This is a genomic window from Mucilaginibacter sp., assembly GCF_039921305.1.
Classification (GTDB): domain Bacteria; phylum Bacteroidota; class Bacteroidia; order Sphingobacteriales; family Sphingobacteriaceae; genus Mucilaginibacter.
This window is the reverse complement of the sequence record NZ_JBDSCA010000076.1, coordinates 1-57,353: the sequence shown is the minus strand read 5'-3', so window position 1 is coordinate 57,353 and position 57,353 is coordinate 1. Positions and strand designations below refer to the sequence as shown.

The 57,353-nt window shown below is 42.4% G+C and carries 60 protein-coding genes, 1 tRNA gene and 1 riboswitch (1 of these 62 running past the window's edge); of the genes, 27 read left to right on the top strand and 34 right to left on the bottom strand.

Annotated features, from left to right (window positions below):
• The 3 genes from ABIN91_RS21750 to ABIN91_RS21740 form a co-directional block, all read right to left on the bottom strand.
• Positions 1-703, bottom strand: the beginning of a protein-coding gene (locus ABIN91_RS21750; RefSeq protein ID WP_348053725.1) for a copper-translocating P-type ATPase. The gene continues 1,298 nt to the left of window position 1, outside the view; only the first 703 of its 2,001 coding nucleotides appear in the window; it begins with the start codon at positions 701-703; its stop codon lies beyond the left edge, outside the window.
• 479 nt (positions 704-1,182) lie between these two features.
• Positions 1,183-4,446 carry a CheR family methyltransferase gene (locus ABIN91_RS21745; RefSeq protein WP_348053724.1) on the bottom strand — a complete coding sequence of 1,088 codons (3,264 nt, stop codon included), beginning with the start codon at positions 4,444-4,446 and terminating at the stop codon, positions 1,183-1,185.
• Positions 4,447-4,521: 75 nt separating this feature from the next.
• Positions 4,522-6,336, bottom strand: a complete 1,815-nt coding sequence (locus ABIN91_RS21740; protein WP_348053723.1) for an ATP-binding protein — start codon at positions 6,334-6,336, stop codon at positions 4,522-4,524.
• A 118-nt stretch (positions 6,337-6,454) separates the two neighbouring features.
• Here ABIN91_RS21740 and ABIN91_RS21735 point away from each other — a divergent pair, with 118 nt between their 5' ends.
• The gene (locus ABIN91_RS21735; RefSeq protein ID WP_348053722.1) at positions 6,455-6,754 is read left to right on the top strand and encodes a hypothetical protein; all 300 of its coding nucleotides are present in this window, start codon (positions 6,455-6,457) and stop codon (positions 6,752-6,754) included.
• Positions 6,755-6,765: 11 nt separating this feature from the next.
• On the opposite strand, the gene ABIN91_RS21730 is transcribed toward ABIN91_RS21735, so the two are convergent.
• From ABIN91_RS21730 to ABIN91_RS21720, 3 genes are read right to left on the bottom strand one after another with little or no spacing between them, the layout of a single operon-like run.
• On the bottom strand, positions 6,766-8,406 hold the full coding sequence (locus tag ABIN91_RS21730) for a SulP family inorganic anion transporter (protein ID WP_348053721.1): 1,641 nt from the start codon (positions 8,404-8,406) through the stop codon (positions 6,766-6,768).
• Between the two features lie 57 nt (positions 8,407-8,463).
• A complete protein-coding gene (locus ABIN91_RS21725) occupies positions 8,464-9,123 on the bottom strand; it encodes a methyltransferase domain-containing protein (RefSeq protein WP_348053720.1) in 660 nt (219 codons plus the stop codon).
• A gap of 4 nt (positions 9,124-9,127) precedes the next feature.
• Complete coding sequence (locus tag ABIN91_RS21720) at positions 9,128-9,778, bottom strand: class I SAM-dependent methyltransferase (RefSeq protein WP_348053719.1); 651 nt, start codon at positions 9,776-9,778, stop codon at positions 9,128-9,130.
• Between the two features lie 97 nt (positions 9,779-9,875).
• On the opposite strand from ABIN91_RS21720, the gene ABIN91_RS21715 reads away from it, so the two are divergent.
• The 4 genes from ABIN91_RS21715 (at position 9,876) to ABIN91_RS21700 (ending at position 14,656) form a co-directional block, all read left to right on the top strand.
• A complete protein-coding gene (locus tag ABIN91_RS21715; protein ID WP_348053718.1) occupies positions 9,876-10,583 on the top strand; it encodes a Crp/Fnr family transcriptional regulator in 708 nt (235 codons plus the stop codon).
• Between the two features lie 169 nt (positions 10,584-10,752).
• The gene (locus ABIN91_RS21710; protein ID WP_348053769.1) at positions 10,753-11,931 is read left to right on the top strand and encodes an acetyl-CoA C-acyltransferase; all 1,179 of its coding nucleotides are present in this window, start codon (positions 10,753-10,755) and stop codon (positions 11,929-11,931) included.
• A gap of 169 nt (positions 11,932-12,100) precedes the next feature.
• Positions 12,101-12,979, top strand: a complete 879-nt coding sequence (locus ABIN91_RS21705; RefSeq protein WP_348053717.1) for a hypothetical protein — start codon at positions 12,101-12,103, stop codon at positions 12,977-12,979.
• Between the two features lie 132 nt (positions 12,980-13,111).
• Positions 13,112-14,656 carry an MFS transporter gene (locus tag ABIN91_RS21700; protein ID WP_348053716.1) on the top strand — a complete coding sequence of 515 codons (1,545 nt, stop codon included), beginning with the start codon at positions 13,112-13,114 and terminating at the stop codon, positions 14,654-14,656.
• Positions 14,657-14,726: 70 nt separating this feature from the next.
• On the opposite strand, the gene ABIN91_RS21695 is transcribed toward ABIN91_RS21700, so the two are convergent.
• The 3 genes from ABIN91_RS21695 to glmM all read right to left on the bottom strand — a co-directional run bounded on the left by ABIN91_RS21695 (position 14,727) and on the right by glmM (position 17,758).
• Positions 14,727-15,863, bottom strand: a complete 1,137-nt coding sequence (locus ABIN91_RS21695) for a cysteine desulfurase family protein (RefSeq protein WP_348053715.1) — start codon at positions 15,861-15,863, stop codon at positions 14,727-14,729.
• 51 nt (positions 15,864-15,914) lie between these two features.
• The gene (locus tag ABIN91_RS21690) at positions 15,915-16,301 is read right to left on the bottom strand and encodes a four helix bundle protein (RefSeq protein WP_348053714.1); all 387 of its coding nucleotides are present in this window, start codon (positions 16,299-16,301) and stop codon (positions 15,915-15,917) included.
• Between the two features lie 68 nt (positions 16,302-16,369).
• A complete protein-coding gene (gene glmM, locus ABIN91_RS21685; protein WP_348053713.1) occupies positions 16,370-17,758 on the bottom strand; it encodes a phosphoglucosamine mutase in 1,389 nt (462 codons plus the stop codon).
• A gap of 112 nt (positions 17,759-17,870) precedes the next feature.
• Here glmM and ABIN91_RS21680 point away from each other — a divergent pair, with 112 nt between their 5' ends.
• From ABIN91_RS21680 to ABIN91_RS21670, 3 genes are read left to right on the top strand one after another with little or no spacing between them, the layout of a single operon-like run.
• Positions 17,871-18,602 (top strand): class I SAM-dependent methyltransferase, encoded by a 732-nt coding sequence (locus ABIN91_RS21680; RefSeq protein ID WP_348053712.1) that lies wholly within the window; start codon positions 17,871-17,873, stop codon positions 18,600-18,602.
• The gene (locus tag ABIN91_RS21675) at positions 18,603-19,166 is read left to right on the top strand and encodes a phosphatase PAP2 family protein (RefSeq protein WP_348053711.1); all 564 of its coding nucleotides are present in this window, start codon (positions 18,603-18,605) and stop codon (positions 19,164-19,166) included.
• 1 nt (position 19,167) lies between these two features.
• On the top strand, positions 19,168-19,887 hold the full coding sequence (locus tag ABIN91_RS21670) for a ZIP family metal transporter (RefSeq protein ID WP_348053710.1): 720 nt from the start codon (positions 19,168-19,170) through the stop codon (positions 19,885-19,887).
• Here the strand turns inward: ABIN91_RS21670 and ABIN91_RS21665 are convergent.
• The 10 genes from ABIN91_RS21665 to ABIN91_RS21620 form a co-directional block, all read right to left on the bottom strand.
• On the bottom strand, positions 19,873-20,754 hold the full coding sequence (locus ABIN91_RS21665) for a hypothetical protein (protein WP_348053709.1): 882 nt from the start codon (positions 20,752-20,754) through the stop codon (positions 19,873-19,875). The two genes, ABIN91_RS21670 and ABIN91_RS21665, sit on opposite strands and share 15 nt — an antisense overlap.
• Before the next feature lie 107 nt (positions 20,755-20,861).
• Positions 20,862-21,332, bottom strand: coding sequence for a MarR family transcriptional regulator (locus tag ABIN91_RS21660; protein ID WP_348053708.1), 471 nt, complete (start codon positions 21,330-21,332; stop codon positions 20,862-20,864).
• Between the two features lie 61 nt (positions 21,333-21,393).
• A complete protein-coding gene (locus ABIN91_RS21655; RefSeq protein WP_348053707.1) occupies positions 21,394-21,576 on the bottom strand; it encodes a DUF5522 domain-containing protein in 183 nt (60 codons plus the stop codon).
• Positions 21,573-22,511 (bottom strand): exonuclease, encoded by a 939-nt coding sequence (locus tag ABIN91_RS21650; protein WP_348053706.1) that lies wholly within the window; start codon positions 22,509-22,511, stop codon positions 21,573-21,575. The genes ABIN91_RS21655 and ABIN91_RS21650 overlap by 4 nt, the downstream gene beginning before the upstream one ends.
• Positions 22,508-23,107 carry a dephospho-CoA kinase gene (coaE, locus tag ABIN91_RS21645; RefSeq protein ID WP_348053705.1) on the bottom strand — a complete coding sequence of 200 codons (600 nt, stop codon included), beginning with the start codon at positions 23,105-23,107 and terminating at the stop codon, positions 22,508-22,510. Before coaE ends, ABIN91_RS21650 begins: the two co-directional genes overlap by 4 nt.
• Position 23,108: 1 nt before the next feature.
• Complete coding sequence (locus ABIN91_RS21640; protein ID WP_348053704.1) at positions 23,109-24,056, bottom strand: YbbR-like domain-containing protein; 948 nt, start codon at positions 24,054-24,056, stop codon at positions 23,109-23,111.
• A gap of 291 nt (positions 24,057-24,347) precedes the next feature.
• On the bottom strand, positions 24,348-24,668 hold the full coding sequence (yajC, locus tag ABIN91_RS21635; RefSeq protein ID WP_348053703.1) for a preprotein translocase subunit YajC: 321 nt from the start codon (positions 24,666-24,668) through the stop codon (positions 24,348-24,350).
• Between the two features lie 21 nt (positions 24,669-24,689).
• On the bottom strand, positions 24,690-25,190 hold the full coding sequence (locus ABIN91_RS21630; protein ID WP_348053702.1) for a DUF1573 domain-containing protein: 501 nt from the start codon (positions 25,188-25,190) through the stop codon (positions 24,690-24,692).
• A gap of 14 nt (positions 25,191-25,204) precedes the next feature.
• Positions 25,205-26,152, bottom strand: a complete 948-nt coding sequence (nusB, locus tag ABIN91_RS21625) for a transcription antitermination factor NusB (protein WP_348053701.1) — start codon at positions 26,150-26,152, stop codon at positions 25,205-25,207.
• A gap of 59 nt (positions 26,153-26,211) precedes the next feature.
• A complete protein-coding gene (locus ABIN91_RS21620; RefSeq protein WP_348053700.1) occupies positions 26,212-27,303 on the bottom strand; it encodes a Glu/Leu/Phe/Val dehydrogenase dimerization domain-containing protein in 1,092 nt (363 codons plus the stop codon).
• Positions 27,304-27,421: 118 nt separating this feature from the next.
• Here ABIN91_RS21620 and ABIN91_RS21615 point away from each other — a divergent pair, with 118 nt between their 5' ends.
• The 4 genes from ABIN91_RS21615 (at position 27,422) to ABIN91_RS21600 (ending at position 31,968) form a co-directional block, all read left to right on the top strand.
• Positions 27,422-27,862: a DUF4348 domain-containing protein gene (locus ABIN91_RS21615; protein ID WP_348053699.1), complete on the top strand. Its 441-nt coding sequence runs from the start codon at positions 27,422-27,424 to the stop codon at positions 27,860-27,862.
• A gap of 676 nt (positions 27,863-28,538) precedes the next feature.
• The gene (locus ABIN91_RS21610) at positions 28,539-29,351 is read left to right on the top strand and encodes a terminase small subunit (RefSeq protein ID WP_348053698.1); all 813 of its coding nucleotides are present in this window, start codon (positions 28,539-28,541) and stop codon (positions 29,349-29,351) included.
• 253 nt (positions 29,352-29,604) lie between these two features.
• Positions 29,605-31,401 (top strand): ABC transporter ATP-binding protein, encoded by a 1,797-nt coding sequence (locus ABIN91_RS21605; protein WP_348053697.1) that lies wholly within the window; start codon positions 29,605-29,607, stop codon positions 31,399-31,401.
• Positions 31,402-31,641: 240 nt separating this feature from the next.
• Positions 31,642-31,968, top strand: coding sequence for a DUF3276 family protein (locus ABIN91_RS21600; RefSeq protein ID WP_348053696.1), 327 nt, complete (start codon positions 31,642-31,644; stop codon positions 31,966-31,968).
• A gap of 79 nt (positions 31,969-32,047) precedes the next feature.
• On the opposite strand, the gene ABIN91_RS21595 is transcribed toward ABIN91_RS21600, so the two are convergent.
• Complete coding sequence (locus tag ABIN91_RS21595) at positions 32,048-32,482, bottom strand: hypothetical protein (RefSeq protein WP_348053695.1); 435 nt, start codon at positions 32,480-32,482, stop codon at positions 32,048-32,050.
• Between the two features lie 10 nt (positions 32,483-32,492).
• Entirely contained in the window at positions 32,493-33,863 is a 1,371-nt protein-coding gene (gene mgtE, locus ABIN91_RS21590; RefSeq protein ID WP_348053694.1) for a magnesium transporter, read from the bottom strand.
• Positions 33,864-34,136: 273 nt separating this feature from the next.
• Between mgtE and ychF the strand changes: the two genes are divergently transcribed.
• Complete coding sequence (gene ychF, locus ABIN91_RS21585; protein ID WP_348053693.1) at positions 34,137-35,234, top strand: redox-regulated ATPase YchF; 1,098 nt, start codon at positions 34,137-34,139, stop codon at positions 35,232-35,234.
• 107 nt (positions 35,235-35,341) lie between these two features.
• Positions 35,342-35,413: transfer RNA gene (locus tag ABIN91_RS21580), tRNA-Arg, on the top strand.
• Positions 35,414-35,457: 44 nt separating this feature from the next.
• On the opposite strand, the gene ABIN91_RS21575 is transcribed toward ABIN91_RS21580, so the two are convergent.
• Positions 35,458-35,655, bottom strand: a complete 198-nt coding sequence (locus tag ABIN91_RS21575) for a hypothetical protein (RefSeq protein ID WP_348053692.1) — start codon at positions 35,653-35,655, stop codon at positions 35,458-35,460.
• A 101-nt stretch (positions 35,656-35,756) separates the two neighbouring features.
• Positions 35,757-36,134, bottom strand: coding sequence for a hypothetical protein (locus tag ABIN91_RS21570; RefSeq protein ID WP_348053691.1), 378 nt, complete (start codon positions 36,132-36,134; stop codon positions 35,757-35,759).
• A gap of 319 nt (positions 36,135-36,453) precedes the next feature.
• Between ABIN91_RS21570 and ABIN91_RS21565 the strand changes: the two genes are divergently transcribed.
• Entirely contained in the window at positions 36,454-37,224 is a 771-nt protein-coding gene (locus ABIN91_RS21565) for a hypothetical protein (protein ID WP_348053690.1), read from the top strand.
• A gap of 52 nt (positions 37,225-37,276) precedes the next feature.
• Here the strand turns inward: ABIN91_RS21565 and ABIN91_RS21560 are convergent, their stop codons facing one another.
• Complete coding sequence (locus ABIN91_RS21560; RefSeq protein ID WP_348053689.1) at positions 37,277-38,032, bottom strand: SDR family oxidoreductase; 756 nt, start codon at positions 38,030-38,032, stop codon at positions 37,277-37,279.
• A 166-nt stretch (positions 38,033-38,198) separates the two neighbouring features.
• Between ABIN91_RS21560 and ABIN91_RS21555 the strand changes: the two genes are divergently transcribed.
• Both ABIN91_RS21555 and ABIN91_RS21550 read left to right on the top strand, forming a co-directional pair.
• Entirely contained in the window at positions 38,199-38,543 is a 345-nt protein-coding gene (locus ABIN91_RS21555; protein ID WP_348053688.1) for a helix-turn-helix domain-containing protein, read from the top strand.
• 268 nt (positions 38,544-38,811) lie between these two features.
• Positions 38,812-39,042, top strand: coding sequence for a hypothetical protein (locus tag ABIN91_RS21550; RefSeq protein WP_348053687.1), 231 nt, complete (start codon positions 38,812-38,814; stop codon positions 39,040-39,042).
• 46 nt (positions 39,043-39,088) lie between these two features.
• Here the strand turns inward: ABIN91_RS21550 and ABIN91_RS21545 are convergent, their stop codons facing one another.
• Positions 39,089-39,424 carry a nuclear transport factor 2 family protein gene (locus ABIN91_RS21545; RefSeq protein ID WP_348053686.1) on the bottom strand — a complete coding sequence of 112 codons (336 nt, stop codon included), beginning with the start codon at positions 39,422-39,424 and terminating at the stop codon, positions 39,089-39,091.
• A 119-nt stretch (positions 39,425-39,543) separates the two neighbouring features.
• On the opposite strand from ABIN91_RS21545, the gene ABIN91_RS21540 reads away from it, so the two are divergent.
• A complete protein-coding gene (locus tag ABIN91_RS21540; RefSeq protein WP_348053685.1) occupies positions 39,544-40,071 on the top strand; it encodes a hypothetical protein in 528 nt (175 codons plus the stop codon).
• 124 nt (positions 40,072-40,195) lie between these two features.
• The gene (locus tag ABIN91_RS21535; protein WP_348053684.1) at positions 40,196-40,498 is read left to right on the top strand and encodes a hypothetical protein; all 303 of its coding nucleotides are present in this window, start codon (positions 40,196-40,198) and stop codon (positions 40,496-40,498) included.
• A 142-nt stretch (positions 40,499-40,640) separates the two neighbouring features.
• Here ABIN91_RS21535 and ABIN91_RS21530 read toward each other — a convergent pair whose 3' ends face one another.
• Positions 40,641-40,934: a YciI family protein gene (locus ABIN91_RS21530; protein ID WP_348053683.1), complete on the bottom strand. Its 294-nt coding sequence runs from the start codon at positions 40,932-40,934 to the stop codon at positions 40,641-40,643.
• Positions 40,935-41,099: 165 nt separating this feature from the next.
• Here ABIN91_RS21530 and ABIN91_RS21525 point away from each other — a divergent pair, with 165 nt between their 5' ends.
• From ABIN91_RS21525 to ABIN91_RS21515, 3 genes are read left to right on the top strand one after another with little or no spacing between them, the layout of a single operon-like run.
• Positions 41,100-42,266: a galactokinase gene (locus ABIN91_RS21525; RefSeq protein WP_348053682.1), complete on the top strand. Its 1,167-nt coding sequence runs from the start codon at positions 41,100-41,102 to the stop codon at positions 42,264-42,266.
• A gap of 3 nt (positions 42,267-42,269) precedes the next feature.
• Entirely contained in the window at positions 42,270-42,803 is a 534-nt protein-coding gene (locus tag ABIN91_RS21520; protein ID WP_348053681.1) for an RNA methyltransferase, read from the top strand.
• A 13-nt stretch (positions 42,804-42,816) separates the two neighbouring features.
• Positions 42,817-43,479, top strand: coding sequence for a YdeI/OmpD-associated family protein (locus tag ABIN91_RS21515; protein ID WP_348053680.1), 663 nt, complete (start codon positions 42,817-42,819; stop codon positions 43,477-43,479).
• 5 nt (positions 43,480-43,484) lie between these two features.
• Here the strand turns inward: ABIN91_RS21515 and ABIN91_RS21510 are convergent, their stop codons facing one another.
• From ABIN91_RS21510 to ABIN91_RS21490, 5 genes are all read right to left on the bottom strand, one after another.
• A complete protein-coding gene (locus ABIN91_RS21510) occupies positions 43,485-44,009 on the bottom strand; it encodes an O-acetyl-ADP-ribose deacetylase (protein ID WP_348053679.1) in 525 nt (174 codons plus the stop codon).
• Positions 44,010-44,052: 43 nt separating this feature from the next.
• Complete coding sequence (locus ABIN91_RS21505; RefSeq protein WP_348053678.1) at positions 44,053-44,781, bottom strand: NAD-dependent deacylase; 729 nt, start codon at positions 44,779-44,781, stop codon at positions 44,053-44,055.
• Positions 44,782-44,867: 86 nt separating this feature from the next.
• Positions 44,868-45,458: a DUF6580 family putative transport protein gene (locus ABIN91_RS21500; protein WP_348053677.1), complete on the bottom strand. Its 591-nt coding sequence runs from the start codon at positions 45,456-45,458 to the stop codon at positions 44,868-44,870.
• Positions 45,459-45,505: 47 nt separating this feature from the next.
• A complete protein-coding gene (locus ABIN91_RS21495) occupies positions 45,506-46,606 on the bottom strand; it encodes a DUF5074 domain-containing protein (protein WP_348053676.1) in 1,101 nt (366 codons plus the stop codon).
• A gap of 18 nt (positions 46,607-46,624) precedes the next feature.
• A complete protein-coding gene (locus ABIN91_RS21490) occupies positions 46,625-48,658 on the bottom strand; it encodes a TonB-dependent receptor plug domain-containing protein (RefSeq protein ID WP_348053675.1) in 2,034 nt (677 codons plus the stop codon).
• A 96-nt stretch (positions 48,659-48,754) separates the two neighbouring features.
• Positions 48,755-48,974, bottom strand: a riboswitch (cobalamin riboswitch).
• Positions 48,975-49,020: 46 nt separating this feature from the next.
• On the opposite strand from ABIN91_RS21490, the gene ABIN91_RS21485 reads away from it, so the two are divergent.
• Positions 49,021-50,268 carry a serine hydrolase gene (locus ABIN91_RS21485; protein WP_348053674.1) on the top strand — a complete coding sequence of 416 codons (1,248 nt, stop codon included), beginning with the start codon at positions 49,021-49,023 and terminating at the stop codon, positions 50,266-50,268.
• Between the two features lie 76 nt (positions 50,269-50,344).
• On the top strand, positions 50,345-51,109 hold the full coding sequence (locus ABIN91_RS21480) for an SRPBCC family protein (RefSeq protein WP_348053673.1): 765 nt from the start codon (positions 50,345-50,347) through the stop codon (positions 51,107-51,109).
• Positions 51,110-51,178: 69 nt separating this feature from the next.
• On the opposite strand, the gene ABIN91_RS21475 is transcribed toward ABIN91_RS21480, so the two are convergent.
• Positions 51,179-51,691: a DinB family protein gene (locus ABIN91_RS21475; RefSeq protein WP_348053672.1), complete on the bottom strand. Its 513-nt coding sequence runs from the start codon at positions 51,689-51,691 to the stop codon at positions 51,179-51,181.
• A gap of 78 nt (positions 51,692-51,769) precedes the next feature.
• Here ABIN91_RS21475 and ABIN91_RS21470 point away from each other — a divergent pair, with 78 nt between their 5' ends.
• Positions 51,770-52,084 carry a hypothetical protein gene (locus ABIN91_RS21470; RefSeq protein WP_348053671.1) on the top strand — a complete coding sequence of 105 codons (315 nt, stop codon included), beginning with the start codon at positions 51,770-51,772 and terminating at the stop codon, positions 52,082-52,084.
• A 69-nt stretch (positions 52,085-52,153) separates the two neighbouring features.
• On the top strand, positions 52,154-52,732 hold the full coding sequence (locus ABIN91_RS21465; RefSeq protein ID WP_348053670.1) for a DUF4202 domain-containing protein: 579 nt from the start codon (positions 52,154-52,156) through the stop codon (positions 52,730-52,732).
• A gap of 8 nt (positions 52,733-52,740) precedes the next feature.
• Here ABIN91_RS21465 and ABIN91_RS21460 read toward each other — a convergent pair whose 3' ends face one another.
• Positions 52,741-52,989 carry a DUF1456 family protein gene (locus ABIN91_RS21460; protein ID WP_348053669.1) on the bottom strand — a complete coding sequence of 83 codons (249 nt, stop codon included), beginning with the start codon at positions 52,987-52,989 and terminating at the stop codon, positions 52,741-52,743.
• A gap of 93 nt (positions 52,990-53,082) precedes the next feature.
• Between ABIN91_RS21460 and ABIN91_RS21455 the strand changes: the two genes are divergently transcribed.
• On the top strand, positions 53,083-54,537 hold the full coding sequence (locus ABIN91_RS21455; protein ID WP_348053668.1) for a sialate O-acetylesterase: 1,455 nt from the start codon (positions 53,083-53,085) through the stop codon (positions 54,535-54,537).
• 198 nt (positions 54,538-54,735) lie between these two features.
• Here ABIN91_RS21455 and ABIN91_RS21450 read toward each other — a convergent pair.
• Positions 54,736-57,353, bottom strand: a 2,618-nt coding sequence (locus ABIN91_RS21450; protein ID WP_348053667.1) for an FtsX-like permease family protein, incomplete at its 5' end; no start/stop codon positions are given.

The following is a 57,353-nucleotide window of genomic DNA, read 5'->3' as shown; positions in this document are numbered from 1 at the left end:
TGCCATTGATAGCGCCGGCAATAACTTTATCGCCTTTCACTTTGAGTACAGGCTTTGATTCCCCCGTCAGCATCGATTCGTTCAAATAACTTTCGCCCTCTAATATGATACCGTCCGCCGCAACTTTCTCACCTGGCTTAATTAGGATAATATCATTTTCTTTTAGGGTATCGGTTTTTACATCATGCACCATGTCTGGCATTACCATATGTGCATCTGATGGCATGAGTTGTACCAGTAATTCCAGTTCATTTGAGGCCCCCATCACCGAACGCATTTCTATCCAGTGCCCTAACAGCATGATCAGGATCAAGGTAGCCAGTTCCCAGAAGAAGTCCATTCCCTTTAAACCGAATACAACAGCAACGCTATAGCTATAAGCAACCGTTATGGCAAAGCCGATAAGAAACATCATACCGGGATTTTTTGACTTTACCTCATCAACGAGTCCTGTTAAAAATGGCCAGCCGCCATAAACAAACACAACTGAAGATAGAGCAAACAAAATGTAGGAAGACCCTGTGAACTGCCAGTTAACACTCATAAAATGTTGCATCATGGTTGATAACAACATAATAGGAATGGTCAATAACAATACTACGTAGAAACGCTTTTTAAAATCAGTGATCATCATAGCATGATGGTCGTGCTCCGACATGCCCATGTGCGGATCATGACCTTTGTGCATTTTACTATGATCCATTACTTGCATTTAATTAACTAAATCTAAATTACGGTTTCTTCACCGCTTTTTCTTTTGCCTTCATTACCCAGTAACAATGCGCGGCGCAAGCGTGAAGTTTACTACTACAAAAATCTGCTATAAAAAATTAATTCACGTTAACTATCAACACGTTAATAAGTGATCGTTATCATCTTTTACAAAACAATCGCTATTGTATCAATAAGTTATTGGCATTGGCCAAGTATTGCCTGGTCACTGAAGTAAAAAAACACCTGCCCTTATCGGCTCAGCCAATACTTGATTATCTTGACATTAAAAATGGGTACCACTGTATATGGTGGAAATGACCAGAAAAAACGGCTCGTCTTTTAAGAGACTGTATTTATACAACTTATTTATAAACAACAAGTTATCACAAAAGAAGTATTCAACTCAGTACAGCGGTCAGTCTGGATTTATTTATTGAATAGCATACTAAATATAAGGCCAGTCTGCTGTTATATTTTAAAAAATATTTTAAAAGTGCATCCTTTTTCCGTTGCACATTCCACTTCGATCTTGCCGCCTGAAGCGTTGACGATCTTCCGGATGAGGTACAGTCCGATGCCGGTACCTTCTGTACCCGAGCTAACCCGCTTGTATTTTTTAAAGATATGATCGACCTCGTCTTTGCTAATGCCGATGCCATTATCAGTGATCGTTAATAGGATAAACTGGTCCTTTTTTTCGGTTTTAATACTGATCTCCGGCAAACGATCCGGGGAAGTGAACTTCAACGCATTTGTGATGAGGTTCAGCATCACGCTTCTCAAATTCTTTTTGGCAAACCGTACCTCTTTTTTCCGGAAATCGGTGTGGAAAACGGCTTTCGAAACCTTGATCTTTTCCGACAGGGTTTCTTTGATCTCTTCAAAAAGCGCCGGGAAACTTTCCCGTTTATCATCGGTATCCTCCGATTCAATATAACCGATCCTGGCCAGGTCGCTGATGATCGCTTTAAAATTGGTAACAGCTTTATTCATCATACCGGATAATTCCATAACCTCCGGGTCGTGGATGTCCAGCTTATCATTCAATATATCCAGCAGCATTTCAATATTAACGATGGGTGCATTAAGGTCGTGTGAAGCGCCAAAAACAAAGTTATTCAGGTCAGCGTTAATTCTCAGCAAGCTTTTGTTGCTATGATCCAGGCTTCGGTTACTGATGTCCAGGCTTTTATTGCTGATGTCCAGTTCCTGTAATAGCTTTTTCAGTTCGGTAATATCATAAAAACTGATAATGGCTCCATCGGCCTTTTTGCTGTTTTTCTTCAGGTAAGGCATGGTCATCACATGGTAGACCTTTCCGTCGGCCGCTACAGCTTCCCGGGTAATGGGTTCCTCGTTATGAATGACTTTTTTTACATCAGCAATCAATGTTTCAAATTTGATATTGGTCGTTATGTTACTAAGTGGCCGGCCAATATCACTCTCGCGGATATTAATATGCTTCACTGCACCGGGCGAATATCTTTTCAGCAGCAGCTCCCTATCCACAAACAATTGGCCGTTGATATTGCTGCGGAAGTAATTATTCAGGTCGTCATTCAGGTCTGTTAACTCGTCAATGGTTAGCTGGTGGTCCTTATTAACGGTTTGGAGTTCTTCGTTTACTGATTGCAGCTCTTCGTTCGTGCTTTGCATTTCTTCGTTGGCGGACTGCATTTCCTCGTTGGCGGATTGCAGCTCTTCGTTAAAAGACTGCATGTTTTCATTGGAAGAAGCTATACGCTCATGCGCTATATCCACGGTGTGTTTTAATTGCGCTACCTCCTGCTCCAGGCTGATCACATGCTCGCGGGTTACTTCGCTGATATCTTCCACCTGGATAACATTTTTTTCGGTGATGGCAGTCTCGCTTTCTGTAAACAAAACCAGTAGTAGCCTTTGTTCCGAGGCGGCGATAGCAAAGGGGCTGAGAACGATATTGATCAGTCTGTTTTTTGCCTTGCCGGAGCCCTCCAGGTTGAGCCCGTCAAGCACTACCCTTTCGTTCAGCTTCAGCGCCTTGTAGGCAGCGGCTTTAAAAGCGATGCAAATGTGCGCAGGCAGCAGATCATTCAGATTATGATTAAAGTTGATATTTTTTAAATAGGCTTTAGTGTTGCCAAATGACCGAACGACGGATAGGTTTTCGTCGGTACAAACGCCATTGAACTCGGATTCTTTTAACAAAGCGGAATTGATCTGATCGGTGAGTTCGGTTTTCGATACCGGCACAATGTGCTTTTTGCTTACTTCTATCGCCGTCGTCTTGAATTCCTCGATCCGGTGCGATGAAAAGCCATCAAAACGGATCACACGGCCTGTCTTATTACTTTTCAGGATATTCCATTTGCCGCTGATCTCGTTAAAGCCATCTTTAATGACAGAGGCGCTCTCGCTGGGGCCCAAAAAAAGATACCCCCCTTGTTTCAATCCGAAATGCAACAAAGAAAATACCTTTTGCTGTAATGCCACATTGAGGTAAATGAGCAGGTTACGGCAGCTGATCAGGTCGATATTACAATAGGGTGGGTTCTTGGTCAGATCATGCTGGGCAAAGATCAGCATCTTCCGGATATCATGTTTGACTTTATAGCCTGTACCTTCCCTGGTAAAAAATTGCTGCAGCCTTTCTTTGGATACCATTTTAATAATGCTTTCGGGGTAAATGCCCTTAGCTGCGGTATCCAGCGCGGCCTTACTGATATCCGAAGCAAATATTTTGACCTCGATATTTTTAGGATGCTTGTTTAAATATTCTTTGATCAGTATAGCCATGGAATAGGCTTCTTCGCCGGTAGCGCACCCGGCTACCCATATTTTTAACACTTCTGTGTTGTTCTTTTTGACAATAACCGGAATAACGGTTTCTTCGATGATCTTAAAGGCTTCCGGGTCTCTGAAAAACGAGGTTACACTGATCAGGAAATCATTGGCCAGCAAGGCTATTTCTACAGCATTATCCGTTAAATAATCCTTATAGGTACTCACCTTGTTGAAATTATGCGCAACCATGCGCCGTTTAATCCGCCGGATGATCGTCGGACGCTTATAATCGCTGAAATCAAGTGGCAGGCTGCTTTTGATCAAACTGAATATCTCTCCAAGCTCTCCTTCGCTGATCTGGCCTACCGGCTGGTCAGTTAGCAATTCCAGTATGCCGTCTTTGACATAGTCTTCAATAACTTGCGGCATCGCCTGGGGTGAGAGGATCATATCCGCGCAACCCGTCGCTATCGCCGATAACGGCATGCCGTTAAAACTGGCTGTGCCCGGATCTTGTACCAGTACAATACCGCCTGCTTGTTTGATCGCTTCGATACCTTTGGATCCATCATTGCCTGTGCCGGAAAGAATTAGGCCGATGGCTTTATTACCACGTTCTTTGGCCAGCGACGAAAAAAAGTAATCGATGGTCATATGCGGGCGTGGTTGATCTTTTTTATCAGAAAGGATCAGCCGGCCTTTTTTTACGGCCATAAACTTAGTGCTGGGGATGAGGTAAACAGTGTTTGCTTTAATATCTACATTCTCAATGGCCTCCACCACCTTCAGTTTACTGTGCTGGGCGAGGATCTGCACCATCTCGCTTTTAAAATCAGCCGAAAGATGCTGTATCAGGATATAGGATACGGAGTCCAGCGGGGTATAATCAAAAAAGGCGGATACCGCTTCCAGGCCGCCGGCCGATGCACCAATGGCTATGATATACTGTTGATCGACAATTTTAGCCATGAGTTAATGAAGATTAAAAAAGAAAGTCTATGAAGGTAAAGGTAAAACTAATAACAGGTATTAATTTATTTATTTTCAGGCGTTTAAATACCCGGTTGGTTTAACCGGAAGCGTGATCGTAAATGTAGTGCCTTCATTAACCAGGCTTTTACACCGGACTTTTCCGTTCATTAACGCCGTATAACGCATCACGATATTTAGGCCCAGGCCGGTTCCCGGGATATTCCCGATATTATGCGCCCGGAAAAAAGCTTCAAAGAGATGCTTTTGGTCCTCTTTGGGTATGCCGATGCCGTTATCGCGGATAATGATGGTTAAATGGCTGCTGGTGATTTTGGTACAAAACCCAATTAAGGAATTAGCGCCCGAATATTTGATAGCATTGCTGATCAGGTTGATGATACAGTTTTTAAGCAGTGACGGATTAAGGGTAACTAAATGGCCCTTGCCGAAATGGCGGTACCTGATTTGCTGCTCTCCTTTGGTTAAAGACTGCATATCTTCGGCAATATCGGCTGCAAATTTGACCACATCAAACTCGCTGAGTATCGGGTTAATCCTGCCGGTTTCCAGCAACTCCAGTGATAAAAAATCATTTAAGATGTTAGTCAGGTTTTTTGCTGCATTTTTGATCATCTCGGTGTACTTTTTAACAACCGGGTGATCCAGCTCCAGCGCGATCTTTCCGATCAGTTCCGCAGAAAGCTGTATGGCGGTCAGCGGGGTTTTGAATTCATGAGAAGCCATAGATACAAAACGGCTTTTCATTACGTTCAATTGTTTTTCCTTTTCCAGGGATTGGCTCACCAGCTCCCTGTTCAATTCGAGCGCGGCGACGGAATCGGTCAGGCTTTGATTACTGATATCCAGTGCGGCCAACAGTTTTTTGAGTTCGGTAATGTCGTAAAAGCTGATAATAGCGCCATCGGTATTACCTGTATTTTGCCGGATATAGGGCATGGTCATCACCTGGTATACTTTTCCCTCGGAAGATTCCGCTTCCCGGGTAATGGTGTGGCCGTTCTGCATGACCTGCCTGATATCGGCAACCAGCGTTTCAAACTTGATGTTTGTCGTAATATCCGCCAATGGCCTCCCAATATCGCTCTCCCGGAGATTGATGTGTTTGACCGCACCCGGCGAATACTTTTTGAGCAATAAATCATGATCAACGAATAACTGTCCGTTGGTGTTGCTCCGAAAATAATTATTCAGGTCATCGTTAGATTCTGTAAGTTCATCATTGGTTTGCTGCTGTTGCCGGTTAACGGTCTGTAACTCTTCATTAACAGACTGAAGTTCTTCATTTGCGCTATGCATTTCTTCATTCGCTGACTGGAGTTCCTCGTGAAAGGATTGAATGTTTTCATCGGAAGAGTTGATCAATCCATACGCTGTTTCCAGGTTGCTTTTTGTCTCGGCAAGTTCCAGTTCCAAACTGGCCACGTGCTGCTGGATAAATTGCTTTGTATCCCCGGGCATAATCAGGGATTTGTCTTTCGCTTTTCTTTTATTGGTGGTAAACAGAACGAGTAATTGCCAATCTGCTGGTTCACCGGTCAAAAAGGGGCTGATGACGATGTTTACGGAATGTCCGCTTCCGCCAAAATTTAATTCGCTTAACGTAACCCGCTGATGTAATTGCAGCGCCTGGCGCGCCGCCGCTTTAACCACCACAGACACATCATCCGGTAATAGTTCGCTGAGATCAAAAATAAAATTTTCATCTTTCAGATAGCGCGTCGTATTGCCAAAGGCTTTCAGCACGTTCAGGTGCTGGTCCGTGCAAACGCCATCGAGCCCTGCCGCTTCGAGGACGGCAGTTTGTCCGTCATCTGCCGCCAAAACCCTGGGTACCGCTATTGCTGATCTTTTATGTTTTTGCACCATTGTTGTGTTTTAACAGCAATCATCGCTGGGTTAAGGTAGTTTAAATTAGGAAAAATGGTATACCAAATATAATAAACAAATTTCATCATTACCGGATAGTCCGGTAATGATTATAAACATGTTGAATAATGTGCTTGGTCACTATTTGACAGGCACGATGCTGGTTACCTCCGTTATGTTTTTGATGTTCAATGGCTTTGATATAGTTCAGCCGCTCTGTGATATCAGTAGCGACGTCGATGCTGGTTCTAACCCCTTTGAACCGGAACGGAGCGAGTTGAATATCCATGCTGATCAGTTCTCCGTTCTTTTTCCGGTGGACCATCTGCCGGTGCGAAATGGCGGAGGTTTCATTTTTCCCTTATGCCAGGCCGCGTTCCATATTGGCCAGTTCGCTGGCTGGCCGGATATCCTTTAACGTGAAGTTTTTTATCCATTAGCCCTGCTTAAAATATCGTTTGCCCGCATTAAAGCGTTTTGAAAAGTATCTTTGATGTTCCCCTTGCCGATCTGAAATAACAAACGCGCCTTTTTTAATTCATCCGCCACCTGTACACTATTCACTTCGGTAAGGATCAGTTTTGTTCCCTGTTTCTTTGTTGCGGTATAAACCTCGCGCAATACCCGGATACCCGTGGCATCAATAACCGGCACGTTCCGCATTCTAATAATTAATACCTTAGCCGGGTTTTCGATAACTTTCATCGCATCTTTGAATTTATAGGCAGCGCCAAAAAATAAAGGGCCGTTAATCTCAAAAACATCAACTCCTGTAGGTATATCGTCCAGGTTGATGAGCTCATCTACCGGAACAATAGCCTGATGTACCGAACTCGCCTGCATCATTTTTCGCATAAACAGGAAGGCAGCCAGAATCATTCCGATCTCGATAGCCACAGTAAGATCCACCAGTACAGTTAGCCCGAAAGTGGTTACTAAAACGGCAGCATCGCTTTTAGAGCCTTTCAACACCGCCCGGAAATTCTCCAATTCGCTCATATTCCAGGCAACTACGATCAATATCCCGGCAAGGGTTGCCATAGGGATTAGCGCCGCCCATTTGCCTACAAACAGCATAATGGCCAATAAGGTAAGCGCATGGATAATTCCCGCAACGGGCGTTCTGCCTCCATTTTTGATATTGGTAGCTGTTCTGGCAATAGCGCCGGTTGCTGGAATCCCTCCGAAGATAGATGAACAGATATTGGCAACTCCCTGGGCAATTAGTTCGGTATTGGAGCGGTGATTGCCACCGATCATCCCATCCGCGACTACAGCGGATAATAAAGACTCAATACTCCCCAATAGCGCAATGGTAATGGCCGGCCGGATTAATTGCTGAATAATGGCAAAGCTTACGCCCGGAATAACCGGTGTGGGTAATGATGATGGAATCGGCCCAAAACGACTGCCAATGGTTTCAATTGGCAAATGGAAAAAGCTAACAGCAAAAGTGGTGACAATAATGGCTATTAAGGACCCCGGAACTTTATGGGTGATTTTTGGCCATAGCAAAACGATTAGTAAGGTAAAGGCCCCTATAGCTGCCGCGTAAAGATTGACTGAAGATAAATGCTGGCCGTAAGCCAACCATTTGCTGATAAAATCAGCCGGTACACCGCCCATCTTCAAACCCAGAAAATCTTTTACTTCAGAAGAAAAAATGATAACGGCAATACCGGTAGTAAAGCCAATGATTAAGGGATAGGGAATGTATTTTATGACGTTGCCCAGTTTAGTTAACCCCATAATGATCAGCAGTATCCCGGCGATAAAAGTTGCAACGATCAGTCCGTTAATGCCAAATTGTTGTACAACACCATAAACCACTACGATAAAAGCACCGGTAGGGCCGCCGATCTGTACCCGGCTGCCGCCTAAAGCGGATATAACAAGCCCCGCAATAATCGCCGTAAAAATTCCTTTTTCAGGGGAAACCCCGGAGGCTATCGCAAAGGCTATCGCTAAGGGAAGGGCGACTATCCCCACAATGACCCCGGCAATCAGATCTTTATAAAATTGCTCCCTTTTATAGTTTTTTAAGGTGTGTATGAGCTTTGGTTTAAACATGGTATCGGTTTTAATGTCTTTTATTATAATTTCTATAACAGGGCCAGAAATCACCCACTATTCCTTTATCCACATTTTCAATACCTTGCTATAGGAATTATCCACCAATCGATAGCCTAGCGGAATTTGCGTGCCTTCGGCATGAAAGGTTACCAGCCTTGTTTCCGGAGGCTTCTTTTCCAACATTTGGTAAACAAACCGGCTATACCGGTCATATAGCTCAAAAGAAGTTCTTACACTATAGTCTATCCGGCTATCCGGCTCAATATTTTCATAGAAGGCGTTATAGAAATAAAAATGGTCAAAACTACTGAAATCCAATTCCGTCAGGTTTCCATGGATAAAATGAACATTAGGGAGATCAATCTCCTGCTTTGCTATTTCAGCAAAAGTGTATAATTCCTCTCTCTGCTCTATTCCGTAAAACACGGTTTCCGGGTGAAAAAATCCGGCTGTTAAACAAAATTTCCCTACCCCGCTACCGATATCCAGCACCTGGGTATTTGGAATGGACAGAAAATCTCCTGCTTTTTTAGCAATGTCCACCGGCGTCCAGTGCATAGCTGACAACTCCTGGATATGCTCGGGGTACAGGTGGTCAAAAGCGGTGTCATACCGGAACAACGAGGGGTTTAATAGTTCATCAACCAGTCTTTTTTCCTTTTTTTCGGTTTGAAAACTTCTAATTCGTGAATGTAAAAATTGTAAGGTCTCCATACAATCAGGCTTTGATCCACATTTTCATTAACCCATCACATGCCACATCGGCCAGTTTAAAACCCGGCGGTATTTCTTGCTCGAAACTATGAAAAGTAACCAGCCTGGTTCCTGAAGACTTTTTATTCAGCGCAGCACAGAGATATTTGTTATAGTAGGTGTAAAGACTTGCCGATAGTTCTATGGTATCATCGATTTGATTTTCGAGGTCAATATTCTCATAAAAAGAATTATAAAAATAGAAATGATCAAACTCCTTAAAATTGACTTGGGTAATGTTGGCATAGATAAAATTAACATTGGGCAATTGGGTATAACCTTTTGCGTCCTCCGCCTGACAAATGAGTTTATGCCGCTGCTCCACCCCATGCCAATAAGTTTCAGGAAAATGATAGGCGGCGGCCATGCAAAACTTACCGACCCCGCTACCGATATCTAATACCCTGGCACCCGGTTCAGCTAAAAATTCGGCGGCTTTTCGGGCAATGGCCAATGGCGTCCAGTGTTTCAATGACAGCAGCTGAAAATGTTGTGGGTACATCCAGTCAAAAGCGGCATCATTGCTGAACAAAGAAGCGGTTAAATGTACCTTTTTTAGATTTGCGGCCAATTCATCAGGGAAAGGCGGGAAATTGGAGAATGGGTAAGCTTTCATCAACTCCAAATTTATCCACAGTAAATAATCAATTTACAGAAACAGATCAAGACAAAAGCTGATCTTTATCAGTTTTTTAAATGTGTATCTTTACGGTATGAGTTTATCCGGAATTTTCCCTATTGACAGATGGAACTTTACCACGCAATCGATGCTTAATGTCCTTTCCGAAGAACATTATGCGGAACTAGTTTCGCACCAGAGTGAGCAGAAATTCCGCAAAGGGGATGTAATTTTCAGAGAAGGCTCTGTGCCTTCTGGCATTTTTCTTATCCGGAGCGGAAAGGTCAAAAAATACAAAGTAGACAATCTTTTCAAAGAGCAGATTATTTACGTTGCCGGCCCTAACGAGCTAATAGGGTATCACGCTGTTTTATCTGAAGAAAGGTATCCGGATTCCGCAGCTGCCATTGAGGATAGTTTAATCAGCTTTATACCCCAGGATGATTTCATTAGCGTTTTGCACCGCTCACCTGCATTTAACAGACGGTTGCTGAAAGCGCTCAGTCATGAGTTTACGGTTCTGGCAAACAGCATTTCCGTGATCGCTCAACGGACAGCATCAGAACGGTTGGCTATCGCATTGATTGTGCTTCGCGAAAAATACAAAGAGGCAGGATCAGAAGAAAATGAGGTCATTTTAAATATCTCCCGGATGGATCTGGCCAATATGGCAGGCATCGCTCAGGAAAACGTAATCCGCTTACTAAAGGAATTTAAAGCGGAGGGTATAGTGGAAACAGATGGCCGAAAAATATCGATCATGGACATTCAGCGGCTTGTCAAAAAATCAAATTACCATTAAGCCAGGATGGTTGACTGTCAGCCATCTCTAAAATAACTTGATAAATCTCTCAAAGAGACAAATATTTATAATCCGTGACCGCCAGCGCGGAGGTTTCGAGCTTTCGGCTTCCCGGACTTACGACTATTTTACTAAATTTGCACAACCAATTATTTAAGTTTTAACAATGATGAACGAAGTATATATAGTAGCTGCTACGCGCACGCCTATAGGCAGTTTTGGCGGCAGTTTGGCATCGTTTCCGGCAACGCAATTAGGCGCTGTGGCTATTAAGGCTGCGGTTGAGCAAGCGGGCTTAAAGCCAGAGCAGGTGCAGGAAGTTTATATGGGCAATGTGATGTCGGCCAATTTGGGGCAGTCCCCTGCTACGCAGGCAGCTAAGTTTGCAGGCTTGCCAGATGTACCTGCCACTACTATTAACAAAGTTTGCGCGAGCGGTACCAAAGCTATTATGCTGGCTGCGCAAAGCATCGCTCTAGGGCAAAATGATATTGTGGTTGCTGGTGGTATGGAGAGCATGAGCAATGTGCCTTATTACTTGGATAAAGCCCGTAACGGCTACCGCTTAGGCCACGGCCAAATTACAGATGGCTTAGTTAAGGATGGCCTTTGGGATGTTTATAATGATTACCATATGGGTTCGGCAGCGGAGCTTTGCGCGGCTGATTGTAATATAAGCCGTGAACAGCAGGATGCCTTCGCTATTGAATCATATCATCGCGCGCAAGCGGCACAAAAGGCCGGGAAATTCGCTAACGAGATAACCCCGGTTGAGATCAAGGATAAAAAAGGCAATGTTACCTTATTTGATGCTGATGAAGAACCCAACGCCGTTAATTTTGATAAGATACCGGGACTAAAACCTGTATTTAAAAAGGATGGAACGGTTACGGCAGCCAATGCCTCAACCTTAAACGATGGCGCGGCCGCATTGGTTTTAATGAGTAAACAAAAGGCCGATGAATTAGGTATTAAACCATTGGCCAGAATTATAGCTTACGCGGATGCACAGCAAGCGCCGGAGTGGTTCACTACTGCCCCATCTAAGGCTATACCATTAGCTTTACAGCGTGCGGGCTTAACGGTTGCAGATATTGACCGTTTTGAGATCAACGAAGCTTTTTCGGTAGTATCATTAGCCAATAACCAGATATTGAAACTGGATGCTGATAAAGTGAATGTGAATGGCGGCGCCGTTGCTATGGGGCACCCGCTGGGTGCTTCGGGCGCGCGTATTGTGGTTACTTTGTTAAACGTGTTGCAGCAAAGCGGTGGTAAGCTTGGTGTTGCCGGCATTTGTAATGGCGGCGGCGGGGCCAGTGCAATTGTGATTGAGAATTTGCGTTAAGAAGATTAGAATCAAGAGGTAAGAATCAGGAATCAAGACTTTAAACATGTTATTTCGAACGAGGTACGAGGAGAAATCTTTTGAGTGCGATAGGTCTGTTTTAGACTTTTCACGCTTACTTATCGCTTGCAGAAGATTTCTCACTATCGTTCGAAATGACATCATTTTTTTGAGATCCGCTCTTATTATTTTCTTTTTCTTTGCTATTAGCTTCGCATCTGCACAACATTTTGATGCGAGAGATATAAAGCAGTTAAGGATTTACGAGGATAGTTTAAAAGTGCTGGGAAAGCAGTTTGCCGGTATCGAGAACGAACTGGAGCGTAAAAACGCGAATTATGCTTTTATCAAAACATTGGTGATGGCGCTTAAAACTCCAAACTCATACTTTTATCCTTTTGATTCGCTTAAAAACATCAGTATTGTGGGTGCGCCTGATAGTCATTTCAGGTTATTGACATGGCATATTACCAATAACGACGGCAGTTACCGTTTTTATGGCGCGGTGCAAATTAATACCGAAAAATTACAATTACACCCGCTAGAAGATTACTCGGATTATATGACCAACCCCGAAGATACCATAACCGATAACCGCAAATGGCTGGGGGCACAGTATTATAAGATCATTCAGCCAGATGCAGCCTTGCCTTACTATACTTTATTGGGATGGAAAGGTAGCAGTAACCTATCAACTAAAAAGGTGATAGATATGTTGAGTTTTAAAGATGGCAAACCTGTGCTGGGGATGGCAGTTTTTGATGGCAATGGCAAAACCCGCAAGCGGGTAGTTTTTGAATATTCCAGACAGGCATCGATGCTGTTGAAATACATCCCGGAAAGGAAAATAATCGTATTTGACCACCTATCGCCATCGGAACCAAAGAATGTTGGTAAACATGAAACTTACGGACCGGATATGAGCTACTCGGGCTATCGGTATAACCAAGGGCGCTGGACGTTTGCAGATAACCTGGATATGCGCAACATGCCGGATAGTAAGGATGAGCAACTGCTGAGCGATCCTAAAAAGGCAAAGAGTGAGTAATGACTATTCGCAATTAGATTTGCAATTAGATTAAAAAGCCAGTTATAATTCTGATTTTTATGGTTATTTTACAGCATTAAATTTTGATTTAGCAGAATAATCTTATTTTAGACGAAAATTTATAAACACACTATGCAAGATACTACCCTCCCGGTAACTGAACAGAAGCCACGTTTCCCCCGAAGCATACCTTATATTATTGGTAACGAAGCTGCTGAACGCTTTAGCTTTTATGGAATGCGGTCTATTTTGGTGACATTTTTGGCCGCCGAATTTTACAGCAAAACCATGAGTGCTTCTGATGCTGCCGCAAAAGCTAACGCAAGCACACACTTTTTTGTAGCATTGGCTTATACTATGCCTTTTATTGGCGGCTTAGTTGCCGATTGGTTTACAGGAAAATACAAAATCATTCTGTATATATCAATGGTATATTGTGTAGGCCATTTATGTTTAGCTGTTTTTGATACCAATTTATCGGGCTTTACTACTGGTTTGGTTATTATAGCAATTGGCGCAGGTGGTATTAAATCGTGCGTTTCGGCTAATGTGGGCGATCAGTTTGATGCCAGCAACTCTTCACTGCTATCTAAAGTGTACGGTTGGTTTTATTTCAGTATCAATGCTGGTTCAATGGTATCTACGATGCTAATACCTTGGGTTTACAAATATCATGGTGCTAAATGGGCATTTGGGATTCCGGGCATTTTAATGGCAATAGCCACCGTTATCTTCTTTTCGGGTCGCAAAAAATATGTACGCGTACCCCCATCGGGTGTTAATAAAAACAATTTTGTATTTATATCAATATATGCTCTTTTTAATATAGGAAAGAAAGAAAAAGGTCAATCACTTTTGGATGTAGCTAAGGGCAAATTTGATCCTGAAAAAGTAGAAGGCATTAAAGCTGTTTGGCGTGTATTAGCAGTATTTGCTTTTATACCAATTTTTTGGGCCATGTGGGATCAATCAGAGAGTGAATGGGTTCAACAAGCAGAAAGTTGTTATCGTACAATGCATATACCTGGATGGTTATACCATTTCCTACACGATGGATTTTTGAATCGTATATTCAATTTAAAATCCGACATGGTAACTATTTTACCAGGCCAGATTCAGACGGTAAATCCCGTTTTCTTATTGATATTCATACCAGTTTTCACGGTTTTTATTTACCCGTTTTTTGATAAGATAGGAATTAAAACCACTCCGTTGCGCAGAATAGGTGCAGGTTTATTTACAACGGGGGCATCATTTGTTATTATTGCATTTATACAACAAAGTATTGATGCTGGCGGTCATCCAAGTTTTTGGTGGCAAGTTTTAGCTTTTATTATCCTATCGGCAGGCGAGGTAATGGTATCTATCACCGGGCTTGAATATGCTTACACCCAAGCACCAATATCAATGAAAGGTACCATGAGCGCTATTTGGTTGCTAACTGTTGCCGCGGGTAACTTATTTGTAGGCTTTGTGAATGATAGTAAAGCCCATCATGGTATTTTTAAAGATCTTATTGGCGCAAGCTATTTTTGGTTCTTTATTGAACTGATAGCGGGTTTTTTGATTGTTTATATGTTTGTATCGCCACGATTGAAAGAGCGTAATTATATTACAGACCCAGATATTATTTTAGCAACAGATATAGAAGCAGCTGGGGCAACTCCTGAAAAATAAGTAATTGTGTATCAATAAAAAAGCCGTCGTTTAATATAAACGACGGCTTTTTTATTTAAGTTATTTTGATTTACGCGTTTACCAAACAAATTTCTTTCAATTTAGCCACGGTATAATCTATCTCCTCTTTAGTATTGTATTTAGAGAACGAGAAACGCACCGCAGGCCTGTTAGGGCTTGCGCCGATGGCGGTTAATACGTGGGATCCAATATCGGTACCGGAGCTGCATGCGCTGCCACCTGATGCTGAGATGCCGGCGATATCTAAGCTAAATAACAGCATATCGGCCATATCCATTTCGGGGAAGGATACGTTGAGTACGGTGTATAAGCTTTTATCGGGAGATATTTCGCCGCTAAACTCAACGCCGGGTATATTGGCCTGGAGTTGGGCTATCATATAGCTTTTTAAATTTTGGATGTATTGATGGTGTTGGGGCATTTCGCTGTAGGCTATTTCGAGCGCTTTGGCGAGGCCAACTATTCCGTATACATTCTCGGTACCGCCGCGCATGTTACGCTCTTGCGAGCCGCCGTATATCATCGGTTTTATTTTGATGCGATGGTTGATATGTAAAAACCCTACACCTTTCGGGCCATGAAATTTGTGAGCCGCGCCTACGATGAACTGAGCTTTTAACTTGCTTAGATCATGAGGATAGTGCCCCATGGTTTGTACGGTATCCGAATGGTAAATAGCGTTGTATTTTTCGCACAGATCACCTATCAGGTCCATATCGCTTAGGGTTCCAATTTCGTTATTGGCATGCATGAGGGATACCAGGCTACGGTTTGGATTTTGCAATAGTGTTTCTAAATGGGCTATATTGATATTGCCTTTTTCGTCGGTATCAACAAAACTTAGCTCAATGGTTCCGGCTTTATGCAGTGCTTCGAGCGTGTGTAATACCGCATGGTGCTCCAGTTTGGTGGTAATGGCATGTTTAATGCCGTAATCGGCAATGCTGCAACGGATGGCAGTGTTATCGGCTTCGGTGCCACCTGATGTGAAGAAGATCTCGGCAGGTGATGTGTGCAGCAACGAAGCTATGGTTTTGCGTGATTTTTCGATCAGGGTACGCATCTCACGACCATGCGAATGGATTGATGATGGATTACCATAGTGGTTTTCCATTACGTTGTACATCACTTTCAGCACTTCGGGATCAACGGGAGTGGTAGCAGCATTGTCTAAATAAACACGCATCTTATTAATGATTGAAGGATTGAATGACTGAAGGATTGAATATTTAATACCTTAAGTACTTTTGTATTTGTTAATTGTTGATGTTTTACGAGCTGTTGAAACTACTTTTAGTATTTCATTGGCTTCTTTCATCAATATATTTATTTCGTCTTGCTTCACTATTCCTGATTCGACCAGTATTTCCATCCAAAAAACACTTTCATCAGCTTCTTCTACAACAATTGATAGTTTAGAATGAAACTCCGCTTGTGATCTGGCTCTGCAAGCTGCTCTATAATTTGCTCCAACCGAAGATGAAGACCTTAACAATTGCCTACCTACAATACGTGCTTCATCTGTATGTGGCAAGCTTTTAAATAGTTTTATATTATCAACAACAAAACGTTTTGTCCGTTTTTGAAATTGCTCAACAAAACTAACTTTTTCTGAGTTCTCCATACTTAAGATCTTAATAACTGACAATTAAATTATTTTATATTCAATCCTTCAGTCATTTAATCCTTCAATCATTGCATTTGAAGAATATCTTTTATATCAGCTATAATCTTGTTAGCCAAATTGGCGGCAACCGTTTCTGAGTCACCTTCCGAATAAATGCGGATGATGGGTTCTGTATTTGATTTGCGCAGGTGTACCCATTGCTTATCAAATTCAATTTTCAGGCCATCAATTGTGCTGTGCGGTTGCTTTTTGTATTTCTCTTTTACTTTAACCAGCAAGCCATCTATATCCATTTCGGGCGTTAAGGTGATCTTGTTTTTTGAGATAAAGTATGCCGGGTAACTGTGCCTTAACAACGAAATGCTTTTGCCAAATTTGGCCAGATGGGTTAAGAACAGCGCTATCCCAACTAAAGCATCACGGCCGTAATGTAACTCGGGGTAAATTACTCCGCCATTGCCTTCGCCTCCTATTACGGCTTTAACTTCTTTCATTTTGTTTACTACGTTCACCTCTCCTACTGCTGCGGCGTGGTATTCACCACCGGCGGCTTCGGTAACATCGCGCAAAGCACGGGTTGACGACAGGTTTGATACCGTGTTACCTTTGGTGTTTTTTAACACATAATCTGCAACAGCTACCAATGTATATTCTTCGCCAAACATGTTTCCATCTTCATTTACGAAGCACAAACGATCCACATCCGGATCAACGGCGATACCTAAATCTGCTTTTTTTGCAAGTACTTCCTTGGCCAGTTCGGTCAGGTTTTCGGGCAGTGGTTCCGGGTTGTGTGGGAACTTGCCATCAGGCTCGCAGAATAGTTTGTGTACGGTTTTTACACCTAATGCTTTTAATAATTCGGGTACAAATATGCCGCCTGTTGAGTTAACACAGTCGATAGCTATTTTAAAGTTTGCTTTCGCGATAGCATCCACATCAACCAACGGTAGTTTCAGTATCACGTCGATATGCTTTTGCATGTAGCTATCGTCTACGGTAACGGTACCTAAGTCGTTTACTTCGGCATATTTAAAGTCGCTTTTTTCGGCTATTTCTAAAACCAATTGTCCGTCGGCATCATTAATAAATTCGCCATCGGCGTTAAGCAATTTAAGGGCGTTCCATTGTTTTGGATTGTGACTGGCGGTTAGGATGATACCACCCGCGGCTTTTTCCATAGGCACGGCAATCTCGACAGTTGGGGTGGTTGATAAACCTACATCTATCACATCAATACCCATACCTTGCAGGGTGCCGATAACCAAATTATTGACCATTTGACCCGAAATACGGGCATCGCGACCAACAACAATTTTTTTGATGCCCGATTTACTAACGGCCCAGGCAGCGTAGGCCGAAGTGTATTTAACAATATCCAATGGCGTTAATGCATCGCCCGGCGCGCCGCCAATAGTACCTCTAATTCCTGAAATTGATTTTATTAAAGTCAATGTTATAATAATTAGTCGGCAAAAATAAGAATATTTGGGCGATAGCCAATGTTAAATGATACGTTTGCGCAATGTAAATTGGCTATATTTGCGGCCTTAATATTGACAACAAATGCCCAAAAAGTGGTTTCAAAACTGGTTTAACTCACCTTACTACCACATATTATATCAACAACGTGACCACGCCGAGGCCGAATTTTTTATTGATAACCTTTGCGCTTACCTAAAACCTGCACCCGACGCACGCCTGCTTGATATTGCCTGCGGACGCGGACGCCACTCGGTTTATTTTAACAAAAAAGGATTTGACGTTACCGGGATTGACCTGAGCATTGCCAGCATACAATACGCCAAAGCTTTTGAAAACAACCATCTGCACTTTTACGTGCATGATATGCGGGCCTTGTTTTATACCAATTACTTTGATATCGCCCTGAACCTGTTTACCAGTTTTGGTTATTTTGAAACTGACCAGGAGCATATTAAAGCCCTCAAAAACTTTAACAAAGCTTTGAAACCGGGAGGCTTACTGGTGCTTGATTTTTTTAACAGCGCCAAGGTGATTGATACCCTTTGCCCGGAAATGACCAAGAGTGTGGATGGCATTTTATTCAACATCCACAAAAAAATACAGAATTGTAAGATAGTTAAGCGCATTGACTTTACAGACCATGAAAAACCTTACCATTACCAGGAAGAGGTGATGGCCTATGTTATGAACGACTTTAAACTGTTTTTTGAACAAAGCGGTTTTGAAATTGTACATTGCTTTGGCAATTATAACCTGGAAGAGTTTGACCGGGATAAGAGCGACCGATTGATATTCATCTGCAAAAAAGCATAAATGACGGACCAGCTTTTACAATTAGACAGGCGTTTGTTTCATTTCATCAATCATGATCTGAGCAATGCTTTTTTTGATTGGTTGTGCCCTATTGCGCGTAACCCTGTAGTTTGGGCACCGCTGTATATTTTCATTTTAGTGTTCTGCATCTATCGTTATAAAAAGACCGGGGTTTACATTATCCTGCTATTATTATTAAGCTTTGGCCTTGCCGACCGTGGCAGCGCGGGCTTAATTAAACCTATGGCACAGCGGTTGAGGCCATGCCACGAGCCAACCATTGCCAATAGTATTATTGTTAGAGTACCTTGTGGATCGGGTTATAGTTTCCCTTCGGCGCATGCCAGCAACCATTTTGCCATCGCTTGTTTTTTGAGTTTGGTGTTTTATAGCCGCTGGAAAAATATTTGGTGGGCGGCTATTCCCTGGGCGTTTGTGATCAGCTTTTCGCAGGTGTATGTTGGTGTCCATTATCCGTTTGATGTCACTTTTGGGGCATTATATGGTATGCTGGTAGGTTACATAGTATATTTGTTGTTCAAAAAACTTCAACCACAGTTTTAATATGCAGGTTTGGCAGCTTCTATTTCTATTCTTTTGCGCTTTTATTGGCGGGATAAGTATCTTTTTGTTCCGCAATGGCGATCATGGTAAACATTTAAAACTTATCCTTTCGTTTAGTGGCGCCTACCTTTTTGCTATCACGGTATTACATTTAATACCCGATGCTTACCATGGCGGCGATAATATGGTTGGCATATTTATATTAGGCGGCTTTTTGTTCCAGATCATTTTAGAACAATTTTCGGATGGGATAGAACACGGGCATATCCATAAACCCCATGGCGATCATTTCCATTTTCCGTTCGCTATACTCATTAGCCTTTGCTTGCATGCTTTTTTGGAAGGAATGCCCCTTGCGCAGGGTTACCAAAATCAGTTAGTGTTTGGGATTGGATTGCACCATATACCGGCCGCTTTTGCTTTGGCGAGTGTGATGCTGGCTAACAAGGTATCTAAAAACAGCATGGTGTTCTTTTTATTCCTTTTCGCGATAATGGCACCTGCGGGGTACTTTTTTAGCGATGCTTTGAGCCACGGTGTTGTGGGTAATTTACAAATGTATTTTAACCGGATTATGGGTATTGTGATAGGTATATTTTTACATATTTCTACTACGATATTGTTTGAATCTACCGAGGATCATAAGTTTAATTTGAAGAAGTTGCTGGTGGTTTTGGCGGGGATCAGTATTCCGTTAGGGTTATTTTTAATAGAACTTTAAGTTATTTGCATCGTTCATCATTACGATATTAAACTTTTCTGCCGAAGGCAACAGCTTTATTTTGCCGGATAAGGTTTGTAAAAAAGCATTTAAAGGTTGTACAACAAAAGGCATCCAACCGGCAGTAATGTATTTTACTTTATTGTTGTAATACAGTTCGATGATATGATCGGTAACATCTATGTTCCGGTCACCCTTTTCAGGAAGTTTATCAAATTCAGATATCTTTAAAATATCCATTAACTGTTTCATCAAGGTTTTAGATACAGTTGCCGTAAAGTATTCGTCATTTGATTCCGGCAGCGATGCGGTATTCATACCCAAAGCGCCCCGGTATTGCCTCTTTTCTTTAAACATCCTCAACTTCCCGTCCATACCCAATTCATAAATTGTTGTCCGTACCGCAGGATAGCCTCCTTTTATCTTGTAGATTATCTTCTCGGCTTTAATGGTATCTGTTGCTACTTCATGGATTTCTTTAAATACGTATTTCTCTTGTTTTAAACTTGTTACCGATTCCATAAAACTAACAGCCATCGTATTTGCGGGCATTAGTATAAGTTTATCTTTTGACGAAGTGTCTATTAAAAAAACAGTTCCTGATGGCGAAAAGTACTGCCCACTCAAATACAGTTTATTACCTGTTAACTGATAATATCCTGACTGGGTACTGTAAATTGCCTTAATTTTTCCGTGGGTCTTTGTGTCTAAAACATGTTCAACAAGACTTTGGAAAAAAATAACATTCCCGGTATCGCCTTTAAGATAGAGCTTATTATCACCTACCCATAACTTCTGCAAGGCGGGTGTTTGGGCTTTGGCAGCGATAATAAAAAAGAAGAGTAAAAAACTAAATAAGGTTTTCATGGCTATAGCTATTTGAACCACATGATGCAGGTAAATATACTATTCCATAAAATTATTTGATTACGATTGTCAGCCAAAAACTTTATCCCTGAAGCTTTCATCTCAAGTCATCCTCTCATCTTATCCAACAGCGCGCTTAACTGGCCTGCTTCTTCGTCGGTGAGGTTGTCTTTGAGGTAATCTTTGGCTTTGTATTCGTGATCCATTTTGGCGAGGATCTCGAGGCCCTGATCGCTGATGCGGATATCTACGGCACGGCGGTCTTTGTTGTTGGTACAGCGGCTTACCAGGCCTTTTTGAACCAAACGATCTACAATGCGGGATGCATCCGACATTTTATCTATCATGCGTTCTTTCAACAAATTTACAGTTGCCGGTTTTGGGTATTGGCCACGTAAAATGCGGAGTACGTTAAATTGCTGATTGGTGATGTTATACTTTTCAAACTGCCCGCGCACACGGTTGCCTAACCACCCGTGGGTAAAAAACAGGTTAACGGTTACACGGTGGTAATTATCGTCAAACTTGTCGCTTTGTATTTCTTTATCGATCTGCATAGGCTGTTCAAATATCTGCAAAAAAAATTAAATGCCCTAACCCTTAACCCCTTAAAGGGGGAACAAGAGTTATTTATGCCCTTTACCGGGTCTCATCTTTATTAGTTTCCCCTTCAGGGGATGGAAGGGGCTCTCCCCTATAACCCCATGGACAATGCAGGCACTGGTTTTTACAACAATAACCACGTTTTAGATGATAAGTTTCGGTGAAAACGAAATTACCATCATCGTTAATGTAATAATCTATGCCTTTAACCAAACTCATTTTAATAGTTTCACTTCTATTTTATCTGCAAAGTAACGTTTTAAATGGGCACCGTCGCCGTGCAGGGTCCAGATCTGGGTGGGTTGGGTGTGCTCAATGCATTGGAGGATATCGTTCCAGTCCACATGATCGGATATGAATAAGGTATCCTGCTCATTTACCTGGAGGTTTTTCCAGCCGGAAGCGAAGATGCGCTTCACTCCTTTCGCGTGGAAATAGCTATCGAAGGTAAACGGTGGTACAATGTAGATAAACTCGTTTTGCACTTTCATCAGTTTACGGCCATACATTTGGTATTTGCCTAAGTGGTAGCCAAATTTTTCGTATATGGCGTTAAGTGGCATTATTTTGTGGTGAATGAGGATCGTTTTCTGCGGGCAATGATCGCTGATCAATTTGATCAATCGCTGGCTTTTACCCAGGGCATATGCGCCTAACAGGATATTGCTTTTAATATTGTTGAGCTTTTTGATCTCTTCTACCACATCGGGGTGCTGGGTATCGGGATGGGCGAAGGTGCTTTCGGTGATCAATACATCGGCTTTAGCCCACTGGATGGGTTCGCAGGTGGCATCGGGTTGCACCTTATAATCGCCGGTGTAAAGGTATTTTACGCCTTGGTACTCCATTAATATTTGTGCCGAGCCTAAGATATGGCCAGCTGATATAAAGGTAACACATACCTTCCCTATAGTAAATGGCTGGTTGAACGCGGTGTAATGGAATGTTTTAGCGGCCCCTTTGCCAATACGCAATTGCATAAAAGCGGCTGTAGCTTCGGTACAATAAACGTTAGCGCTGCCACCTATGGCATGATCGCCGTGCGCGTGGGATATGACGGATTGGGTTACCGGGAGCTTGGGATCGAGGTAGAAATCGCCGTAAGGGCAGTATAATCCATTCTCGTTAAAGACAATAAAATCGGCCAGTATCATATCGTTTGCGAAAGCTTGAGGAACTCACGGTGCAAATCTAAAACCTGCGGAAGTACCAGTTGGGTATCGTCGTTTTTGATCACATAATCGGCCATATCGAGTTTCTTTTTATCGGGATATTGTTTTGAGTTGCGGGCTTCGAATTCGGCTTTGGTGATGTTATCCCGTTTTAGAACGCGATCCATTCTTATTTCTAAAGGGGCATAAACCATGATGCTTTTGTTACAGAGTTTGTAGGAATTGCTCTCGAACAATAAAGCGGCTTCTTTTAGAATATAGGGCACATCGCCGATTTTTTTGAGCCAATTATCAAACGCGCGGAAAGTTGCCGGGTGGGCTATGGCGTTCAGTTTAGCTAATTCCCGTTCGTCATTAAACACTATTTTGGCGATGTATTTGCGGTTAAGGGAACCATTTTCCAGATAGGAATCTTTACCGAAGGTTGATTTGATAGCTTCGATGAGTATAGGGTCGTCGGTCATGACACGCTTGGCATGGTCGTCCGCGTAAAATACGGGGATGCCCAATACCTCAAATACTTTGCTGATGGTGCTTTTGCCGCTACCTATACCGCCTGTGATACCTATTTTTAACATGTTATTCTTTCACTATAAAATCCAGGTTTTGAGGTTCTGTTTTCACCAGTTTGCAATAAGGCGGGAAAACGGTAACCTTTACCGGGAGTTGGTTTAAGCCTCCATCCTGCCAAAGGCTCAAATCGGCAACGGCCTCAAAAGCATGCTCGTCTGTAACCGAGTATTTGCTTAATGCTACGGTAAAGGTAATTTTAACCTTTTGCGGAAACATTTTTACGCTATAATAGCTTTTGTTGTTAATGAGCTTTACGGGTACTTCCACCGTTTTTTCGGTAAACTCGCTTATGGGTACATGCACTCTTACGGCTTTAGGGAAAATACTCATGTTTGATTCGGGAACTGCCTGCAGGCGCACTGTTTGGTCTATAGGGTTTTCCACATCATGGGCCGTGAGCGAGTCGGTTTTCCAGAACTTAATTTTATCAATGGTTTCGGCAGGACCGCTTATGGTAACGTAGTTGGGGTTGAGCGTAATATCATCCGATAAAATAAACTGCCGTTTGTAATCAAACTTATATTGCAATTGTACGGGCACCCGTTTTACAGCCCGCGACGAGAAATCAAAATACAAGGTATCGGGATTGAAGGATACGATTTGCTGGTTGGCGGCGCGTTTCTCGTTAAAGGCCTTGAGCTGCAAACTCAATACTACATAATTGCGGTTATCCAATGTTTTGAGGTTAACGGAGATACGGTGATCATCCATATTCATTTTGGAGAACAGCATATTCCAGCCGTTACCCTGCACTTTGGCTTCAACGGTATCTGATTGTAAGGATTTGAACGAGCGCCTTAAAGGCGGGTTGGTAAAGCTTACAATGGTTTTAACAGTATAGGTGTACTGGTTAGACAATATGGTTAAAACCCAGGCACCAAAAGCCAACAAAAGGCACGTAAAAAATACGGATAAGCGCCTTTGTTCGTTTTTAGATAGTTTGATTATTGCCATATTGCCTGTAGCCAAATTTAGGAAGAAGATGTGAGTATTGAGAACTTTTGTGAGTGGTGAGTAGTGAATTGTGAGTGGTGAGTAGTGAATAATGAGATAAAAGCATACCGCCATTAGAACGTTCTGCTCCGTATGCATGGGTTGCTTTTCTACGTGCGGTTGCCACGCTATCGCTCGCAATGACACAGTTATATATTAAATGACACGGTTATATTAAAAGCACAGTTATATAATAGAAGCAGAAAAGCCCCTTGACGGGGCTTTTGATTGTTTATATCCTTTAAACAGATATTAAGCTTTTGTTGCCGCGTTTAGGGCTTTTGAGGCTTCTAATGAGATGGCGGCTTTATCGAATTTGATATTTACGCCTTTATCTACATCAATAACAACGAATGCATCGCTGATATCGACAATTTTGCCGTGGATACCGGCAGTGGTTACTACCTTATCTCCTTTTTTTAGTTCTTCAACGTATTTTTTCTGATCCTTTTGTTTTTTGATCTGCGGGCGGATCATGAAAAAGTAGAATACCAGGAATATCAAGCCGAACATGATATACTGTGTATATTGTTGGCTCAGGCCTCCTATTTGTAATAAAGTGTTAATTGTCATTTGTTTATTTAAAAATGTGTGTTACTTTTTTGCTGCATCTGTTGCAGGTACTACAACCTCGCCAATAAGGTGAGCTAATGTTGATGATGGTATGGTGTTGCTGGTTACGGTTATCAATTTATCCTGCAAGCCTGATTTGCCTGTGCTGTTAAAGGTTACTTTAATTACGCCGCTATCACCCGGTTTAACGGGCTCTTTTGGCCACTCGGGCGTGGTGCAACCGCATGATGCTACCGCGTTGCTAATGATTAAAGGCGTTTTACCTGTGTTGGTGAACTTAAAATCGTACGATACCTTATCGCCTTGTTTTATTTTGCCAAAGTTGTAGCTATCCTTATCAAACTTCAGTATTGGCGCCGCGGCTATTTCTGCCGCGCTTGGTGCAGTTGCGGTAATAGGCGTTGCACCCGGAGCGGTTGTTGTTGTAGCCGCTGTTGACTGTGTGGTTTCTGATTTCTTAGCTGTTTGGTTACAGGCTGCCAGCATACCTAATGCTACTATGCCTAAAAATACTCTTTTCATGGTTGTAATTGTGATTATTCCATTAATCCCCTGCCGGTTTTTTTGATCTTCCCTTCGGATTTTAACTCGGCTAAAATTTTGTCTAATATACCGTTTATAAACGAATTACTCTTTGGTGTGCTAAATTCCTTCGAAATTTCGAGGTACTCATTAATGGTTACCTTAACGGGGATGGAATGGAAGTACATAAACTCGCAAATAGCCATTTTCATCAACAGCGTATCCATCATGGCTATACGCTCGGGCTCCCAATTTTGGGTTTTGGCGGTTATCATTTCCTGGAAAGCCGCATCGTGGCGGATAGTTAGCTGGAACAGGCTCACAATGTATTCGCGGTCTTCTTCCCAGTTCACTACGGTTTCGGCAAGCTTGTTTTTCTCGGGCTCCTCGTAAGCGAAGTTTTTAAATGTCTTCGCGATAAGCGCCTGTAAAACATCCCTGTCAACCGGCCAGTAGATGAACTTATCTTCGAAAACCTGCTCGGCTAATGACGATTTGAGGATCACCTTTTTGAAGATGAATTTGATGATATCCTTATCAGAATGAACGGTATCGTCGGTTTTTTCTAAGTAAGCCGCGTACTCGGTTGAGTTTTTAAGCGTGGCGAATAGTGATTTGGTTAGTTCAGGATCAAACGTCCACTCCACTTTGTATTTTTTAGCCGAAACCAAAAAATCCTTATTGTTATCAAGCGATTTGATGAAAGTGTTGGACAATATCTTGAGGTTGGCGTTTAGATCGGCCTCGGTTGGGCGGTGTTTGGCGGCGCGGCCAATAGCGTCGGTATCTGCGTATTGAACTACTTCGTTAATGAGTGAAAGCATCCAAATGTACATCTCGTGTACACTATCTACACTTTGAATCATAGACTTCTCGTATAAGCGGAGATCCTTTTTATCAGATTGATAATAAGCATACAATGACTGTAATACTTTTACGCGCAGGTGCCTTCTGTTTAGCATGTGATAAGAACGTTTTGTTGACAAACAAGTTTGCCAACGGGGTTAAAATTTATAAATTATTAGTATGATGTTTTAATCTTTTTAATATCGGCAATCCGTTTTTCGGCAATTTTGTTGGCTGCTTCTACGGTTGGTATGTTTTCGGCTTTTGATAGTTTGAGCACGTTGCGTATAGCATCGTAAATATTCTCGGTTAGCTGCATGGTGCGTTTTTTGTTGAACCCTGCAATCTCCGAATACAGGTTGATCAGCCCCCCCGCGTTAATTACATAATCCGGAGCATACAGTATACCTTTATCCAGCAACATTTTACCGTGTAGTTGGTCGTCCTCTAACTGGCTATTTGCAGAGCCGGCCACTATAGCGCATTTTAACTGACCAATTGTTTTGGTATTTAGCGTTGCACCTAAAGCGCAGGGCGCGTAAATATCAACGTCCAAATCAAATATATTGTTGTGGGCTATGGGTTCGGCACCGTATTTTTTGGCTACCTGGCGCAATCTGTCTTCGTCAATATCACTTACATAAACCTTGGCATTCTCTTCGCGCAGCAGTTTCACCAGGTTTTCGCCAACATGGCCCGTGCCTTGTACCACTACCGATTTTCCCGCAAGGTTATCGTTACCATAAAGCTCTTTTAAGCAACCTTTAATGCCCATGTAAACGCCGCGAGCGGCTACAGGTGTAGGGTCGCCGCTGCCGCCTATGCTTTCCGGCACACCGGTAACATGTTGGGTTTCCATCCGGATGTATTCCATATCGCGGGTATTGGTGCCCACATCTTCGGCGGTAATGTATTCGCCGTTAAGGTTTTTGATGAATTTGCCATACATCCGCAACAGCGCCTCGTTTTTATCCTTGTGCGAATCGCCGATGATAACGGTTGAGCCGCCACCTAAGTTTAAGCCCGAAATAGCCGCCTTATAGGTCATGCTTCGCGATAAGCGCAAAACATCGCGCAAAGCATCCCCTTCTGACCGGTAGGGCCACATACGTGTACCACCCAGGGCAGGGCCCAATGTAGTATCGTGAATGGCTATGATGGCTTTTAGTCCGGTGGCTTCGTCGTTGCAGTACACTACCTTTTGATGACCAAACACACTAAGCTGGTCAAATACAGATGTTGTATTATTGGGAGTTTGCGCTGACATGTTTGACAAGTAGGTACAGTGATAAGCTGCAAAAGTAGCTATTGTTTTTTAATTAAGCAGGATTAATGTTAAATATTGAGATTGCTAACATCAGGAAGAAAAATTGTAGATTTATAACATGAAGCACATCGCCCGTTATGGTTTATTACTGATTGGGATATTATTTACCCTTGTGAGTTGTACAAACAACAAAAAAGTAAATGCCGTACAAACCGAAACCGTTAAACCCGACACTGCAGATAAAAACTTCGATACATTCTTTACCCGGTTTGAAACCGATTCAGTATTCCAGCTTTCGCGAATTTCGTTTCCTATAAAAAAGACGATTTTAGAGGATGATACCACCAAAACCGTGAATGAGATAAAGCGCAATGACTGGAAATATCATAACATTCTTACCGATAAATCTGAAAAGTACATCATTGATAAAATTAAAGTGAACCAATCCGAATATAAAACCGCTATTTCCATCGAAGATACCGGCGTACATATTGAATATAACTTTGTAAACAAGGATGGAAAGTGGTGGCTGGTTGATATTGTGGATAACGGCGATTAATACAGGAAAATTGCTTGATTTGTTTCGATAAAGCAAATTGAGATCATCGGCGAAGCAGCAAACTATCTTAACGGGCTGGGGTGGTGAAATTGAAATGGGAATATACCTACCAATCTAAACTCAAATCTCTCCATCCGAATTCTCCAAGTTGATCAAATTAATTTTAGCTTGCCGCGAACCCGCCTTAAGTTGCTTTTCGCGCTCTATTGCATGCTGTATCCACTGGTGTTTTTCAAAATAAATCAGTTTATTACAGGCATATTTTTTAGTGAAGCCCGGGTGGATACCCTCTTTATGTTCCCAAACACGTTTTTGAATATCGCTAGTGACACTAATATAAATAACCGAATTGTTTTATATTGGTCAGCATATAAACAAAGTATTGGTGCTGGTTAATCATGATGCAAAATAATAAAAAAGAAAGATTTGTCATTGCGAGGTACGAAGCAATCGCACGGAGGCAGAGCGGACATGTGTATTCGCCCTGTATATCAGTGGCAAGACTATACTATGATATATAATTGTTTTGGTTTATCAGGTTATTTTGGTTATTAACTAATTGATTATTAATAATTTATATTGATTTTAATTTAAAAATTGATTCGAATTTTGTACCTTTGTATTTCTTGATGCTACGCCTGTAGCATCTATTTGGTCCCACCTAAAAAATAAGATTATGAGCCTACAAATGGACATTTTAGAGAACAACTTAACTGACCAGCAAAAGCGCTTTTGCGATGAGTACCTGGTAAGTTTTAACGCTTACCGCTCGGCTGTTTGTGCCGGTTATAGTATGAACACGGCCCGCAAGGCTGAACTTTTGCACCTGCCTAAAATACAAGCCTACCTTAAAGCTGGTATGGCTAAAAATGCAGAACGGCTACAAGTTAGCCATGATATGATTTTACGTGAACTGGCTAAAATCGCTTTTAGCAATATGGGCAATTATTATGATGATACTGCTACTTTAAAACCCATGAGTTTACTAACGAGCGATGAAAAAGCGGCTATCAGCCATTACCAGATCATGGATTCGACTGACGAGTATGGTAACCGGGTTGGTGAGTTGAGCCGGATAAAACTGCATAATAAGATGAGCGCTTTGGATAAGATAGCCAGGCACGTGGGTTTTTATTGTGAGAAGAAAGTTGTGAGTGGTGAGTTGCCGGTTGCGAGTTTGGGGCAAGAGCCGGAAGTGGGAAGCTTGAAGCAGGAAGCTTTTGTTGAGGAGGCTCAGGAATCAAGAACCAAGAATCAGGACGAAGAGAGCTTTGTGGTGAATAATGAGGGAGAGCTTGTTAACGAAGCTGTTGTAGAAGAAACTGTAATTCGTGCCGAGTTGAACGGTACATCCGCAACGACGGAAAAAATCCTTACAATATCCCCCCTGAGTAGAGAAGCAAGAATTAAGAATCAGGAATCAAGAGAAAAGAAATATGCTGTTGTGAGTTCGCGCGGGAGTTATTCTTTTAAAAGCGCGGCCGGGTGATGGTGGATGTGGTAAAGATTTGATAATTTAAAAAGTTGTTAAAGCTTTATTTAAGAGCATAGCGGGTGGTATGCGTCAGAGGACACACCCCTCCACCCCTCTCAAGAGGGGAATCGCACGGGGCCAGCGCTTTTTTTGTGGGCAATTATTGGGAATTGATGTTCGTGGTAATCCCGGTGACGGATATGTCATTTTTCAAATTCAATCCTTCAATCATTCAGTCCTTCAATCATTAACTATTACATTTGCAATAATGAAGCACCTGGCTTACCTCAATAAGTTTTTATACAAATACCGCTGGCATTTAATACCGGGGATCATATTTGTTACCATATCCAACATTTTTGGTATCATCCCGGCGCAGATCATCCGTATCGCTTTCAATTTAGTTACCGAAAACATCAGCACCTACCAGCTGGTTAACGGCTTTGAGCAGCAGCATATGGTGTACAGCATTTTTGGTTCAAGCTTATTGTTCTTTGGTAGTTTGGTGTTGGTTCTGGCTTTATTACGCGGCTTATTCGTGTTTTTTATGCGGCAAACCATTATCCTCATGTCGCGCCATATTGAGTACGATTTGAAGAACGAGATCTACAGCCATTATCAAGACTTGTCGCTCGCCTTCTTCCGCCGCCATAACACCGGCGATTTAATGAACCGCGTTACCGAAGATGTGAGCCGTGTGCGCATGTATTTGGGCCCCGCCATTATGTATGCCGTTAATACGGTTACGCTTTTTATGATAGCCATTTACTTTATGGTTAGCGTTAATTTAAGGCTGGCCATACTTTCGCTGCTGCCGATGCCGGTTTTGGCGCTGATGATATATTACGTGAACAACATTATTGAAAGCCGTAGCGAGGGTATTCAAAGGCGATTGTCTGATCTGTCGAGCTTTGTGCAGGAGAATTTTTCGGGCATCAGGGTGATCAAATCATACGTGCGCGAGAGTTTTGTGCGCGAAAGCTTTTCCCGCGAAAGCGATGCCTATAAAAAGCAATCGATGGATCTGGTGCAGGTACAGGCTTTGTTTTTCCCCCTTATGCTATTGCTGGTGGGCATGAGCACCATTATCACCATTTATATTGGCGGTGTTGAGGTAATGAAGGGTAACATTACACCCGGTAATATTGCCGAGTTTATTGTGTATTTAGGGCTGTTAACCTTCCCGGTGATGAGTTTAGGCTGGGTAAGCTCCTTAGTACAAAGGGCGGCCGCATCGCAAAAGCGGATCAACGAGTTTTTGCACCAGAAGCCCGAGATCCAATCACCAAGCTATATTAAACAGGATATTCGGGGCCGCATAGCATTTAACCATGTAACTTTTGATTATCCCGATACAGGCATTAAAGCGCTGGATGATGTATCCTTTACCGCCGAACCGGGCCAACTGGTGGCTATTATCGGTCGCACAGGTTCGGGTAAATCAACCATAGCCAATTTAATAATGCGCATGTACGATGTTACCGGCGGCGAGATTTTGGTTGATGGTAAGCCTATCCAAACCCTAAACCTCAACAGCTACCGCTCGCAAATTGGTTTTGTACCGCAGGAAGTGTTCTTGTTTTCGGATACGATAGCCCGGAATATCGCTTTCAGCGCCGATGTACTGGATATGCCAACGGTTGAGCAGGCGGCAAAAGATTCGGCCGTTTACAGCAATATTATGGAGTTTGAAAAAGGCTTTGAAACCATGATAGGCGAACGTGGTATCACCTTATCGGGCGGACAAAAACAGCGGGTATCCATAGCCCGGGCCATTGTAAAGCAACCACAGGTTTTAATATTCGACGATTGCCTATCAGCCGTAGATACCAAAACCGAAGAAGAGATATTAAATAACCTGGGCCGCAGCATGCAGGGCAAAACCAGCATCATTATAGCGCACCGCATATCAACCATCAAAAACGCCGATAAGATTCTGGTGCTCAATCAGGGCAAGATTTTGGAACAAGGCACCCATACCGAGCTCATGGCCAATAAAGCCGCCTATTTTGAGCTGTACGAAAAGCAATTGCTGGAGGAGCAGGAAGAAACCCAGGTAGATTAATCATCATTCCCGGCAGCATAAAAAGGGCAGGCATCGCGCTATTCCCTCCAACGTAAGTGTGCGCAGGGAGGGGTTTATGTAACAGGCGTTTAAGCCATTATTACATTTGTAATACCTCCAAATAACATATAAATTGCAAATATTTTATATAAAAATGCATTATAATGTAAAATTTGTATTTGTACTTTCAAAAAATATCTATATTTATCCCAAGCAAACTAAACAAGACAATTAAATAAGATGGGAGATTTTGATAACAGGGAGCGCGAAGAGGTATTTTCGAAAAAGGTAAGAGCTGGGAAAAGGACTTATTTTTTTGACGTAAAAGCCACCAGATCAAACGATTACTACATTACGGTAACCGAAAGTAAAAAACGTTTGGAAGATGGTGTTTTTATTAAACACAAAATATTTTTATACAAAGAAGACTTTGAAAAATTTGCTGAAGGTTTGAAAGATACCATCGACTACATCAAATCAAACCAGGAAGTTATTGAAAAACGCTACGAATACAGCGAAACACCCGAAGCCGTTAAGGTAGACGACGATTTTTCGTTCGAGATATAAGTTAAACAAATAAACCTTGCCAAATGGCAGGGTCTTTTTTGTTTTAAGGTTATTCTGGTTATTAAAGCAATTATATACACTACCTGATTGCAGGGTGATAGTTTTGCAAATTATCCAGGTTGATCAACACCGTTTTACCATTTAGATAGCCTCGTATATTAATGCTATCTGCAAATTTCAGTGAATCTAACTGAGGGTAAGCTGAATCTAAACGGGCTAATTTTAACAATTTATAATTGCCTCCTTCTGACCCAATTGCTATATTTTCTACTATTAGCATAGCACTTTCTTCTTCCGGCACTTCTAACACTCTATAAAAAGCATCTGTTTTAGCTTTAGTAGTGTATACATTGCCCGAATGTACTTTATCTATTTTTAAGTAGATGTTTCTTTGAAATTCTGCAATACTATCCGAATAGCTTTTGATATGATTGGCTGATACTCTTGTCGGAGTTTCATGTGAACCACACCGGCACAGCAGTATACAAACTAATATCAGGTTCAGCTTTTTCATTGATTTTGAATTACAGCATCACCCCCCGCATCAATGTAACTGCTATGGTAAAGTAGATGATCAACCCCGTAACATCAACCAGAGTAGCCACAAACGGCGCCGATGATGTAGCCGGATCGGCTCCCAGTTTCTTCAACAGCAAGGGCAGCATTGAACCCGCGAGCGAGCCCCAAAGCACCACGCCAACTAAGGCGATACCCACGGTTAAGCCTACCAATATCCAATGCGGGCCGTAAATATCACTAAACAACGTCCAGGCATAAATGCGCATAAAACCAATAATGCCGAGTGTTAAACCCAGTAGCAAGCCCGATACGATCTCGCGCCGCATAACCCGCCACCAATCGGCAACAGTAACCTCGCCCAAAGCCATAGCCTGGATAATAAGCGTTGACGCCTGCGAACCACTATTACCCCCACTTGATATAATGAGCGGTACAAACAGCGCCAGCACAACCGCTTTAGCTATCTGGGCCTCAAAAAAGCCCATCGCGGTAGCGGTAAGCATCTCGCCCAAAAACAGGATGATGAGCCACCCTACCCGCTTTTTAACCAGCTTAAGTAAGGGCATATCCATGTAAGGTTCGTCGAGCGCTTCGGTACCCCCTATTTTCTGGATATCTTCGGTGTACTCTTCGTTAGCTATCCATAAAATATCATCTACGGTTACAATACCAAGCAATATGTTATTATCATCGGTAACGGGCAAAGCCGTCCGGTTATTCATCCTGAACACGTTGATGGCTTCTTCCTGCGGGTCGTTCACATTCAATGCAATCAGGCGGTTATCCATCAGCGCGCTTATCTTCGTTTCGGGCTCAACCAATAGAATGTCCCGTATCCTGATATCGTCAACCAAAACACCGCTGCTATCAATCACATACAGCACATCAATGGTTTCGGAGTTCTTGCCGTATTTGCGCAGGTGCGCCAGTACGCGGTTCACATCCCATGTTTTTTTAACCGTCACGTAATCGGGCGTCATCAAACGGCCCACGCTATCTTCCTTGTAACCCAAAAGCATTAAAGCCTCTTTGCGGTCTTCGGCAGATAGTTGCAGTATCATGGCTTTAACGGTATCGCCATGCAGTTCGCTAAACAACGATGTACGGTCATCGGGTGGAAGCTCCTTAACAATTTCGGCAATTTTGGTGCCGGGCAGCTTCTTAATAATGCGCTCCTGGGTAGGGAAATCCAGTATCCTGAACACATTTACCGCGCGTTTAAGCGATAGGCTATCAATAAACCTGGGGCCATACTCCGGAAGATCGTCTATCAGTTGTTCAACATCCGATATATTAAGGTTGTTAAGGTATTCCTGCAGCTTAATATCATCTTTTTGCTCCAGTAATAATTCTATCTGTTCAACCATTTCTTCCATAAAAGCGCCCCCTGTGTTACATATTTAACAATCCTGTTTATTTTTAATCCGGCCGCTAAAATCGTTTAATTTTTCAAATTGTAAGGCCATTTTTTATATTATCTTTGCGCGAAAATTAATTGGCGCTTTGAGAGGGGTTCATAGTTAATGGATCATAGTTCATGGTGTTAGAAAGAACATTAATTATCATTGTTCATAGTAATGGCGGTATGGAGCTTTGCTTCTTACCATGAACCATCAGCTATGAACCATGTACCAAAAAAAGACTAATAAATGGGATTACAGTGTGGTATAGTAGGTTTGCCAAATGTGGGTAAATCAACACTTTTTAATTGCTTATCAAACGCCAAGGCGCAAGCGGCTAACTTTCCTTTTTGCACCATTGAGCCCAATGTGGGCGTTATTACCGTTCCGGATGAGCGCATAACCAAGCTTGCCGAACTGGTTAACCCGCAACGCATTGTGCCTAACGTTATCGAAATTGTCGATATCGCCGGTTTAGTTAAAGGCGCCAGCAAAGGCGAAGGTTTAGGTAACCAGTTTTTAGGCAATATCCGCGCTACAAACGCCATCATTCACGTTTTACGTTGTTTTGATGATGATAACGTGATCCACGTTGATGGCTCGGTCGATCCGATCCGCGATAAAGAGATCATTGATACAGAGCTTCAATTAAAAGATCTGGACTCAATAGAAAAAAAACTCCAAAAGGTTGAAAAAGGTGCCAAAACAGGCGATAAAGAGGCTAAAAAAACCTTCGAGGTTTTAAGCATCTATCGTAACCATTTACTGGAAGGTAAATCGGCCCGCACCGCCCCCATCGCCGAAGGCGACGAGGAATACATTGCCGACCTATGGCTGTTAACCGCCAAACCGGTAATGTACGTTTGTAACGTTGAAGAAAAATCGGTTAATACCGGAAACGCTTACGTAGATAAAGTTAAGGCCGCTGTAAAAGATGAGAACGCGCAAGTGCTGATCATCTCGGCCCAAATAGAATCCGAAATTGCACAACTGGAATCATACGACGAGCGCCAGATGTTCTTAGATGATTTAGGCTTAACCGAATCGGGCGTAACCCAACTAATTAAAGCCGCTTACAAACTATTAAACCTGGCCACCTACTTCACCGCAGGCGTACAGGAAGTTCGCGCATGGACCATCACCGCGGGTTTCACAGCCCCACAAGCGGCAGGCGTTATCCATACCGACTTTGAAAAAGGCTTCATCCGCGCCGAAGTGATCAAATACGACGACTACATCAAATACAAAACAGAAGCCGCCTGTAAAGAAAACGGCAAACTAAGCGTTGAAGGTAAAACCTATATCGTGCAGGATGGTGACATTATGCACTTTAGGTTTAACGTGTAAGGAGAGTCAAGAGTCAAGAATTAAGACTCAGGAATCAGGACAAAACATTCACTCTTGATTCTTGAGTCTTGCATCCTGATTCTAATCGGCTATATTTGCAGCACAATGCACCCGTAGTTCAACGGATAGAATTTAAGATTCCGATTCTTAAGATAAAGGTTCGATTCCTTTCGAGTGCACAAAGCGGGTAACCCATAGTTACCCGCTTTTTATATAAATACCGTTATGGTTTAACCTCAAACATAACCGTATCTGTTCCTTCTTTTTCTGCTTCCTTCAGTTCTATGCAGAATTCTATATGGTCTTCTTTGCGTTTTTTAGGAGGTATTGGCACCGCGCCAAATATCCCTATACCAAAAGAGGCCAGGGCAACAAACATAACAATGCCCGATAGCCTCAATAACCTTCTGAGCTTTTCCATGTACCATAGTTTAAGGCATATCTTTTACCGGATATTATCCCGCTATACGCCTGTTAATAAAATTTGTGTACTCCGCTTACGCGAAAAAAAGGGGGAGCTTATTAGCTCAGAATTAAGATACGATCGCTATCGTTTTCGGTGGGGATAGTTGTAAGCCGCATATAAACGCGGGTAAATGTATTGTGGATAGCTATTCGCGCATGCAATACAATGCCGATTCTCGCTTGCTTAGTATGTAAATGGCTTAAACTTAGAATGCTGTTATTATCAAACAGACCGGTTAAAACAGGCCTCTCAAACTTAGTACAAGCCTGTTTATAACTAACACCCTTGATCTGCCCGGCTTTTAACCCAAGTACCCATTCGCTTTGGGTAGCAACTTGTTTGGTTTGATTAGAAACCGCCGTCGCCGAAAAGCTCAAAAAGCTCAACACCAAAACCGTTAATATTAACGATTTGCGGAAAGCCTTTTTTAACATTGGGTAACAGCTGTTATTCATCACAATAAATATACGGTTCTTTTTATATTACCGCCTGCTTACATTATATATTGCCCGCTATCCAGGCATTAAACTCTTCAACTGTAAAAAACAACCAATCAGGCTTTAAAGCTAACAATTCACCGGCATTGGTAGTACTTGCCCATGCTGCGGCCGCTATCGGGATGCCAACCTCTTTGCAAGCCTTAATATCACTTGGCGCTTTGTCAATACTGCTCTCAGCTATTCTTCAATTAATAGTATATTTATTTATGGAATAAATGATGATGTTACATCATGGATAAAATTAACCAACGCAATGATGAAAACCATATCCAAATTAGCAGTAACAGCATTAATGCTCATAATCAGTATCCATACAACATCAGCACAAAAAACTGACCTGTCAAATAACAATTGCCAAAACACCATCGGCTATTCCATCAGTGAATATGGGCAAAATGGCAAAACACGTTTGGCAGCCACCAAAGGCAACAATTTTAACATCATTGTATCTCCCGCAATCAAACCTGTAAACTTTGTATCCTCTATAGAACAATACTACCGTTCGCAAGCACGCCAGGTAGATACAAGCATTTTTTACCTGATAAAAAGCAACTGGAAAAAATTATCTCCCACTCAAAAATTGGATGTAATAGAAAAAGAAAAAACCGAATATGAATTACGTGCCAATGCCGCGCATAAAGCCAATAACACTAACCACCAGCTAATTTACATGGTCAACAACACAGATCATGATGTTGCGCTGCAAATGCAGGATTATAATTTTATAGGCGTATTAGAAGCCAAAATTACCGAAAGCACTTGGCGATCTGTTCAATACATCATGTTCAGCAAATGTGGCAACAGCTACGTATTAAAACACATCGCGCCCGATAGCACGGCATACTTTATCACCCCCATACCTACCGGAAACTACAAAACCACACTCCGTTACAAAATATTAGGTAAAGATAATTTTTACTACAGTAACAAATTTGAAGGCAACATCACCTATTGCGATTTGTACGATACCAAACACACCCCAATCGAAAAATTGGAAACCTACAAAAAATACTATATAGATTAAATAAAAAATGCCCCCGGTTTTCACCGGGAGCATTCACATCTTATTCAATAATTTACAAAGTATACATCCCGCCGTCGGCTATCAACTCTGCTCCCAGCACAAACGACGAATCGTCTGATGCGAAGAAAGCGGCTATCTTGGCAATCTCTTCGGCATTACCAAAGCGGCCTATAGGTATCTGCTTGTTCAGTTGCGCGCCCATACCTTCCAACTGTTCCTGACTGATGCCCAATTTTTCGCTGCTGTGCAACGGCGTACCCACCGGACCAGGACTTATTGCGTTTACACGGATCCTGCGTGGCAGCAACTCTGCCGATAAGTTTTTGATAAGTGATAGCAAGGCCGCCTTACTTGCCGCGTAAACACTGGCACCGGCCATGCCAATGTGTGCGTTAATAGAGGTATTGAATATAATAGAACCGCCATCATTAACTAAAGGCAATAGGTTTTGCAAAGTAAAATAAGCGCCTTTGAAGTTAACGCCCATAATTTCGTCAAACATTTCCTCGGTCATACCTTCAAGCGAGTTAAATTTCCCTACACCCGCGTTAATGAATATGATATCAATATTTGGTGTTAAAGACTTTACGTTTTCAGCCAGTTGTTTGATATGGGCCATATCCCCACTGTCAGATACTATCCCTTTTGCATTTTCACCTAATTGGGCAACTGCTTCATCAACCGATTTTTGGTTACGGCCTGTGATAATTACTTTGGCGCCACGGGCTATAAATTCTTGCGCGGTGGCCAAACCAATACCGCTGTTTCCACCTGTTATAATTGCTGTTTTTCCTGTTAAAGTTTTCATTATATTTGTTTTGATGGGTCAAATAAACGCACAATCAATTACCTCCACAATAAGACACCATTTAGTGCGCGACGCACTTTTTGGTATGTTTTGTGAGATTTTTATTTAAAGCGCATCAGCCATTTTATATATGACAGAAAAAAGACAGAGAGATTTTTCATGTGCGATGGAAGCTTCATTAAGTGTGATAAGCGGCAAATGGAAAATGAAGATGTTAAACCGCTTGTTAAGGGGCACCAAACGCTACAGCGACCTTAAACGCAGCCTGCCCGGCATTACCGAAAAGATGCTCACCCAACAATTACGCGAGTTAGAAGAAGATAAGATCATAACCCGGAAAGTTTACCCTGTAGTACCGCCACGCGTTGAATACACCTGCACCCAGTTAGGCGAAGAGTTAACACAGATATTTACCGAACTTGAAAAATGGGGCAACCACTTTTTAACCGAAACCAACCCCAACAGCGATCCGGTACAGGTTGATCTTACCGAAAAAGCTTTACTGTCTTAGTATCATCATTACCTCCCTATCCCAACTGTACCTCACCCGGTGGTATTTCTTTTAGCAATCTGCTGGTAATTTTGTGCTACTGCATGCAGCGTAACTTTATATGCTACACCATACACCCTCTGCATTAAATAACATACACCGCAAGCAAATTTGACTAAATTACTTAGCTAAAAACCATCAAATGGCAGTGTTTTTAGCCTTTTAGGCATTTCTAAATAGTTTGGTATAACATTGGTTATAAACCTATTGAATTAATTAAACTGACCATATGAACACAACATTACCTTTACGATTAACCTATAATAATTCGGATATCGTTTTTTATATCCTTAGCCACAAACCATCGGTTATGGAGCAGGATATTACAGTTCAGTTTGAGGGGCAAGAGTACAAGCTTTTCAAAAACATGGGCAGGTGGCAACCACAAGATACAGCTATTGCCGATATCAGCCTGCTTAGCGCCATTGGCGATTCAATTGCCTTAAGATATAGAATATAATAAGCGAACTCTGCATACCCAATAATTTCGGGTATACAGAGCGCTTTTAGTCTTTCTTTTGGAGCAAAGGCCGCGGGTCAAACAATACTTTTATCGTATTGATCTTGCCATCTTTTAAATGGTACCAGCCACTGCTAAAAATATGTTGGCCACCCATCGCTATATCATAAAACACACTCACATCGTCACCATCGCTAAATAGGCGTTTAATGTCGTATTTCAGTTTCATATGTTCCATATCCTTGAAATACGCTTCCGCCCCATCCCGCGAACCCATTACACCTTCAAACTGCAAATCATCATCAGCGTATTGCCGGGCGGTTTTAAAATCCTCGGCATTCATAGCTTTTAAAAAAGCTGATACGGTTTCTCCTGCTGTCATTTTAATTTGATTTTATGTATTTATAAACAGGTGCGACTAATTTTTGTTGCCCATTTATTCAAATAAGCCGTAAACACTTTAACGGCCTTTTATCAAAATTGCATAATTTAGCACACGTTATGTATACCCGTAAACTATGTCTTTTTCTATCTATTTTATTGCTCACTGGGTTGAGTTTTTTTAATGCCAGCGCGCAAAAACCAAGTGCCACTGATCCAAAAACAAACAAATACAAAGGGCTACAAATTTCACGTACCGATTTGATAAACAGCTTATCTGTCGCCGACTCGCTACTGCATTTTAAACAGGTACCTAATACAAAAGGTACACCCAAATTCGCCGCGAAAGGAAGCTTTGGCGCCCGTATTGAAATTACCGGCACCGAAGATAATTTAACACTGGCCCAATGGATGGTATCGCAACCGGCCAACGGTACTTTAAGCAGACTGGCGTTTACACAGATGGCCTTTTTTATTGATCTGCTGGCCAAACAGGAAGGTGCCATGTGGTTTTTTCAGCAAGCTTTTTTGTATACTAAAACCCCCACCAGTCCCATCAGCAGTTCCACTATCATTGATGCTAACAAGCTGATGTTTACTTACTATCCCGCTAAAAAAACATTTACCATAACTGTTTCTCCACAATAATTTCCTCCTGTAAAAGAGTACCCGGTAAATCCTTATCCTCAATTTATTGAAAATATGTTTTTCCTGCTGACATAGGGTTGTCACACTGCCGCGCTAATATTGCGTCAATATAAAACCCATTACCATGCAAAAGCAATATTTAGTAACCCAGCCGCAACATTTGTTTAGTAACCCGTCAGCTATATCAACGGCATCAAACACCTTTGGTTTTACCGATGTTTTGATCTTTAAAACCAACATTCAAACCAATGGTGATCAATTCCGGATCAAAAGAACGCTCGACAGCCACCCGCTGATACAACAATGGAATATTGATCTGGAAGATATTGATTGTGTACTCCGGATAGAATCAACCCATTTAAATCATAACGACATCATTGACCTGCTTGCTAAAAACGGGTACTATTGCGAAGAATTGACGTACTAAAAAATATTTTAGCAACACAGGCAACGCCTATGGAATTCAGCACGTTATATTTATAATTGATTGTGATAAGGTTCTTGTGGTCTTTATTAATTGTGATTGAACCTGAGCGTTGTTGTTACGTTAGTAGCAACAACGTTTTTGCTTATACCGCATGCGCCACTTTAAATGGTTTTACCTCCACCGTTTCCCAAATTTTTTGGGTAATATATGGCTCCTGCTGTTTCCAGGCTTCCAGTTCTTGTTCGGTTTCAAACTGCAATACCATCATTGAGCCTATCATCCGGCCGGCATCATCCAATATAGCCCCACCCAAAATATAGTTGCCATTGGCGCGAAGTTGAACAGTGCCCGCCAAATGTAACGGGCGAACAGCCATCCGGCGATCAAGCGCGCCTTCGTCAGTATAATCGTGGCCTGTAATTAAATATTGCTTCATTAGGTCAATTTAGTACAAAACAGCTTCCATCTAACCTATCATCTATTACATTTGATTAATTAGTTAGTGTATTTATTACAATATTAAATTTTTTTCGGGATATTTGAACACTCGGACGGTTTACCCGCCTTATCAAACCAAGAATATACGACAAGAATAGACTAAATGAAGCATAATTTACATCAGGAATTTCAAAAGACATACGGCAAAGAGGCTGCACACACTTTCTTTTCACCGGGCAGGGTTAACCTTATCGGCGAACATATTGATTATAATGGCGGGCTGGTTATGCCATGTGCCGTTACTTTGGGCACCTATATGCTTACCGCCTTAAATAACGATGGCGTTTTCCGTTTCAAAAGCATCAACTTTAACGACGAGCTTGAAATCCCTATCCAAAACGCCTATCAAAAAACAGGTAATAGCTGGTATAATTACCCACTGGGTGTTATCCATTATTTTGTAAAGAGCGGCAAAGAGCTGCAAGGTTTGGATATTTTGTACTATGGCGATATCCCCATCGGCTCTGGCCTGTCGTCTTCGGCATCTATCGAAGTAGTTACCGCTTACGCCTTTAACGAATTATTTAAAGGCGGCTTTAGCAAACTGGAATTGGTATTAATGGCTAAAAAGGTGGAGAACGAGTTCATCGGCTTAAATAGCGGCATTATGGATCAGTTCGCGGTTGCGTTTGGCGAAGAGAACAAAGCCCTGATGCTGGATTGCGATACCCTGGATTATGAAGCAGTTGACAGCAACCTGGGCGATTATGTACTGTCGATAATCAACACCAATAAACCCCGCAAACTGGCCGAATCAAAATACAACGAGCGCGTACAAGAGTGCCAAACGGCTTTAAAAGATTTGCAGCGTGAACTGGATATATCCAACCTTTGCGAATTGAATATGACCATTTTTGATCATTACAAACACCTCATCAACGATACAACGGTATTGAACCGGGCAACGCACGTGGTATCCGAAAACGATCGCGTAAAGCTGGCGGCAAAGGCCCTGGCGGCAAACGACCTCACCGAATTTGGCAGATTGATGTATGCTTCGCACTATTCATTACAACATTTATACGAGGTAAGCGGTATTGAACTGGATACCGTAGTTGAATATGCCGCTACCGATAAAAACGTAATTGGCGCACGTATGACGGGTGCCGGCTTTGGCGGATGCGCCATTGCATTGGTTAAAAAAGACAGCCTGGATAGTTTCACCAAAGCTTTAACAGAGTACTATACTGCTAAAATTGGTTATGCGCCATCGGTTTATAGCTCACTAATTGGCAATGGTGTTGGCGAGCTACACGAGGCTAGTGTTTAAAACATGCGTAAACTTAAATTAGACGAGCTTAACCGAGCCAGCGTTGAAGAATTTAAAACGCTGGATAAGCTGCCCGTCGCCGTAGTTTTAGATAATGTGCGCAGTCTGCATAACGTAGGTTCGGCTTTCCGTACCTCTGATGCTTTCGCTGTTGACCAGATCTGCCTTTGCGGGATAACGGGCACGCCGCCAAACCGCGAGATAGAAAAAACCGCGTTGGGTGCCACAAGCTCGGTAAACTGGAAGCATTTTGAAACCACGCTCCAAGCCGTACACCAATTACGGGTTGATGGTTATCTCATCATCGCTATTGAACAGGCTGTTGACAGTACCAAACTCCACGAATTTGAACCCATACCCGGCGAAAAGTACGCCCTCATTTTTGGTAACGAAGTAAATGGCGTTGCCGACGAGGTAATGGAACAAATTGACGGCTGTATTGAGATCCCACAATTTGGTACCAAGCATTCGTTTAACATAGCAGTATCGGCAGGTATTATTTTGTGGGACTTTTTTTCTAAATTGAACCTTCGTTAAAACGAATGGACCAATGATGAATGCCCTCGCCAAAAAACTGTTGATCAAACCCGGTAAAAGCTGGCTGTTTTACAATCCGCCACAAGATTACCTAACCCAACTCCACCCCTTGCCCGAAGGCGTAACCACCCATTTTGAACCCGGAGGAACGTTTGATGGTATCCAACTATTCGTACATGACAGTGATGAACTGAACGAAAGCCTGAGTGTTATTGGCCCACTAATTAAACCCGATACTGTAGCCTGGATATGTTATCCTAAAAAAAGCTCGGGCATAACCAGTGATCTAACCATGATGGGTAGCTGGGACGAATTGACCAAATACAACCTCGAGGTAGTCGCCGCCGCTTCGGTTAACGAGGTGTGGACAGCAGTCCGCATACGCACCATCGGCCTGGCCAAAAAATCAAACACAGGCAATGCCGAGATCAAACAAAATGATTACTCCGCTTACATTGATGTAGACAACCGGAAAGTATATTTACCCACCGATGTTGAAGCCGCTTTAAAAGCCGTTCCCCAAGCTTTTAATTTGTATGATAAGTTAGCCTATTCGCATAAAAAGGAATACATACTTTGGATACTGAGCGCCAAACAAGAAAAAACCCGAACCGACAGGTTAGCTAAAATGGTGGAGAAGTTATTGAGTGGGAAAAAGAACCCGGGAGATAAATAGGATTACTACTTGCTATTTAATAACTGTTCATATATCCCTAAGTTTTCATCATCAAAACAAACAAATACTACTTCTTCTACACTATCATTACTTCTTAAAAATTCGCGAATAGTAGCTACTGCAATTTCTGCGGCTGGTTGTTTTGGGTATCCGTAAATACCAGTACTAATGTTTGGAAAAGCAATAGTTTTAACATCGTGATTAACTGCCAGTTTTAAACTATTGCGATAGCAATTTGCCAGTAATTCGCTCACACCACCTTTACCACCATTATAAACCGGACCTACGGTATGTATCACATACCTGGCAGGTAGCTTACCGCCTGTTGTTATAACCGCATCACCAGTTTTACAGCCGCCTTGCCTGCTCCGTATAGCCATGCACTCTTCCAATATAGCTTTACCGCCTGCCCGGTGGATAGCACCATCAACACCACCGCCGCCCAGCAAACTACTATTAGCCGCATTTACTATAACATCTACTTTAAGTTTGGTGATATCACCTCTGGTCAATTTTATTTTGTTAGGCATGATCCGTTTTTAAGATATAACAATTTAGCTTTGTAATGTTCGTTTAGCGCATCAACTCGCTCACCAACTCCGGCACTCCAACCGTAGCCTTAGCTTCTATCTTGGTAACGTTAGCTACATTATAAACAGTAGGCACTTTAGGGTCAACAATATATTTCGGTATTTCATCAGGCACATAATTAATCAACCCAGATGCCGGGTAAACGGCCAATGATGTGCCGACAAGGATAAACAAATCGGCAATGGCGCAGATCTGTGAGGCAGTTGATATCATCGGAACCATTTCGCCAAACCAAACTACATGCGGGCGCAATGGCGAACCTAATTCACAAACCTCATCCATACCTAACTCCCAGCCGGTAATAGGATAAGTGAGCCTGGCATTTTTGCTTGATTGCGAACGGGTGATAACACCATGCAAATGCACCACATTGGTAGAACCCGCCCGTTCGTGCAGATCGTCAATATTTTGAGTGATGATGGTTACCTTGTATTTACCTTCCAGTTTAGCTAAAGCATAGTGGGCCGCATTGGGCTCAGCTTCTAAAACCGATTTACGCCGCTCATTATAAAATTGCTGCACCAGGGCAGGGTCGCGCTGCCAGGCTTCCGGCGTAGCCACATCTTCAATGTTATAGCCTTCCCACAACCCGTCACTATCCCTGAATGTTTTCAAGCCGCTCTCGGCGCTAATGCCCGCTCCCGTTAATATCACGATGTGAGCCCCCCTAACCCCCTGAAGGGGGAGTTTTTGATTTGCATGATCTTTCATGGTATTCAAAATTAATAATTATGGTATAAAAAAGGAGCGATGATACAATCACCGCTCCTTTAAATCTTTATAATAATGAAGTAAGATTAAGCCACTTCAAAAACTCCCCCTTTAGGGGGCTGGGGGGCTAGTACAGTGTACTTGCGTTGTGCCAGTTCAAAACCGCCGTACAATAAAGCGCCAAATATCAGGTTACCGTAAAGCAACGGCTTCTCAAACGGAATAGCTTTATACAGAGCCTTGGCATACCCAGCCAGATCGTGAGTATAAGCAGCACCATATAAAAATGGCAGATCAGTTAGTAACCAATGGATCAAAACCGATACCAGCGATGCGCTGATCACGTTCATCACGTTTACCTTTTTAATCATCATACCAACAACCACCATTAAAGCTAAAGCAATATAAACGATGATAGAACTGCTGCTAACCAATACAAATTTGTGATAGTAAGCATAATTTATCGCCAGATCGCTCACAAAAATGGTAAGCAAAGGCACAAAAAAGGCTTTAAATTTATCCTTAAAATAAGTACCGCTAAACATGGCAACAGCACCAATAGGTGTAAAAGTTACCCACTCGGTAAGGTGATTGATGTTTAATGATCGTATTACAGCGGCAGCGATTACCATTAAAATGAGTACGCTATTGCGGATGTTAATTTTCTCTAAAGACATAATTTTGATTTCTGCAGTAAAATTAGCAATTATAAACTAAATTAAAATTACTTGTTCACAAATACAATAGTACCCGGTACTACACCTGTTGCTATAGTGTATTCTTTTTTACCTGTTTTATCAAAAGCGAAAAGTGTACCGTTTGATGAGTAGTTTTTAGCATCTGTAATAAACACTTCGCCGGTAAGGTCATCAACAGCTAAAGCATAAGCAGCAGTAAATGTGGTACCATCGGTAATAAAGTTAGTAGAACCGTTTGTTTGGGTTTTAACATTATAAATTAATACCTGTGTAACTGCCGCGCCGGTTGCATAGCTGGTTGATAAATAGTAAGCATTATCGCCAACGATAGTAAAAGGGCCCGGGCCAAAATCAGTTTTTTTGGTAACCACATCAGTTGCGCTGTTAATGATACTTAAGCTTGCGTTGGTAGGTACCGTGCAAGCATAACATCCATAGCCGTTAACATAAACATTACCATAGCTATCGGCAGATACAGCGTAAGGATCATCACCAACCGTTATTAGTTTAGTTACAGTCAAAGTTGTAAGGTCTATCACCGATACCGTTTTATCTACATTAGTGTAAGTTAAGCCACCACCGTTGGCAACATATAATTTTCCGTTACTTACCGCCATTTGCTCTGGGTTACGGCCTACCGGGATAGTTTTAATTACCGTTAAACTTGCAGTATCTATCACAACTACATTACCATCATACAGGGTAACAAAAGCGTTGCTTTTATAAAAAGCTAATGATCGTGGTTCGCGGGATGTTGTGCCGGTTAAAAAGCTCAATGTTTTGATGCTTTTCGCTGTTTTAGCATTTACCACTTCAACAGTACCCGAAAGGTCAACTGCGATGTACAATTTTGAACCGTATATTTTAGCATCGTTAGGGGTTGTACCTAAGGGTTTGTTAGCATTTGCCGAAGCAAAAATGTCTGCCGTTAATAATTTCGATGTGTAATCGTAATAAGTTAAGGTACCTACACCGCTTGGAAACTGACCTTGGTTTAAAACATACACTCCCGCCCGTTGTGCTGTAGGCTGGTCTTTTACCTCCTCCTGCTTGTCTTTATGGCATGATGCAAGCACGGTTACACATGCCAGCGAAATAAATAAGTACCTAAGTTTAAAGTGTTTCATAAATAAATGGTTATCGTTTTAAATTGTGATTTGTAAAGTAAACCTGAGCGACCGCCCCGGCATTGGATAATTTTGTACTACTGTATAACTCTTGTTGAAAAGATTATTGACTTCCCCCGATACCATAACTGGTTTATGGCTTAATGAAAACCGGTAAACTACTGATGCATCGCTGATACTGTAGGCAGGCAAGTAGTAAATAGCATCATGATTACTTACGCTGTAGCGGGATGAGGATAATATTTGATTATAGTAAATACCCAGTTGCTGATAATTTACACCCGTGTTAAAAGCCAGCGTGTTTACCGGTACGTAGGGTATCTGGTCGAGATAGTAAGAGTCCGTCGGGTTGGTCACATCCAGCGCGTTCTGATGGGTGTAACTTGCCGATAAGGTGCCTTTTAATTGTGTTGTCAAATTAAATTTGCTTTTCAGGTTCACGTCTAAGCCTTTGATCTCTACACTACCTAAATTAACCGCCGAAGGTGTAACTGGCGAGCGGGCCGGTATAAATATGATCTTATCTTTTACGTTGTTGTAGTACACATCCGCTGTTAAAGCTATATAATCAAGTATTCCCAAAAAGCTTTTACTGTAACTAGCGCCTAAATTATATTGATCAGTATATTCAGGTCTTAAGAGCCTCGGTGCTATCGCATAATAATACTGTTCGGAAAAAGTGGGGTTACGATATATAGCTTTGTAAAAAGCCCTCAATTGCAAACCCGAATTTTTAAAGGGCTCAACTGATGCCATTATTGTTGGCGTAAACTTACTGTGTGATGCCGCCGCCATACCTGTTTTAACATGGTCATGAATATAGGTATTGAGCAAATTGGCTTGAAAATGCCATCTGCCCGCGGTGATATCTGTTGCTAATACATTGAATAGGCTCAATCTTGTAGGGAAGGCAAAGCTATATACGTCCGACTGCAGATTGGCCACATCCACATCTGATGCAACTGAAACCTGCCAGTTATTTATAACCTCATAAGCTACCGCAACCGACTGATAGGCTTCCCGCTGTGTATAATGCTCATCAATATACCCCTGTATATTCAAATACGGCGAATTGAAGTAGTTGAGATAGCTTTGTGATAATCTGGTGTTAAGTTTAAACTGTAAACTATTGATGGCCAAATGCTCATAGCCAGCCTGTATAAAGTAATCCCTGTTATGCAGATATTGATTGGGCAATATTGCGTTAATAATGTTAGGGCCGGGAACGCCCCTGTCCGAATGATAATAGTTAAATTGCAGATTAAATTTCACACTGTCAGATTTTGTCCAGTATAAACCGGCATCTATCTGCTGGGCATTTATCTGATCATTTGCACGGATGGCCGAGCTATCATTTCTACTGGTGGCTACTTTGTATTTGAATTGCCCGTTGGCATACTCTTCCAACCCGTTAATAACAAATGACCAATGCTTACTTAAAAGTTGCTGCCATTGCAGGTAAGGGTTCACCAACCCAAAAGAACCACCTTTAATACCAACAAGCATCTGGTATGGTTTTTCGCGCGTTAACACAGGTACAATGGTTTTAATAGAAAGCACACTAGCAGATGCGAAAGCACGTGCAGTTTGGCAAATATCAGGTGGCTGGGCGTTGTATAACGTTACTTCCTGTATGTTATTCAGGTTAAACTTACTTAAATCTATCTGCCCTGTTTGCGCGTTATTTAACTGGACACCGTTATAAAGAACAGCGGTATTATCTGCGCCGAGGCTGCGTACAGATACCGTTTTTAATCCACCGATACCGCCGTAATCCTTAACATTAACCCCTGCAAAATTGCGAATAGCATCAGCAACATTAAAAGCACTGTAACGAACAAAATCATTCGTGTTTAACTGTTGTGATGGTGTTATAGTTTGAACATGTGGTATAGCGCTATTTTTAATCTCAATCTGTTTTAACTTTTTTGTAGTATCACGCTGGGCCAGCACCTGCACAGGCCTGGCGAAAAGACTAAGCAACAGCAACCCTGCTCCTGCTTTTGTAAAGCGGGCAAATTTCGCAGTGTACGGTTGTATCGGTTTTTCCATATTGTAAAACTTAAACTCGCGCCAATAAAATAGAATGGAAATACACCTTAGATGATGAGGGAGCATTCACATTCGAGCTTCTATCCGCGAAAGCTGGAATCGTATATTGCTAATGGCAGGTATTCTGGCTCATCCTACGTTGATGTCTTCCCATCCCGATGAATCGGGAAAGTGACTTGAGGCTCAACTAAGCCGCTACTTTTTAATGGTAGTGGCCGGACTTACAGCTGCGGGACAGCTCCGGATTTACACCGGATTCCCTTTTAATCCCTTTTGGCGACGAAGCCAAAAAGAAACCGAAAGCGATGCAAATGTAAGATAAGATATGGTAAATTGAAAATGCATCTCTTATATTTACAAATATGAAGTTTTACTGCACCCTACTTTTAGCGATGATGGCCCTATCCGCGGAAGCGCAACAACCTGATACTGTATTTTTAAAAAACCTGCTGCAAAGCCACCCGGAGTTATTTTTAGGGATATTGAACCATCCTACACAAAACGAAGTGCAGGTATTGTATACCCAAATAAACCGCGACGCACAAAACAAGTCCCATTTTAAGAGCTACAGCTACCGGGTAGATGCCAAACGATACTTCTACCCCGCCAGTACAGTGAAGCTCCCTACGGCTTTATTTGCCCTCGAAAAACTAAACGAATTAAAGGCGCCGGGCTTAAGTAAAGAAAGCGCCATGATAACCGATAGCGGCTTCGCCGGACAAACCCGGGTTTTAAAAGATGCGTCATCGGCAACGGGCCTGCCATCAATAGCCAATTACATCAAAAAAATATTGCTGGTGAGCGATAATGACGCCTACAACCGCCTGTACGAATTTGTTGGCCGGGCCGAGATCAACGCCAAACTCAAAAAGTACGGCTTAACCGAAACCCGCATTATTAACCGCCTGGCTATTGGCGATAAGTGCGAAAGTACAAAACACACCAACCCCATTAACTTTTACGACGGCGATAAACTGGTTTATAGCAAACCGGAACTGTATGATCCGCTGGAATACCACATGCAGCTTAACAATATGATGCAAGGCAAGGGTTATCTGGATAGTCACGACAAACTGGTTATGGAGCCTTTCGATTTTAGCCGCAACAACATTTATACCATACCTAACCAGCAAATGGTATTAAGGCGACTGCTGTTTCCCGAGAGCTTCCCGGCCAATCAGCGGTTTAATTTAACCGCTGATGATTACAACCTGGTGTACCGCTATATGAGCACCTTCCCTACCGAAAACACCAACCCAACTTACCGGAAACCAGATTACTACCCCGCTTACTGCAAGTTTTTGTTGTATGGTGGCGATAGCTCGGCGGTGATCGATCCCAACATCCGCATCTTTAACAAAATTGGCGATTCTTATGGGTATGATATTGATAACGCCTACATTATCGACCTTAAAAACAAGGTCGAATTTATGCTCACAGCCGTTGTACAATCAAACGAAGATGGTATTTACAACGATAACAAATACGAATACGCCACCGTATGTTTGCCCTTTATGAAGAATTTAGGCCGTGTGATCTATGAGTACGAACTAAAGCGTACCAAAATACACTTGCCCGATCTGAAGAAATTCACTTTCGACTATAAATAAACCGACAAATATTTTCATTTAAAGAAAACCTATAGCGTTTTACGGGGTTAATATATAACATCAACCCAATAATGTTATGGACTTAAAATCAATAAGCCAGCGACTTGTTCCGGCTACTATAAATAACGAACCTGTAAACCTGGAATTACCCGAGCGTTTAGCATCGGTAGCCATAGGCACCAAACTAGCCTTTTCGGGATTGTTTGGGGTATTTCGCCATCCATTGCGCAGTACCTTTAAATTAGTTGCGGGTGGCTACTTACTGCAACGTGGCGTTACGGGCCATTGCTCTTTATATTCAAAAATAGGTAAAACAACTACCAATCCGGTTAATATCAATATCCGTTATACGTTTACCGTTAACCGCTCCCGGTTAGATGTTTATGGCTTTTGGCGCCGGTTAGAGAACCTGCCCCTGTTTATGAGCCATTTAGAAAACATTACCGTGATTGATAACACCCGCTCGCATTGGGAAGCTAAAATACCAGGTAACCTGGGCAATATTAGCTGGGAGGCCGAAATAGTAAAAGATGAACCGGGATATTTTATTGGCTGGCATTCGTTAGAAGGCGCAACCATCGAAAACGCCGGCAAGGTTGAATTTGAAGATGCGCCAGGCGGAGGTACAATTGTTAAAGTAGTAATAAGCTACCTGCCACCTGTGGGCGGTTTAGGCACCGGTATAGCAAAATTACTGAACCCCATATTCGAAAAAATTGTACGTGAAGATGTACTGAACTTTAAAGATTATATTGAAACCATATACGGGCCTAATGCTCAGAGCGAGGATGACTTGCAACCCGATATTACGATAATTACCATTGAGGATAATCGGCAGTAACTTCATTTTGTATAAATAATTTTGTATAAATAAAAAAGCGCCATTGTTGTTAAAGCAATGGCGCTTTTTTTATCTTGCTTTTAACACTTTCACGGTAACAAGCAACTGCCCGTAATGCCTGGTAGTATGCTCAGCAGCATGAACCAAAAGGCCAATTACAGTTGATGGAATTTGCGCCCGGCCTACACCTTTTGTTTCGGTCAAAGTGCTTTCGTTTGTGTTTTGTAAAATATTTAAAGCATTATTAACCTGATTATTAAAAGCTTTAACTAAAGTTTCACTTAGGTTATTGCCAATATAAGCTTTGCCCTCGCGGGAAAGGTAATCAAGTTGTTGCTCATTCAATGCCTCGCCCCCCGCGTAAGTAAAAAGCCTATCCAAAACCCCGGTTAAGTGTTGCAAATGAAAGCCGGGCGAAGCTAATCCGGCCGGGCGTTCCCACAGCAGCTCATCCGGGAAACCGACCATTAATTCGTTCAGCTCTTCGCGCACCTGGAGCAGCGCGTGTGCTACGGGTTGTAATAGTGGCGGTACATTGGGCAGCGGTCCGCGCAACCATACTTCGGCTTTGTTTTGCGACATCTTGATGGATTATTTATTTCAACAATAAACAAATGTAACCGGGGATGGTTATACCTGCTCAAACTAAATTAAATCATTATGTCATTTGATCAATATCACGAGCCTGTTAACGAATTATCTGATGAAACCCGCACCTTCGCGCGGATGATCGTATCACTAACTGAAGAGGCCGAAGCTATTAACTGGTACGAGCAGCGCATATCTGTTGAGAAGAACAAGGATGCCAAAGCTATTATGCAAAACGCCCAGCACGAAGAGTTTAAACACTTTGGTATGGACCTTGAGTTTCTGCTGCGCCAAAAGCCGGTTTGGAAAAAAACCTTACAAGCCATCTTATTTAAAGACGGCGATATTGTGGAGTTGGGCGAAAAAGGTGAAGAAGCATCAGAATAATTGGCATATTGCCCATAGTAAGTTGTGAGTTGAAAGCGTATATTTACGTTTTCGACCCACAACTTACAAATGGACAAACTACAGCAAGCTTTTGAACTGTTTGACGCTTACAACAAGCAAGACCCTACTACTTTGGTTTGGAATGGTGTTACCTACCCTTCCGAATATTTTTATGCCATTGAACTTTACAATTGGGTTTTAAAATTGGAACCTGAAGCCAGCGAGGCGGTGCTGCTGGCATCGCGCAGTCAACACATCGGCCGCTGGACCATTCCGCGTGAAACCTATCCGGATGGTAAGGTTGGCTACCTCAACTGGCGAAGCGACCTTGCAAAATTCCATGCCACAACATCCGGCTACATGATGTTACAGGCCGGTTATAATGAAAATTTTATTGAAGAAGTTAAACGGATTATTCTTAAACAAAAGATCAAGCTCGATCCCGAAGTGCAACTGATGGAGAACGCTTTATGCCTTGTTTTTTTAGAGTTCCAGTTTGAAGATTTTATTCAGAAACATGATGATGATAAGCTTATCCACATCATCAAAAAAACCTGGAACAAAATGAGCCAACCCGGCCGTGATGCTGCCTTTACATTAAAATACAGCGAAAAGGCTTTAAAGCTGATCAAGCTGGCGATAACCTAAAATTGCATTTATTTAGCCGGATCTTCCGGCTCTTTCTTCTCTCTCGGGCCGCGTTTGTGAATAATGAGGCCGTTTAAAAAATTGCGCAATATCTGATCCCCGCAAGGTTTAAAGTTGGGATGGTCTTCGTTGCGAAATATCGCGCCAAGCTCCGTTTTAGTGATCCGGAAATCAACCAGGGCCAATATGTTCACAATATCAGTATCGTTTAGTTTTAACGCTACCCGCAGTTTTTTCATCACATCATTATTGCTCATGGTATTGTGTTATTAATTGTGCCTGTATATATTTACGGCTCCCTATTTTGCACAAACTTAATACCTAAAGTTACACAACCAATAATATTTTTTATGAAAATACGGCTAAGCCTTACGTTATTACTCAGTTTTTTATTGTCCATCGCCACAAACGCGCAAATAAGGTTACCTAAAATTATTGGCAGCAATATGGTTTTACAGCGCAACCAGCCTGTACCCGTTTGGGGCTGGGTTGGCGCAGGCAAATCTGTGAGGGTAAAATTTGCGGGCCAGCAAAAAGGGGCTGTAGCTAATGCTGATGGTTATTGGAAGGTAATGTTATCGCCGCTAACAACATCAGATAAGCCACAGAATATGATTATCACATCCGACACATCAAAAATTGAACTAACCAATATTTTGGTTGGCGAAGTTTGGTTAGGTGGCGGCCAATCAAACATGGAGTACCTGATGAAGCTGCAACATGCCAAACCAGGCAAGGGAATTGATAGTGCCGCCCTGGAGTTAAGTAGCCACAACCCGCAAATACGCCTGTTTAAAGTAGACAAGAAGTTGAGTTTACCCGATGTTACAACTACGGGCTGGAACGAATCGGGCGGGGTGGCATTGGAGCAGTTTTCGGCACCGGCCTATTACTTTGCCAAATGCCTTTATAATACGTTGCATGTACCTATCGGGATGATCGCTTCATCGTGGGGAGGCAGTCGTATTGAACCCTGGACACCAGCCAGCGCCTACCAAGCTTTGCCCGCTTTTAAAAGCGATATGGCTGTAAAACCTTTAATGATAGATAGTATGGTCCCCGGTAAAAACTATGAAAGCATGATACACCCGCTTGCCCCTTTTGCTTTGCACGGGTTTATCTGGTACCAGGGCGAATCTAACTGTAGCATTAACGACAGCCTACGCTATGCCGATAAATACCAGGCCCTGGTTGATAGTTGGCGCAAGGTTTGGAACAATGATAAGCTCCCCTTCTATTCGGTGCTTATAGCGCCCCATACATACACCAAACGTAAAGACCACGTAAAGCATACTCCCCTAACCCTGCCACAATTTTGGGAAGCTCAGGTTTTGGCCCTAAAAATCCCCTATACCGAAATGATAAACGTGAGCGACCTGGTTGATAAAGTAACTGACATTCACCCATCATACAAATGGGAAGTTGGCCGCCGACTGGCCTTGGTTGCTTTGGCTAAAGATTATGGTTATAAAAAAACCGTTTACAGCGGCCCGCGATACAAAAGCATGCAGATAAAAGGCGATAAAGTGATTCTGCAATTTGATAATGCCAAGGGCTTGAAAACTAACGACGGTAAAGCCGTAGATAACTTTAGCATTGCCGGGGCCGATGGCAATTTTGTTCCCGCTGTAGCGGAGATCAACGGCAATACGGTTGTGCTATCAAGTCCGGATGTGAGCAAACCCGTTAATGTGCGTTTTGCATGGATAGAAACTGCCATGCCTAATTTGGTAAATAGCGCGGGCTTACCCGCATTTCCATTCAGAACGAATGGAAATAGCTGGAGTTATGTGAAATCTAATTAGAGTTGAGAGTTTAGAATCAAGAGCCCAGACTCAGGAATCAAGATAAATGCATTATTGTCATTGCGAGCGGTAGCGTGGCAATCGCACCGAAGCAGGGCAGCTATACAGGGCGAATATGTCTCTGCACGATTGCTTCCTTACGGCCTGACAATAGTTTAATGCATCTTGATTCCTGAGTCTTGGCTCTTGATTCTTTCTTTATACGTCTCTCCTCAACACCTCCAACGGAGGTTTATTCAATACACCCCGGCTGTTTAATAATCCTATAACCACCGTCAACAAGCATATTAAACCGAATATCCCTAATATGGGTAACACATGCGGCGTAAAGGTGGTATCAAAAGTATATTTAGCCAATGCCCAGCTTCCCGCTAACGAAATTAATAAGCCCGTAGCAGCGGCTAATGCTCCTAAAAACAGGTATTCTAAAGCTGTTATAACCAATATTTGCTTGCGGCTTGCACCGAGGGTACGAAGCAGCACACTCTCCTGTATCCTTTGGTATTTGCTGATACGTACCGAGGCGATCAAAACAATTACCCCCGTAAGGATGCTGAACAACGCCATAAACTGGATAACGAAACCTATCTTACCCAACAGTTCGTCTATCACCGAAAGGATCAATGCCAGATCGATCACCGAAATATTGGGGAAGTTACGCACCATAGTTTGCTGGAAACTTGCCGATACTTTGCTATCAGGCACACGGCTTATCTGCACGTAAAATTGCGGAGCCTGCTCCAGTATCCCGGCAGGGAACACAATTAAAAAATTGGTTTGAACCCGATTAAAGTTTACCGATCGGGTACTTTTGATCTGCGTAAGCATAGGCGCGCCCTGCACGTTAAACAACAATTTATCCCCCATGTGTAAATGACTGCGGCGGGCATAACCCTCTTCTATCGAAATTGGGATGGTTTCGTTAGGGTTTGAATGACCTATCCATTTACCATCGGTTATTTTTTCGGTACTGGTTAACGAGTCGCGGTAGGTTACCCGGTACTCGCGGGTTAATACATGGTGCGGAACGGATGTTTTACTGGTATCTTTTTTTAATTGTGCGGCGGTTTTACCGTTCACTTCCATCAATGTCATGGTAACAATTGGCACCTGCGATATTACGGGCAGGTTTTGTTTTTTGGTTAACGCGGCCACGCCTTCTTTTTGGGTAGATTGGATATCAAACAAAATAATATTAGGCTGGTTGCCGCTGGATGACATGCTTACCCGCTGCAACAATATGCCCTGGATAAAGAACAGGGTACAAATGAAAGCGGTTCCTAAACCGATAGAGATAATTAGTATGACTGACTGATTATTTGGGCGGTATAGGTTTGAAAAGCCTTGTCGCCACAGGTAACTCCAGCCAAACGGGAAGAAGCGTTTTACCAGCCACATGAGCAACCTGGCCATACCTGCCAATATTAAAAATGCCACCAAAATACAGATAACGAATATTACGGTTTGCCCGATGCTCCCCAATTGCAGGTAAGTAAAGCCACCGATGAAAAGCAAGATCAACAAATAAACAAGCCACTTTAAAGGATCGCGGGTTAGGCTGGTTTCTTCAAAGCTTAAACGCAAGGTATTTAATGGCGATACATTACGAACGGATAGTAATGGAGACAGGGCGAATAAAACAGAAATAATAACACCCAATAATACCCCTTGCGCTATTGATTTCCACGATACGGTAACATCGATGGTAAAAGGGATAAAATCTTTAAGCACAACTGGCAATACCAGTTGTATTACTGTACCCAGCAAAGAGCCTATTACCGCGCCTATAAAGCCTACACCTACTATCTGGATCAGGTAAATTAAAAATGCCTGTGAGGCCTTTACTCCCAGGCAGCGGAGCATGGCTATGGTGTTGATCTTTTCGCGTATGTAAATGTGGATGGCGCTGGCTACGCCAATACAGCCTAATAGCAGCGCAATAAAACCTACAAGAGCCAAAAAGCTTGTTAAATCGGCAAATGATTTACCGGTTTGCTGCTTTTGGGTTTCGATGGTATCGTAGTTGATACCTTCCTTTTCTAACCTCGGCTCAATCGTTTTAACCAGTTTGGCCATATCAACCGTGTGGTTGTACTTAAAGTAATAGCGGTAATTGATGCGGCTACCACGCTGAATTAAACCGGTTTGCTCCACATAATTAGCCGGAATATAAATTATAGGGGCCACGCTTGATGCTACCCCAGTTTGTCCGGGAGCCTTGTTTAGTACACCCGCAATTTTAAAAGCCATCTTCCCTACCCTGATAGAATCGCCAACTTTGGATGCGAATTGCAGCATCAAAGTTTTATCAACCAAAGCTTCTTTATTGTTCCGGAAACTTCTTCCAGCGGCTTCGGGCGTAGTTTCCAGTTCCCCATAATACGGGAATGCGCCTTGCAAAGCTTTTACTTGCACTAACCTTGTGCCGTTGTTACTGGTAAACTGCACCATTGATACAAAGCTGCGCTCCTGCGAGCGCTCATCGCCAAGGGAATCAATCAGTTTTTTGATCACCGGTGCCACCTCTTTGTTAGATGATATCACCAAATCGGCACCTATCAAGGTTGCGGCCTGGTCATTTATATTTTGTTTAAGATTATCGCCGAAAGAATATATAGCCACCAAGGCGGCTATGCCCAATACAATAGACGACACGAACAGGAACAACCTTGAACGGTTTTTCCGGCTATCGCGCCATGCCATTTTAAAGAGCCAGGGTATGTTTATTTTGTTAGTTAATTGGTTCATTTGTTCAATGGTCATTGGTTCATTAGTAAACCCTATTATCATTTCTCTCTCGTACCCTGCCTGCCGGC

Bases quoted from the DNA above. Each gene is read 5' to 3' on its own strand.
- ABIN91_RS21655 (WP_348053707.1), bottom strand. From the start codon at position 21,576: ATGAGTTTGGTTAAAGGCATAGATTATTACATTAACGATGATGGTAAT.
- ABIN91_RS21710 (WP_348053769.1), top strand. From the start codon at position 10,753: ATGAACGAAGTATATATAGTAGCTGCTACGCGCACGCCTATAGGCAGT.
- ychF (WP_348053693.1), top strand. From the start codon at position 34,137: ATGGGATTACAGTGTGGTATAGTAGGTTTGCCAAATGTGGGTAAATCA.
- ABIN91_RS21745 (WP_348053724.1), bottom strand. From the start codon at position 4,446: ATGGCTAAAATTGTCGATCAACAGTATATCATAGCCATTGGTGCATCG.
- ABIN91_RS21725 (WP_348053720.1), bottom strand. From the start codon at position 9,123: ATGGAGACCTTACAATTTTTACATTCACGAATTAGAAGTTTTCAAACC.
- ABIN91_RS21715 (WP_348053718.1), top strand. From the start codon at position 9,876: ATGAGTTTATCCGGAATTTTCCCTATTGACAGATGGAACTTTACCACG.
- ABIN91_RS21475 (WP_348053672.1), bottom strand. From the start codon at position 51,691: ATGTCGCAAAACAAAGCCGAAGTATGGTTGCGCGGACCGCTGCCCAAT.
- ABIN91_RS21530 (WP_348053683.1), bottom strand. From the start codon at position 40,934: ATGAAGCAATATTTAATTACAGGCCACGATTATACTGACGAAGGCGCG.
- ABIN91_RS21690 (WP_348053714.1), bottom strand. From the start codon at position 16,301: ATGGAGAACTCAGAAAAAGTTAGTTTTGTTGAGCAATTTCAAAAACGG.
- ABIN91_RS21675 (WP_348053711.1), top strand. From the start codon at position 18,603: ATGACGGACCAGCTTTTACAATTAGACAGGCGTTTGTTTCATTTCATC.
- ABIN91_RS21565 (WP_348053690.1), top strand. From the start codon at position 36,454: ATGATGAAAACCATATCCAAATTAGCAGTAACAGCATTAATGCTCATA.
- ABIN91_RS21465 (WP_348053670.1), top strand. From the start codon at position 52,154: ATGGACAAACTACAGCAAGCTTTTGAACTGTTTGACGCTTACAACAAG.
- ABIN91_RS21505 (WP_348053678.1), bottom strand. From the start codon at position 44,781: ATGAAAGATCATGCAAATCAAAAACTCCCCCTTCAGGGGGTTAGGGGG.
- ABIN91_RS21670 (WP_348053710.1), top strand. From the start codon at position 19,168: ATGCAGGTTTGGCAGCTTCTATTTCTATTCTTTTGCGCTTTTATTGGC.
- ABIN91_RS21515 (WP_348053680.1), top strand. From the start codon at position 42,817: ATGATGAATGCCCTCGCCAAAAAACTGTTGATCAAACCCGGTAAAAGC.
- ABIN91_RS21540 (WP_348053685.1), top strand. From the start codon at position 39,544: ATGTATACCCGTAAACTATGTCTTTTTCTATCTATTTTATTGCTCACT.
- ABIN91_RS21480 (WP_348053673.1), top strand. From the start codon at position 50,345: ATGGACTTAAAATCAATAAGCCAGCGACTTGTTCCGGCTACTATAAAT.
- ABIN91_RS21610 (WP_348053698.1), top strand. From the start codon at position 28,539: ATGAGCCTACAAATGGACATTTTAGAGAACAACTTAACTGACCAGCAA.
- ABIN91_RS21620 (WP_348053700.1), bottom strand. From the start codon at position 27,303: ATGTCAGCGCAAACTCCCAATAATACAACATCTGTATTTGACCAGCTT.
- nusB (WP_348053701.1), bottom strand. From the start codon at position 26,152: ATGCTAAACAGAAGGCACCTGCGCGTAAAAGTATTACAGTCATTGTAT.
- ABIN91_RS21640 (WP_348053704.1), bottom strand. From the start codon at position 24,056: ATGGCAATAATCAAACTATCTAAAAACGAACAAAGGCGCTTATCCGTA.
- ABIN91_RS21740 (WP_348053723.1), bottom strand. From the start codon at position 6,336: ATGGTGCAAAAACATAAAAGATCAGCAATAGCGGTACCCAGGGTTTTG.
- ABIN91_RS21555 (WP_348053688.1), top strand. From the start codon at position 38,199: ATGGAAGCTTCATTAAGTGTGATAAGCGGCAAATGGAAAATGAAGATG.
- ABIN91_RS21500 (WP_348053677.1), bottom strand. From the start codon at position 45,458: ATGTCTTTAGAGAAAATTAACATCCGCAATAGCGTACTCATTTTAATG.
- ABIN91_RS21680 (WP_348053712.1), top strand. From the start codon at position 17,871: ATGCCCAAAAAGTGGTTTCAAAACTGGTTTAACTCACCTTACTACCAC.
- ABIN91_RS21510 (WP_348053679.1), bottom strand. From the start codon at position 44,009: ATGCCTAACAAAATAAAATTGACCAGAGGTGATATCACCAAACTTAAA.
- ABIN91_RS21455 (WP_348053668.1), top strand. From the start codon at position 53,083: ATGAAAATACGGCTAAGCCTTACGTTATTACTCAGTTTTTTATTGTCC.
- ABIN91_RS21535 (WP_348053684.1), top strand. From the start codon at position 40,196: ATGCAAAAGCAATATTTAGTAACCCAGCCGCAACATTTGTTTAGTAAC.
- ABIN91_RS21570 (WP_348053691.1), bottom strand. From the start codon at position 36,134: ATGTTAAAAAAGGCTTTCCGCAAATCGTTAATATTAACGGTTTTGGTG.
- yajC (WP_348053703.1), bottom strand. From the start codon at position 24,668: ATGACAATTAACACTTTATTACAAATAGGAGGCCTGAGCCAACAATAT.
- ABIN91_RS21695 (WP_348053715.1), bottom strand. From the start codon at position 15,863: ATGCGTGTTTATTTAGACAATGCTGCTACCACTCCCGTTGATCCCGAA.
- ABIN91_RS21730 (WP_348053721.1), bottom strand. From the start codon at position 8,406: ATGTTTAAACCAAAGCTCATACACACCTTAAAAAACTATAAAAGGGAG.
- ABIN91_RS21575 (WP_348053692.1), bottom strand. From the start codon at position 35,655: ATGGAAAAGCTCAGAAGGTTATTGAGGCTATCGGGCATTGTTATGTTT.
- ABIN91_RS21700 (WP_348053716.1), top strand. From the start codon at position 13,112: ATGCAAGATACTACCCTCCCGGTAACTGAACAGAAGCCACGTTTCCCC.
- ABIN91_RS21600 (WP_348053696.1), top strand. From the start codon at position 31,642: ATGGGAGATTTTGATAACAGGGAGCGCGAAGAGGTATTTTCGAAAAAG.
- ABIN91_RS21520 (WP_348053681.1), top strand. From the start codon at position 42,270: ATGCGTAAACTTAAATTAGACGAGCTTAACCGAGCCAGCGTTGAAGAA.
- ABIN91_RS21460 (WP_348053669.1), bottom strand. From the start codon at position 52,989: ATGAGCAATAATGATGTGATGAAAAAACTGCGGGTAGCGTTAAAACTA.
- ABIN91_RS21605 (WP_348053697.1), top strand. From the start codon at position 29,605: ATGAAGCACCTGGCTTACCTCAATAAGTTTTTATACAAATACCGCTGG.
- ABIN91_RS21735 (WP_348053722.1), top strand. From the start codon at position 6,455: ATGTTGAATAATGTGCTTGGTCACTATTTGACAGGCACGATGCTGGTT.
- ABIN91_RS21650 (WP_348053706.1), bottom strand. From the start codon at position 22,511: ATGATACTGGCCGATTTTATTGTCTTTAACGAGAATGGATTATACTGC.
- ABIN91_RS21470 (WP_348053671.1), top strand. From the start codon at position 51,770: ATGTCATTTGATCAATATCACGAGCCTGTTAACGAATTATCTGATGAA.
- ABIN91_RS21720 (WP_348053719.1), bottom strand. From the start codon at position 9,778: ATGAAAGCTTACCCATTCTCCAATTTCCCGCCTTTCCCTGATGAATTG.
- coaE (WP_348053705.1), bottom strand. From the start codon at position 23,107: ATGTTAAAAATAGGTATCACAGGCGGTATAGGTAGCGGCAAAAGCACC.
- ABIN91_RS21560 (WP_348053689.1), bottom strand. From the start codon at position 38,032: ATGAAAACTTTAACAGGAAAAACAGCAATTATAACAGGTGGAAACAGC.
- ABIN91_RS21525 (WP_348053682.1), top strand. From the start codon at position 41,100: ATGAAGCATAATTTACATCAGGAATTTCAAAAGACATACGGCAAAGAG.
- ABIN91_RS21490 (WP_348053675.1), bottom strand. From the start codon at position 48,658: ATGGAAAAACCGATACAACCGTACACTGCGAAATTTGCCCGCTTTACA.
- ABIN91_RS21485 (WP_348053674.1), top strand. From the start codon at position 49,021: ATGAAGTTTTACTGCACCCTACTTTTAGCGATGATGGCCCTATCCGCG.
- ABIN91_RS21545 (WP_348053686.1), bottom strand. From the start codon at position 39,424: ATGACAGCAGGAGAAACCGTATCAGCTTTTTTAAAAGCTATGAATGCC.
- ABIN91_RS21665 (WP_348053709.1), bottom strand. From the start codon at position 20,754: ATGAAAACCTTATTTAGTTTTTTACTCTTCTTTTTTATTATCGCTGCC.
- ABIN91_RS21595 (WP_348053695.1), bottom strand. From the start codon at position 32,482: ATGAAAAAGCTGAACCTGATATTAGTTTGTATACTGCTGTGCCGGTGT.
- ABIN91_RS21495 (WP_348053676.1), bottom strand. From the start codon at position 46,606: ATGAAACACTTTAAACTTAGGTACTTATTTATTTCGCTGGCATGTGTA.
- ABIN91_RS21615 (WP_348053699.1), top strand. From the start codon at position 27,422: ATGAAGCACATCGCCCGTTATGGTTTATTACTGATTGGGATATTATTT.
- ABIN91_RS21630 (WP_348053702.1), bottom strand. From the start codon at position 25,190: ATGAAAAGAGTATTTTTAGGCATAGTAGCATTAGGTATGCTGGCAGCC.
- ABIN91_RS21550 (WP_348053687.1), top strand. From the start codon at position 38,812: ATGAACACAACATTACCTTTACGATTAACCTATAATAATTCGGATATC.
- mgtE (WP_348053694.1), bottom strand. From the start codon at position 33,863: ATGGAAGAAATGGTTGAACAGATAGAATTATTACTGGAGCAAAAAGAT.